This is a genomic window from Pseudomonas sp. S12(2018), assembly GCF_024355235.1.
In the GTDB taxonomy this organism is placed as follows: domain Bacteria; phylum Pseudomonadota; class Gammaproteobacteria; order Pseudomonadales; family Pseudomonadaceae; genus Aquipseudomonas; species Aquipseudomonas palmensis.
In genome coordinates, this window is record NZ_QLAD01000001.1 from 292,433 (window position 1) to 348,174 (window position 55,742).

A 55,742-nucleotide genomic window follows, 5' to 3' on the forward strand; every position below is an offset into this window, starting at 1 on the left:
GCTCCCACAGGATTACCACGGTCCTTGTGGGAGCGGGCTTGACCCGCGATTGCGACACCGTCGTTCTCAATGGTTGACGGTATACGCCAGCATCATCGACAACTGGCACATCGGCCGCCCGCTCTGGGCATGCCACTGGTTGAACGCCTGCTGCACGGTGGCCAGGTCGCGCTGGCTGGTCGGCTGCCGGTCGATCACATCCTGCGCCACCAGCGCCGCCACCACGTCATTGCTCGGCACGAAGGTGTCCTTGCCGACCATGCGCAGAAAACGCGGCGCCGACAGCCCGCCCATCTGGTTGCCCTGCTTGGCCAGGTACTTCCACAGGCCGACGATGTCGGTCACCGGCCAGTCGGCGATCAACGCACCGAAACTGCCCTTCTCCCTGGCCACGTCGAGCATGAACTGCGCATTGCGAGGCACGCTCTTGAGCTTGCCCAGGTGGCGGATGATGCGGGTGTCCTGCATCAGCCGCTCCAGGTGCTCGGCGCCCATCAGCACCACCTTCTCTGGGTCGAAGCCAAAGAACACCTGCTCGAACGCCGGCCACTTGGCGTCCACCAGGCTGTGCTTGAGCCCGGCGCGAAACACCCGCAGGGCCATGGTCGAGAGGTAGCGGTCGTCGCTGATCTGGCGCAGCTGCGCCGGGCTCAACGGCTCGGGCAGGTGCGCCTCGAGCGCCGCCGCCGAACCGAAGCGGTTCAGGCAGAATTCATGCAGCCACTGATAATCGCGCATGCCGGTCAGAGGTTCAGAACATCGACGAACCGTGGGGTGGCGGTCTCATCGATGCGCAGGTTGGTGAAGTCGAACAGGTTGCGGTCCGCCAGCTGCGACGGCACCACGTTCTGCAGGCCGCGGAAGATGCTCTCGGTGCGGCCCGGGGTCTTGCGCTCCCACTCCACCAGCATGTCCTTGACCACCTGGCGCTGCAGGTTTTCCTGCGAGCCGCACAGGTTGCACGGGATGATCGGGAATTGCTTCATGTCCGAGTAGGCCTGGATGTCCTTCTCGGCGCAGTAGGCCAGCGGACGGATCACCACGTTGCGACCGTCGTCGGCGCGCAGCTTGGGCGGCATGGCCTTGAGCGTGCCGTTGAAGAACATGTTGAGGAAGAAGGTCTCGACGATATCGTCGCGGTGATGCCCCAGGGCCATCTTGGTCGCACCGATCTCGTCGGCGAAGGTGTACAGCGTGCCGCGACGCAGGCGCGAGCACAGCGAGCAGGTGGTCTTGCCTTCCGGGATCAGTTCCTTGACCACCGAATAGGTGTCCTTCTCGACGATGTGGTACTCGATGCCCAGGGTCGCGAGGTAGGCCGGCAGGATGTGCTCGGGGAAGCCTGGCTGCTTCTGGTCCATGTTGACCGCGACGATGTCGAACTTGATCGGCGCCACTTTCTGCAGGTGCAGCAGAACATCGAGCATGGTGTAGCTGTCTTTGCCGCCCGACAGGCAGACCATGACCTTGTCGCCCTCTTCGATCATGTTGAAGTCGGCGACGGCTTCGCCGGCAAGGCGACGCAGGCGTTTTTGCAGTTTGTTCTGGTTGACCGAAAGGGTGCCCATGGCGATTGAATCCGCAAGGTGTGACAAAAGCGGCACATTTTACGCACAAACCTGACGCTCGCGTAGCCCATCCGATAAAGACTGCAAGGAAATGAAGCGCCGCGCTTACAGCGCAATTTGCTCTAAAAAAGCGGATTTGTGCAGCGAACCCCTTCCTATACTGCGTCATAAGGCCACAGCAAGCGTGACCTGATCCCGTCAGGCCCAGCCACTGGGCCGCGCAAGCGCTCCGCTGGGGGGCGATGGCAACAACGAGGGAGTGACTGGCATGATCCATCACGTTCTGGGGCTGTTCACCCATCCTGACCAGGAATGGAAAGAAATCCGTGGCGAAGACGAAACCATCAGCCACATGTACCTGACCCACACCTTGATACTGGCGGCGATACCCGCCGTTTCCGCGTTCATCGGCACCACCCAGGTGGGCTGGGTGATCGGCAACCGCGCACCGGTCATGCTCACCGTCGACAGTGCGATCTGGATGACCGTGATGTCCTACCTGGCCATGCTGGGCGGCGTCGCGGTGATGGGCGCCTTCATCCACTGGATGGCGCGCACCTACGACGCCACCCCGAGCATGGCCCAATGCATCGCGTTCGCCACCTACACCGCCACCCCGCTGTTCATCGGCGGCCTGGCGGCGCTGTACCCGCACCTGTGGCTGGGAATGATCGTCGGCACGGCAGCCATCTGCTACACGGTGTACCTGCTGTACGTGGGCCTGCCGACCTTCATGAACATCCCGTCCGACGAGGGCTTTCTGTTCTCGAGTTCGGTGCTGGCGGTGGGGCTGGTGGTGCTGGTTGCCATCATGGCCTTCACCGTGATCGTCTGGGGACTGGGCGTGGGGCCCGTCTATACCAGCTAGACAATACGCCAACCTAGGGGCTGTACCCATCAGGCCGCCGCAAGGCGGCTTGATGCTGTGCGGACCAGCGGTCTCGGCAGCGCCGCCCGGGTTGCGGCATAATTGCCGGCCAGGAGTGTCCAACCGATATGCCAGAGCTGCTCAATTCCCGCGTCGAAAGCTGTTACCAGCAAGCCGAAAGTTTTTTCAAGCGCCCCTTCCTGCGTCCCGAGGTGAGCTTCAAGCTGCGCGGGCAGAAGGCCGGTGTCGCGCACCTGCACGAAAACCTGCTGCGCTTCAACCTGCAGCTGTACCGCGAGAACAGTGAAGACTTCCTGCGCCAGACCGTGCCCCACGAAGTCGCGCACCTGGTGGCGCATCAACTGTTCGGCGACCGCATCCAGCCCCATGGCGAGGAGTGGCAGCTGATCATGCGCGGGGTGTACGAGCTGCCACCCAACCGCTGCCACAACTATGCAGTCAAGCGCCGCAGCGTGACCCGCTACATCTACAAGTGCCCATGTGCGGGCAGTGACTTTCCGTTCTCGGCGCAGCGCCACGGGCTGGTGCGCCAGGGGCGGCGGTATCTGTGCCGGCGGTGTCGGCAGACGCTGGTGTTCACCGGCGAGACGCGGGTGGAGTAGACGCTTCGCCGGCAAGCCAGCGCCCTGCAGGAGCCGGCCTTGCGGCGAAGACGCCTGCACAGGCACAAAAAAAAGCCCATCCGAAGATGGGCTTTTTGCGTTTGGCTAACCTCAGCCCTGGCGTACCGCACCTTCGGCGACACCCAGGTCGTCGGTAGGACGGGTGTCGACCAGAGGCGAACCACCCGAAGCCAGCTCGGCTTGCAGCTTGTCTTCGTCCAGTTCGTTGACCCACTTGGCCACCACCACGGTTGCCACCGCGTTGCCGATCAGGTTGGTCAGGGCGCGGGCTTCGGACATGAAGCGGTCGATACCCAGGATCAGCGCCAGGCCGGCAACCGGCAGGTGGCCGACCGCCGACAGGGTCGCGGCCAGCACGATGAAGCCGCTGCCGGTAACGCCTGCAGCACCCTTGGAGGCCACCAGCAGCACCAGCAGCAGGGTGATCTGGTGGGTGATGTCCATGGTGGTGTCGGTGGCCTGGGCGATGAACACCGCAGCCATGGTCAGGTAGATCGAGGTGCCGTCCAGGTTGAACGAGTAGCCGGTCGGGATCACCAGGCCAACCACCGATTTCTTCGCGCCCAGACGCTCCATCTTGGCCAGCATGCGTGGCAGGGCCGACTCGGACGACGAGGTGCCGAGCACGATCATCAGCTCTTCACGGATGTAGCGGATCAGCTTGAGTACGCTGAAGCCGTGGGCACGGGCGATACCGCCCAGAATCACCAGGATGAACAGCAGGCAGGTGATGTAGAAGCAGGCCATCAGGTAGCCCAGCTGCACCAGCGAACCCACGCCGTACTGGCCGATGGTGAAGGCCATGGCACCGAAGGCACCGATCGGGGCCAGCTTCATGATCATGTTGATGATGTTGAACATGACGTGGGCGAAGCGGTCGATCAGGTCCAGCAGCGGCTTGCCGTAGGCACCCAGGCGGTGCAGGGCGAAACCGAAGATCACCGAGAACATCAGCACCTGCAGGATGTCGCCGTTGGCGAAGGCACCGACCACGGTGTTGGGGATGATGTTGAGCAGGAAGCCGACGGTGGTCTGCTGTGCACCGGCGGCGGCATAGGCAGCCACGCTGCTGGCGTTGAGGGTGGTCACGTCGATGTGCATGCCGGCACCCGGCTTGACCACGTTGACCACGACCAGGCCGATGATCAGCGCGATGGTCGAGACGATTTCGAAGTAGAGCAGCGCGTAGCCGCCGGTCTTGCCGACCGATTTCATGCTTTGCATGCCGGCGATGCCGCTGACCACGGTGCAGAAGATGATGGGGGCGATGACCATCTTGATCAGTTTGACGAAACCGTCACCCAGCGGCTTGAGCGCCACACCGGTGTCGGGATAGAAGTGACCCAGCAAGATACCGATGGTGATGGCGATGATCACCTGGATATACAGCGATTTGTACAGCGGCTGACGCGTCGTCATGGCTATTTTCCTCAATGTGCCGGCCCATCCTTCCCAGGAGGCGATCGGCACCTAAAGCGCGAACCCTCCTGCATTGGAGGGATTTGTTGTGTCGAGCTGCGTGGCAATGCTCTGCGGAGTTAATAGCAAGGCTGATGCCAGGATGTGCCAAGGCGGTGCAAACACCCTGTTTCAGGGCATTTCGTGCACCGCAAGGCAGCAAGGCAGGACGCGCCAGTTGGCGGATTTCCGCCCGGCACTCAAAGAATAGACCCGATGATGGCGGTAATCCGCCCACTGGGCGGAATGTGGCAGGCGCTCAGTCGAGCGGAAAGCGGATACGGAAGGCTGCGCCGCCCAGGGGCGAATCGTCGAGAGTGAGGGTGGCGTCGTAGCTCTCGATGATGTCCTTGACCACCGCCAGGCCGATGCCCTGCCCCGGGTACTGGCGATCGAGGCGCTCGCCCCGCTGCAGGATACGTTCGCGCTGGTGCACCGGTACGCCGGGGCCGTCGTCCTCGACACACAGCTCCAGCGCCGTGTCGCTGACCCGCAGGCTGATGCGGATCTGCCCCAGGCACAGACGGTAGGCGTTTTCCAGCAGGTTGCCGAGCAGTTCGAGCAATGCGCCCTGCTCCATGGGTACCAGTGCCTGGTCGGGCACTGCGTAGGTGATGTGCACCTGCTTGTCGCGGTAGACCTTGGCCAGGGTGCTGCACAGGCTGTCGAGCAGCGGGTGCAAGGCCACCTGGTGGCGCACCAGGCCGCTCTTGCGCAGGCTGGCGCGCTGCAACTGGTAGTCGATCTGCTGGCTCATGCGCTCGATCTGGCTCTGCAGCCCCGCGCCTGCTCGCGCTCGCCTTCGCGCTGGGCCATGCTTTCGCTGACCCCTTGCAGCACCGCCAGCGGGGTCTTGAGGCTATGCGCCAGGTCATCCAGCGAGTCGCGGTAGCGCCCGCGCTGCTCGCGCTCGCTGCGCAGCAGGCGGTTGAGCGAGCCGGTCAGGCGCAACAGCTCGCGCGGGTGTTCGGCACTGAGGCCCTCGCGGGCGCCGGACTCCACGTCGTCCAGCTCCACGCTCATCCGCCGCAGCGAGCGCAGGCCCCAGGTCAGCCCGGCCCAGAGCAGCAGCATCAGGGCCAGCAGCGCCGCGCCAAAGCCCAGGTAGAGCTTCTCTTGCAGGCCGTTGAGGGTTTGCTGGTACTCGCGCACCGGTTGCAGGGCAACGATGCTGAAGGCCGCGCTCTTGCCGCCCAGCAGCTTGACCTCCACGTCATAGACGAAGAACTCCTCGCCGTGGTCCTGGCGGATGCGCGCGAACTCGTTGCCGCGCCCGTCGTAGCGGGGTGTGTAGTTGATGTTCTCGTCGTTGGTGGCACGCGAACGCCACACCAGGTTGCCCTGGCGGTCGTAGATGTAGCCGAGCAGGCGGCTGTCGGGCAGGTTGAATTTCTCGTCCGGCAGCAGATCGGGCATCTGCAGCTTGCCGCCGTCTATGCGCGCCGCCGAGATCAGCGTGGTCACGTCCGAGGCCAGGCGCTGCTCGATGGACTCCTGCAGGGCCAGGCTGAAGGCCTTCTGCAGGGCCGGCAACAGGGCCAGCATGAACAGCAGCGCCAGCACCGCTGCGGCCAGCATCAGGCGCAGGCGCAGCGAACGAATCACAGGCAGCGCTCGGTGAACAGGTAGCCCAGGCCACGTACCGTGTCGATGGGCTTGAAGCCGTTGTCGCCCTCGAGCTTGCGGCGCAGGCGGCCGATCAGCACTTCTATCACGTTGGGGTCACGCTCGCCGTCGTCGGGGTACAGCTGCTCCATCAGACGGTCCTTGGCCACCACCTGCTGGTGATGGCGCATCAGGTATTCGAGGATGCGGTATTCGTAGGCGGTCAATGCCAGGGGCTGGTCATCGAGCAGCGCCTGCTTGCGGTTGAGGTCCAGGCGCAGGGGGCCGGCGATGATGGTCGACTGGGTGAAGCCGCTGGAGCGGCGCAGCAGCGCATTCAGGCGCGCCTCCAGCTCTTCGAACTGGAACGGCTTGACCACGTAGTCGTCGGCACCGGCGGCCAGGCCTTCGACCTTGTCCTGCCAGTTGCCACGGGCGGTGAGAATCAGGATAGGAAATGTCTTGCCCTGGCTGCGCAGTTGGCGGATCAGGTCCAGCCCGCTCATGCCCGGCAGGCCCAGGTCGACGATGGCCAGGTCGTGATTGAACTGTTCGGCCTGGTACAGCGCCTCCTCGGCATTGGCCACCGCTTCGACCACATGCCCGCTTTCGCTCAGACGGCTGAACAGGTGATGCCGCAACAGGGCTTCATCCTCGACCACCAGCAGTTTCATACGCTCCTCCATAACCAGGCCCGGCCTGCTTGGCCGGGCATCTCGCTACATAACGGCAGAATAACAGCGAACCGGCCAGAGTGAAGGCCGGTTCGGGTATTGCGCGGGGGTTCAGAACAGGTAGTTGGCCGACAGGTAGGTTTGCGCGCTGCTTTTCAGGCGCAGGGCACCGAGCTTGTCGCCGTCGTGCTCGGACAGTTCGGTGGTGGCGTTGCTGCGCAGGTAGCGGTAGCCCAGTTCGACCGAAGCATTGCTGCTGACCTGTTGCAGTACGCCAGCCTGCAGGCCGTAGGCGTAGCCGGTGTCGGTGTCGCGGCTGTAGCCGGAGGATTCCTGGCTGAGCTTGGTCACGCCCAGGCTCGCACCGCCGAATGCCTTGGTGCTGCTACCCAGCGGATAGAACACGTCGTAGCTGCCCAGCAGGTTTTCCTGGCGCATTTTCAGGCCGCTGTGGTTGTTGGAGACGTTGTCATAGGTGAGGTAGTAGCGGCCCTGGTCGTTCTGCTGACCAATGCGCGCACCCCAGGTGCCGTCCTTGCTGATGATGCCGTCGGTGTTGAGGTGGTCGGTGTTGCTGCTGAGCAGGCCGGACTTCTTGATCTTGTCGCTGGTCTGGCCGTAGGTGAGGCCGGCGAAGGTGGTGTCGGCAGCCTGTACCAGGGAGCTGGCACCCAGCATGGTGATGGCGATCAGTACGGTATTGAGGCTTTTCATGAGTGTGTACTCCAGAGTGATGCGCGGTGTTTGTGTGGGAGCTAGAGTAAGCAGGGCGCCCTGAACCGCCGCTGAATGCTGGCTGAACCCCGGCTGAACGAGCGGGCATCAACGGAAAAAAGGAGACTGACCATGCGTTACCTGCTCGCACTTGCCCTGATCGGCGCCACTGGCCTGGCCCAGGCTGCGGTGCAAACCCGCCAGATCGACTACCAGGACGCCGACGGCAAGCGCCTGGTGGGCTACTACGCCTATGACGACGCCGTGAAGGGCGAACGTCCCGGGGTGGTGGTGGTGCACGAATGGTGGGGGCTGAACGACTATGCCAAGCGCCGCGCCCGCGACCTGGCCGGGCTGGGCTACAGCGCGCTGGCCATCGACATGTATGGCGACGGCAAGAACACCGAGCACCCGGCCGATGCGCAGGCGTTCATGGCGGCGGCCCTGAAAGACCCGAAGACGGCGGCAACACGCTTCGATGCCGGGGTCGAGTTGCTGAAGATCCAACCGCAGACCAACCCCGACAAGATCGCCGCCATCGGCTACTGCTTCGGCGGCAAGGTGGTGCTGGACGCTGCGCGGCGCAGTGAGCCGCTGGCGGGGGTGGCGAGCTTTCACGGAGCGCTGGTGACGGCCACGCCGGCAACCAGCGGCAGTGTGAAGGCGCCGTTGCTGGTGGAGCATGGCGCCAGCGACAGCATGGTAACCCCCGAGCAGGTGGCTGCGTTCAGGAAGGAGATGGAGGCAGCCGGCGCCGACCTGAAGTTCGTGAGCATCCCGGGGGCCAAGCATGGCTTTACCAACCCGGATGCCGACCGCCTGAGCCACGGCGAGCACGGCGGGCCGGATATCGGCTATGACAAGGCCGCCGATGAAAGCTCGTGGGCAGACCTGCAGGTGTTCTTGAAGAAGGTGTTTGACTGAAGCCCGCCTGGCGGCAACGCTGGCTCCTGCGGCAGGCCGCGTGAACCTGCAGGCGCCAGCGTTGGTGGCGAAGGCTCGTGGGCCACGGCACAATAGCGCCCATGAATCGACTCCCGCACTGCTGCGCCCCGCTCCAGCACCACTGGCCCCTGCCCCACCCGGTCCCCGGTGCGGTGCTGGTCAGCTGCGCCTTCGACCCGGCCAACCTCGCCGCCGATGACTTCCGGCGCGCCGCCATCGAACCCACCCCCAGCCTGCAACGCTCGGTGGCCAAGCGCCAGGCCGAGTACCTGGCCGGCCGCGTGTGCGCCCGCGCCGCCCTGCAGCGCCTGGACGGGCGCGACTACCTGCCCGCCACCGGCGACGACCGCGCCCCCCTATGGCCGGCCGGCATCAGCGGCTCGATCACCCACGGCAAGGGCTGGGCGGCCGCCGTGGTGGCCCGCAGCAGCGACTGCCAGGGCCTGGGCCTGGACCAGGAAAACCTGCTGCAGGCCGAACGCGCCGAACGCCTGATGGGCGAAATCCTCACTGCCGATGAGCTGCAGCGCATGGACCGCAGCCAGCTGAGCCTGACCACCACGCTGACCTTCTCCCTCAAGGAAAGCCTGTTCAAGGCGCTGTACCCCATCGTGCGCAAGCGCTTCTATTTCGAGCACGCCGAACTGCTGGAGTGGTCCGCCGATGGCCACGCCCGCCTGCGCCTGCTCACCGACCTGTCGCCGCTGTGGTGCCACGGCCGGGAAATCCAGGGGCAGTTCAGCCTGCAGGGCGATCAGTTGCTGAGCCTGGTCAGCGTGTGAGCCGCAGGCTTACAGCGGGCACTGCGCGCAGCGCCCTACCCACTCGACCTTGTAGCTCAGGCAACAGGTGCGCCTGACCCGCCGCCCGTCAGGGGTGTAGCGCACCGCGCCGTACAGCGGGTTGCCGGGCGTACCGAGCAACCGCTGGACCTCGGGCCGCTCACCTGCAATCTGCTCCAGGCAGTCACCGGCATTGCCCCACAACACCGCCGCCGGCACGCTGCCCAGCACGGCCAGTTGCTCGACGATGGCTGGCAGGTGCCGTTCCAGTACCGCCGCCACACCGCCCACCGCCGCGGACGTCGACAGGTCGGTTGGCAGGCCGCGCCCATCCAGCATCACCGCCAGCGCCTGAACCTGCAACGGGGCGCGCCCGACCAGGGCCGCACGCCACAGCACGGCGAAGTAGTACTTGGACCATTGCGACACCAGCACCGGCCGTTGCGCCGGCATCAGCTCGGGGCCGTACAGCCCCAGCAGCAGGGCATCGAAGGCGTCGGGGCGCAACAGCTCAGCGAGCCTCAAGGCCGTCCTCCTGCGCCTGCTCCGCGTCATGCGCGCGTGGCCAGCTCAGGCTGAAGCAGGCACCACCCAGGCGCTCGCTCTTGCCGATCAGGGCGCGCCCGGCATGCCAGTAGATGATCCGCCGCACGATCGACAAGCCCAGCCCGTGCCCGCCAGAGGCGCGGGTACGGCTGTCGTCCAGGCGGGTAAAGGGCGTGAAGATGCGCGACCAGGCGCTTTGCGGCACCCCCGGCCCATCGTCCTCGACGTCGATGCGACAGCGCTGGGCGCCCAGTTGATAGCTCAGGCTGACCTGCGACTCGGCGTGGCGCATCGCATTGCTCACCAGGTTCTGCAGGGCGCGGTGCAGGTAGCGCGGCTCGGCCTCGACCCACGCCCCCTGCTCGCCGCCCTGGCACGGCCCGCGCAGCACCCGCACCTCGCGGCGCAGCGGCGCCAGTTCGGCAATCACCTGGTCGAGCAAGGCATCCAGGTCGATACGCTGGAAGTTCAGGGCCGGCGCCCCTTGCTCAAGGCGTGCGTAGGTGAGCATCTCGTCGACCAGTCGGTCGAGGTCCTGAATGTCGTTGTCCATGCCCAGCAGGTATTTCTCGCGGGCGTGCTCGCTGCTGGCGTTCTCGACCATCTCCAGGCCAAAGCGCAGGCGCGCCACCGGGGTGCGCAGCTCATGGGACACCGCCCGCACCAGTTCGCGCTGCATGTTCAGCGATTGCTGCAGGTGCCCGGCCATATGGTTGAACGCCGCGGCCAGGCGCCCCACCGAGTCGGCGTCGTCCGCTGCCACGCGCACGTCCAGGCTACCCTGGGCAATCTGCGTGGCCGCCGCCTCCAGGCCCGACAGACGCCGCTCCAACTGGCGCACCAGCAGGTACACGATCAGGCCGATCAGGCACAGCCCCAGCGCCGCGATCACCAGCAGCATCTGCGGTGGATACGGGTTCATCTGATACAGCGGCCCGATCTCCAGCACCCAGGGCGTGGCCACCATGCCGGCGAACACGCGGATCGAGTTGCCGTCCTTGCCCAGCGCCATCACGGTGTCGCCTTCGTCGACGCGACGGCGCTGGTCGCCGTCCATGTCGGTCTGGTCGAGGCTGAGCAGGCGCAGGTCGAAGCCGAACCCCTTGCTCTGCTTGAGTTCGGCCAGGCGCTGCGGCTGCTCGCCCACCGGGTAGCGCACCAGTTCGTCGGCCAGCAGGTAGATGGTGGCGCGGGCCAGTTGCTCGCTGATCTGCTGCACCTCGCCGGTCAGCAACAGGTTCTGCCCGCGCACCTGGCGCAGCACCCGCGCCGCATGGGGGCCGGTGCGCTGCACCAGCACATGCCCGCGTTGCAGGCGGGTGCGCTGGCTGCCGTCGAGGGCGGCCTGATCGATCGAGGCGAGGGCCAGCGGAATGCCCAGCAGGCGCCCCCATATCGCCAGCGCCCGGGTACGCTCCACATCGCTCATGGGGGCCAGGTTGTCGGCCATCAGGGTAAAGGTGCCGTGGGCCAGGCGCTCGCGGTACTGCTCGGCACGCACCTCGTTGAGCAGGTGCAGGCTGAGCGCGCCCAGCAACGCCACCAGCACCAGGGCGGCCAGCATGCCGCCGTAGATGCGCAGGAATATCGAGTTCATTCAACCAGGCCCAGCGCCTGGGCAGCCTCGCCCACGAACAGGTAGCCTTTGCTGCGCACCGTCTTGATCATGCGCGGGTGGTCGGGGTCGTCGCCTATCTTGGGGCGGATGCGCGAGATGCGCACATCGATGGAGCGGTCCTGGCCGTCATAGCCCACCCCGCGCAGGGAGGTAAAGATCTCTTCGCGGGACAGGATGCGCCCCGCGTTGCTCACCAGCAGCCACAGCAGGTCGAACTCGGCAGCGGTCAGCTCGATGCCGTTGTCGCCAAGCCAGGCTTCGCGCAGGGTGTTGTCCACCCGCAGCGGGCCGAACTGCAGGCTCTGGCGCTCGCCCGTGGTGGCCGGCACCTCGGTGCGACGCAGCAAGGCGTTGATCCGCGCCAGCAACAGGCGCGGGCGCACCGGCTTGCACACGTAATCGTCGGCGCCCAGGTCCAGGCCCTGCACCTGGTCCAGGTCCTCGCTGCGCGCGGTGAGCATCAGGATGACCCCGTTGTACTGCGTGCGCACCTTGCGGCAGATGCTCAGGCCGTCCTCGCCGGGCAGCATCAGGTCGAGGATCACCAGGTCTGGCTGCTCGGCCACGATGCGCGCCGCCGCCTTCGCCCCATCGCCCTCCACCGCCACGTCGAAGCCATTGGCTTGCAGGTAGTCACGGGTCAGCTCGGCTAGACGCTCGTCATCCTCGACGATCAACACCTGACTGTTGGGCTGCTGCACGGATCACCTCGGCTGGGCTTTTTATTGTTGGAGTGAAGCCCTTCAATAAAGGGCAACATTGGCCCGCGATACTACCACTGCCGGGCGCCGGAAAAAGCCGCGCCAAAGTCGCTGGACAAGTGTGTTTTTTGTGATAGGGTTCGCGCCCTCAAAAATGCCCCTGCGACGCTTTGCCCGGGCAAAAAAAGAGTGACGAGCGGTGGAATGGCGGTGGGACGCGGCCTACAAGGCTTTGCCCATAATCACGCACAATCTACCCACACGTTATCCACAGGCCACTGCCTTGCAATACCCCCGATACCGCATTATCTTGTATCCCCAGCGCGACAAAACACTACATGTTGGGTTTTGAACAAAAATCCAAGCACAAGTGGAGCAGAGAACTCAAGCCTTCAGAGGCGCTTTTTTTGCTTGAACTTTGATTGAAATTCGCAGCCAAACCGCTCCTGCGGAAGGCGACCGGTGCAAGCCCGCGACGGGCCTTGTTTCGGGTACGGGTGTTGCAAGTGCATCCCCGTCAGCAACAGTTTTTGGGCCGTGGCCCAGAACCTTTGACTTCGGCCAGGGAGCGGCAAGCGATTGCCCCTTTTTTTCCTGATCTGTCCCGAAGTCGGTAGACCCTGCCCGGCCAGGCGCGCATGCGCCGGTGGGCAAGTTGGCGAGCTTTCGGACGGAACGGTAGGTGCCCAAAAGGCATCTGAACAAACATAGAGAACGTGGAGACACCCATGCAAACCGACACAACTCGCGAGAACCCGCAGGCGCTGGCGCCGCAGGCCGCTGATTCGAACCAGGATCTGGCTGCCACCGCCCCCGGCCAACTGCGCGTGATCAAGCGTAACGGCACTGTCGTCGCCTACACCGACGACAAGATCACCGTGGCCATCACCAAAGCGTTCCTCGCAGTTGAAGGCGGCACCGCTGCCGCCTCGTCGCGCATCCACGATACCGTCGCCCGCCTGACCGAGCAGGTCACCGCCACCTTCAAGCGTCGCATGCCTTCGGGCGGCACCATCCATATCGAAGAGATCCAGGACCAGGTCGAACTGGCCCTGATGCGCGCCGGCGAGCAGAAAGTCGCCCGTGACTACGTGATCTACCGTGACCAGCGTGCCAAGGAGCGTGCCACCCGCACTCCGGCCGACGCCTCGGTACAGCCGCACCCGAGCATCCGCATCAGCCTGGCCGACGGCAGCTTCGCGCCGCTGGACATGAACCGCCTGAACACCATCATCACCGAGGCCTGCGAAGGCCTGGCCGAAGTCGATGGCGAGCTGATCCAGCGCGAAACCCTGAAGAACCTGTACGACGGCGTGGCCATCAAGGACGTCAACACCGCCCTGGTGATGACCGCCCGTACCCTGGTAGAGCGCGAGCCGAACTACTCGTTCGTCACCGCCCGCCTGCTGATGGACACCCTGCGTGCCGAAGGCCTGAGCTTCCTCGAAGTGGCCGACAGCGCCACCCACCACGAAATGGCCGAGCTGTACGCCAAAGCGCTGCCTGCCTACGTGGCCAAGGGCGTGCAGTTCGAACTGCTCAACCCTGCCCTGGCCGACTTCGACCTGGAGCGTCTGGGCAAGGCGATCAACCACGAGCGCGACCAGCAGTTCACCTACCTGGGCCTGCAGACCCTCTACGACCGCTACTTCATCCACAAGGATGGCGTGCGCTTCGAGCTGCCACAGGTGTTCTTCATGCGCGTGGCCATGGGCCTGGCGCTGGAAGAGAAAGACAAGGAAGCCCGTGCGATCGAGTTCTACAACCTGTTGTCGTCGTTCGACTACATGGCCTCGACCCCGACCCTGTTCAACGCCGGCACCCTGCGTCCGCAGCTGTCGAGCTGCTACCTGACCACCGTGCCGGACGACCTGTCGGGCATCTACCACGCGATCCACGACAACGCCATGCTGTCGAAATTCGCCGGTGGCCTGGGCAACGACTGGACCCCTGTGCGTGCACTGGGCTCCTACATCAAGGGCACCAACGGCAAGTCCCAGGGCGTCGTGCCCTTCCTCAAGGTGGTCAACGACACCGCTGTTGCGGTCAACCAGGGCGGCAAGCGCAAGGGCGCGGTCTGTGCCTACCTGGAAACCTGGCACCTGGATATCGAAGAATTCATCGAGCTGCGCAAGAACACCGGTGATGACCGTCGTCGTACCCACGACATGAACACCGCCAACTGGATCCCCGACCTGTTCATGAAGCGTGTCTTCGATGACGGCAAGTGGACCCTGTTCTCGCCAAGCGAAGTACCAGACCTGCACGACCTGACCGGCAAGGCCTTCGAAGAGCGCTACGAGTACTACGAAGCCCTGACCGAGTACAACAAGATCAAGGTGTTCAAGACCGTCCAGGCCAAAGACCTGTGGCGCAAGATGCTGTCGATGCTGTTCGAGACCGGCCACCCGTGGCTGACCTTCAAGGACCCGTGCAACCTGCGTTCGCCGCAGCAGCACGTGGGCGTGGTCCACAGCTCGAACCTGTGCACCGAGATCACCCTGAACACCAACAAGGACGAGATCGCGGTCTGCAACCTGGGCTCGATCAACCTGCCGAACCACATCGTCGACGGCAAGCTGGACACCGCCAAGCTGCAACGCACCGTGAACACTGCCGTGCGCATGCTCGACAACGTGATCGACATCAACTACTACTCCGTGCCGCAGGCGCGCAACTCGAACCTCAAGCACCGCCCTGTGGGCCTGGGCATCATGGGCTTCCAGGACGCGCTGTACCTGCAGCACATCCCGTACGGTTCGGACGCTGCGGTCGAGTTCGCCGACAAGTCGATGGAAGCGGTCAGCTACTACGCGATCCAGGCCTCCTGCGACCTGGCCGATGAGCGTGGCGCCTACGAGACGTTCCAGGGCTCGCTGTGGTCCAAGGGCATCCTGCCGCTGGACTCGCAACAGATCCTGATCGAGCAACGTGGCCAGCAGTACATCGATGTCGACCTGAACGAGAGCCTGGACTGGGCACCGGTACGTGCCCGTGTGCAGAAAGGCATTCGCAACTCGAACATCATGGCCATCGCACCGACCGCGACCATCGCCAACATCACCGGCGTTTCGCAGTCGATCGAGCCGACCTACCAGAACCTGTACGTGAAATCGAACCTGTCGGGCGAGTTCACCGTGATCAACCCGTACCTGGTCCACGACCTGAAGGCCCGCGGCCTGTGGGACTCGGTCATGATCAACGACCTGAAGTACTACGATGGTTCGGTGCAGCAGATCGAGCGTATTCCGCAGGAGCTCAAGGACCTGTACGCCACCGCGTTCGAAGTCGAGACCAAATGGATCGTCGATGCAGCCAGCCGTCGCCAGAAGTGGATCGACCAGGCCCAGTCGCTGAACCTGTACATTGCCGGCGCCTCGGGCAAGAAGCTGGACGTGACCTACCGCATGGCCTGGTACCGTGGCCTGAAAACCACCTACTACCTCCGTGCCCTGGCCGCCACCAGCACCGAGAAGTCGACCATCAGCACCGGCAAGCTCAACGCCGTGTCCAGCGGTGGCGACAGCGCCCCGGTCCAGGCAGCAGCGCCAGCCGGCCCTGCCCCAGTGCCAAAAGCCTGCGCGATCGACGAGCCAGACTGCGAAGCCTGCCAGTAAGGCCTGAAGGCGCCGCTTGCAAGCGGCGCCTTGCGCCTACCCTGTAGGCGCTGGCCTTGCCAGCGAAGAGGTCGGCACAACCACCGGCCTCTATCGCCGAACACCCAGGTGCGGGTCACCCCGCCCTCCCCGAGGGGCTGCGCCCCCGGAAGCATTCCAAGATTTTGCGTGCACACCTTAACCGCGAGCAGCGCAACCCTAGATCCAACCGGCCATACTCTTTCATGGCCCTCAAGCAGGAGACCCATCATGCTGAGCTGGGACGAATTCGAAAACGAAGACGGCGAAGTCGCCGCCAAAGGTCAAACCGCCTCTCAGGTGGCTGAAGCGGGCATCGACAAGCTCGACAGCGCTGGCGGTGTGGCCGCGCAGGAAGCCCGTGCAGTGACCGCCGCCGACTCCGACGCGGTCAAGCGCGCCAAGGCGGCCCTGGACGATCTCGACATCGCCGAAGGCCTGGCCGAGCTGGAAGGCTCAGCTGCCCGTGTAGCGGTCGACGAGAAGCGCATGATCAACTGCCGCGCCGACCTCAACCAGCTGGTACCGTTCAAGTACGACTGGGCCTGGCAGAAGTACCTGGATGGCTGTGCCAACCACTGGATGCCGCAAGAGGTCAACATGACCGCGGACATCGCCCTGTGGAAGACCCCCGAAGGCCTGACCGACGACGAGCGTCGCATCGTCATGCGCAACCTGGGCTTCTTCTCCACCGCCGACTCGCTGGTTGCCAACAACCTGGCACTGGCCGTGTACCGCTTGATCACCAACCCCGAGTGCCGCCAGTACATCCTGCGCCAGGCGTTCGAAGAGGCGATCCACACCCACGCGTACCAGTACTGCATCGAATCGCTGGGCATGGATGAAGGCGAGATCTTCAACATGTACCACGAGATCCCTTCGGTCGCGAAAAAGGCCGCCTGGGGCCTGCGCTACACCCGTGCCATCTCGGACCCGGAGTTCGACACCGGCACCGTCGAGACCGACAAGGAGCTGCTGCGCAACCTGATCGCCTACTACTGCGTACTCGAAGGCATCTTCTTCTACTGCGGCTTCACCCAGATCCTGTCGATGGGTCGTCGCAACAAGATGACCGGCGTTGCCGAGCAGTTCCAGTACATCCTGCGTGACGAGTCGATGCACCTGAACTTCGGTATCGACGTGATCAACCAGATCAAGATCGAAAACCCGCACCTGTGGGATGCCGAGATGAAGGAAGAGGCCTCGCAGATGATCCTGCAGGGTACTCAGCTGGAAATCGAATACGCACGCGACACCATGCCACGCGGCGTGCTGGGCATGAACGCGGCGATGATGGAGGACTACCTCAAGTTCATCGCCAACCGTCGCCTGTCGCAGATCGGCCTGAAGGAAGAGTACCCAGGTACCACCAACCCGTTCCCATGGATGAGCGAAATCATGGACTTGAAGAAAGAGAAGAACTTCTTCGAGACGCGGGTTATCGAGTATCAGACTGGCGGCGCGTTGAGCTGGGATTGATTCCCGCGCGTGGATGCTGCAAAAAGAGGCTGCCGCAAGGCGGCCTTTTTTGTGCCTGGCTTTTTTCAGAGGTTTTCGCATGCTGTTGGTCGCTGCGCCTGCTAGCGTCTGTCAGCCAGGGTCACGCTGGAACCCGGTAGGAGCCAGCCTTGCTGGCGAAGAGGCCAGCAGACCTTGCGCACTACTACAGTTGATCCGGCAAAAACTGCGGCACCCTGGCCTTCAACAGTTCAACCAACTCCGGCGCCATGAACCCATAGTCGTCCGGGATGCCCAGGCAAACGATGCGCTTGTCGCCCAGCACCGAGCGGAATCGCGCCGACAGTTTCTTGCGGTGCGCCTGTTCCATCACGATCACCAGGTCTGCCCACGCCAGCAACTCGTTGCCCACCGGCACGTCCGCATCATTGCCCACACCGGCAGAGGCCGTCTCCACCCCCGGCCAGTCGGCAAACACCTGTTCAGCCGTGGGGCTGCGCAAGCGGTTCTGAGTACACACGAACAGTACATGCAGTGTCATTGATTACCTGGAATTACAACAAGATTAGGGTTGGCAGACAGCCCATCGCGGGGCAAGCCCGCTCCCACAGGAGGGCGCAAACACTTTGTGGGAGCGGGCTTGACCCGCGATGGCGTCGGCAAATCAGAGGGTCGCGCGATGGCTACCCGCGCTGCGAATCGAAAAACCGATACAACGCCCGCAAACCGATCACGACGGCCTCGACCGAAGCCGCATGCTCCTGCGGCTGCAACGCCTCGATTTTTTCGATGTTCTCGTCCAGTCCATGCAGCGCAATCGCCTCCAGGTGCCGCACCTGCACCGGCGGCAGCGCCGGCCAGCGCGCTACCTGCACACCCCGCAAATAGCCGAAGCACCACTCCTCGACCACCACCTGCGGATCAGGCTCGGACTCGTCTTCGAGAAACAACGGCTCGAAGGCATCACACGCCTCACTGAGCTCGCCCGCCACGTTGTTCATGTAGCGCATCAACAACGCCGAAAACGCCTCGGCCTCGGCCGGCTTCTTGAACCGCGGCGCTCTGCCGCCGGTCACTTCGGGCAGCCATTCGTTGGGCGTCAACAACACGGGCGAACTGGCCAGCGCTACCAGAAAGCCATCCAGCTCCGAGAGCGTGAGGATGGCTTCATCGTTACCGTACTTGAGCAGAAAACCATCAAGACGGGTCATTTCCTTATCGTTCAAAGGCTGTACAAAAGCTGTCATGGCATAGCCTCAAGGCGGGATCCTGCCGTAACACTACATCACCCCGCCCTTCAGCGCTTACCCGGCGCCCGTCAGCCACGCCACAAATGGCAGGATCATCAGCGTGCAGGCAGCCATCGACAGCACGTTGCCAATGTACCCATGCAGATGGCTGGGCAGGCGCTGGCTGATTGCGACCGCCAATGGCGGTGCCATCACCGCGCCCAGGCCGGCGCTGAGCACCACTACCTCCCACGTGCCACCCAATGTCAGCACCGCCGCCGGCACTACGGAAACGATCGGGATGTAGGTCGGGTACCACCCCCGCTGCATCCATTGCCTGCGCCACAACAGCACGCCGATCAGCGACGCCAGCGCCTGCCCGCCCACCATCTCCAGCACCAGCTGCGAGCCGTAGGCCGGCCCGGCCGGCGACAGCAGGTAGGCCGCCAGCACGCCGAGCAACAAGCCCAGGCTGGCCAGCTCATTGCCGAAGAACGGCGCCTCGCTGAAGTCGGCCAGCACCCGTCGCAGCGTCCAGCCAACGCCGTAGTGCGGTGTCGCTCTCTCGACGACCGGTGCCGGTGGCGGCGCATCGACAGGCGGCGTCGAGCGCACCAGGCCTGCAAACCGCCGGCACAGCATGAACGCCAGCACGCTCGCAACGGCCATGCCGCCAACATTGCCGATCACCACCGGCAAGCCGAATGGGTAGCACAGGTAATTGACCAGCAGCAGGCTTGCTGGCGTCACCAGCAGTGCCCCCAGCAACGCGCCATTGATCGCGACCTTCCAGCCGCCGCCGAACAGCAGCACCATCGCCGCCGGCAGCGAGACGAACGCGACGAAGGTGGGTTGCCAGGTGCTGGCGCTGAGCGTCCAGCCCCACAGCACATGGCTGAACACCAGCCCCAGCAGCGAACTGGTCACCAGCCAGGGCCACAACCCGGTGCCATAGCAGATCGCAAAGCCCTGCCATGCCCGGCCCGTGCGGTGCGCCCAATGGGCCAGCGCGGCGCCCAGCAGCAACCCGATCGCCGGCAGCTCATGCTTGTAGAACGCTACCTCGCTGATATCGCCGACGATCCAGCGCAACCGCGCCAGCGGCTCGTGCAGGTTGGCGACCATGTGCGCGTAGTCGGGCCATACCCCGACCCAGGATGCCGCACGCCCGCTGATGACCTCGATGAACACCCCGGTGCCCAGCGACACGCACACGCACATCAGCAGCAAAGGCAGAAAGCCTGCCTCCACCTTGTCGATTGACTTGTCCATGGCGACTCCTCAGCGCGGCAGCGCTGGATGCTGGTCATAACCCAGCATCGCGCCATAGCAATCGGTGCGACGGTCCCGTGGCAGGTCATTCAGGCTGTTCCAGACCGGCGCGCTGCGTGCAGTGCTGAGGTCGACATCGGCATACAGGATGCACTCGTCCTCGGCGCCCCCCACCTTACCCAACGGCCAGCCATTGGTGCCCGCGATCAGCGAACACCCCAGAAAACGCCCGCCACGCTCGCTGCCGATGCGGTTGGCGGCGGCAATGTAGACATTGTTGACGTGGGCCGCAGTGATGGTGAGGTACGAGGCCATGCACCTGCCGCTGGCATCGAACAGCGGGGGCGGTGTCCACACCCAGTTGTTCAGGCTGCAGATGATGTCTGCACCCTGCAACGCAAGCAGGCGTGGCACCTCGGGAAACCATACGTCCCAGCAGATCATCAGGCCGATCCGCCCGATCGGGGTTTCAAACACCGGAAAGCCCAGATCACCGGGGCTGAACCAGAGCTTTTCCTGGTTCCACAGGTGTGCCTTGCGGTAATGCCCCAGCAGGCCGTCGGGGCCGAACAGCACCGCGCTGTCATACAGCTTGAGGCCATCGCGCTCGGCAAATCCTGCCACCAGGTACACCTGATGCTCCCGGGCGAAGGCGCGCCAGGTCTTGATACTGGGACCTTCATCGAGGGTTTCGGCATGCGCATAGGCTTCTGCTCGGGTCTCGAAGGTGTAGCCGGTGTTGGCAAGCTCGGGCAGCACGATCAGGTTGGCACCGTCATGCACCGCCTCTTCGGCGAGCTGCAGACCTTTGCACAAGTTGTTGTCGCACTGGTCCAGCCCGACCTGAGGGTCGAACTGAATCACGGCAATACGCACGGGGCTGACCGGGACAGAGGGTGCAGGCATGGGAGTGTCCTTTTTGTTGTTCGAGTTGTCGTTTGGAGGCTTTCCAGTGGACAAAACAACCCTCAAGAGGGACAAGTCGGCCCCTTCCGACAATGCTGCAAGGCCGCTCTGCGCCTGTAGGAAAGGCCTACCAGGACGCCTGGGGCTGAATGCGATAGTGCGGATAGACCGCCATGCTGAAACCGCCGTTGAACAGTGCCCCGGTGTCGTTGCACAGGTTGATCACTGCATCGATCGCGGTACGCAGGCAGGGCTCGGTCCAGCCTGCATCCACCGAGGCATAGCGGTCGTTGTAGCGGCAGGCATAAACACCGTGGATAAAGCTGTCAGTAACCAGAACTTGCGTGATGGCCTGATTACGTTGCAAAAAATTTTCTGCAACGGCTTATACGCCTTGCAACGGGTTCCCCTGGCGCCGTCCTTTACGCGTCGATGAAGTCGCTGCCGGCTGCAGCGGTGCTACATAGTTGAACGCCCTCACTCCGGCAGTTCGAGCGCCACTCCACCTGCATGCTGCCTCACTATCCGATACGGCAGCACCGCCCAGCCCACCCCACGGCAATGGCGCTGCACGCTGTCGAACACCGGGTCGAACTGGATGCCTTCGGGGGTAAAGCGCCATGTGGGCATCTGCCACACCTGCGCCTGTGCATAATCGCAGCCGTCCTCGCCCACCTCGCCCAACATGTGCTGCGGATAAAGCTGCTTGAGCTGCGCCAGCAACCACGGCGCAAAGGTGCGCGAGCGGTAGTCCACATAGGCACCGAAACTCACGGTGGCGAACTGCTCGGGGTTGGGGCCAGGCTGGTACTCGTAGTGAAACGGCTTGCCCTCGCCCACCCACAGCACATCGTCCAGGGTCAGCTCCTTGCCCGACTCCACCGCCAGGTTGAGCGGCGCATCGGTGGGCAGCATCGGCGTGCCGTCGCAGCTGTAGTCCTGCACGATGCTGACACTGAGCAGCGCATTGCTCATGAACTGCGGCGTCACCGTCTGCCGGTAGTACCCGCCAGGGCGCCCCAGCAGCATGCACTGGTGGTAGGCCACCACATCACTGGACAGGCGCGCGCGCAGCAACTGGTTGAGGCGTGTGAGCTGCTGCGCAGGGTAACCGTCCTCGATCACGAACAGGCTTATCCCCGAGGACGGCTCGCTCAGCCAGCGCAGCGGGTAGCCTTGAAAGTGTTCAAGCTCGCCCGGCTTCAACGGCAGTTGCATCAGCCTCAGGTACTCATAGGGTGAGTCGGTGTACTGGCGGGCCAGGAACGGATCGGCACCCGACGGTACCTGCGGCAGTCGTGCCGGCAGCAGCGTGATCGGCAGGCGTTTGCCCTGGGGGCTTTGCCACTCACCTTGCAGGCCGCCCTGGGCAGCCGGCCACAGCGCGAGTGTTGGCAGCGAGTCGATGCCTGCCTCCGGGGCCGGCTCATGCCCCTCCACCAGTTGAATCCGCGTGCCCTGGATGCTGCCGGTGAGCTGCAGGTCGTGGTGATACTTCACGTAGAAGTAACGCCCGCTGACATCCTCGGGCACGGCGCGGTCGAGCTCCAGCACGATCGACTGGGTACCCAAGGTACCGGTGAACACGTCGCTGCCCAAGCCCGCCTGGGCGGGCATGGCTGCGGTCAAGGCCTGCGCGGCCAGCAGTGCGACGCAACATCCATGTTTCATGGGAAAAACGTCCGCTATTCAAGAGGGGTGAATTATGCCGACAAAGCCTGCGGCACAAGGCAACTAATTGAACGGCGGCGGATCTTTACTCAGAGCCCCCCACGGAAACCTCCCCCATGAACGAGCAGAAAAGCGGCAAGACCCCGGGCCTGTCAGCGGACGAAGAGCAGGAGGTCAGCCACAACCAGCCGCCACGTGCCGCTGTGCTCCACGAGATCATCCGCGCCCAGGGCGACAAGGAACTGCAGCGCACCATCGCGGCGCTGTGGTGGTCGGCACTGGCGGCCGGCTTGAGCATGGGCCTGTCGCTGATGGCGATGGGGCTGTTCTATTCCCGCCTGCCCGAGGGCGACAGCAGCCAGGTGATCGCCAGCCTGGGCTACTCGGCGGGCTTTCTGGCGGTGATTCTCGCGCGCCAGCAACTGTTTACCGAAAATACCCTGACCGCCGTGCTGCCGGTGATGACCAAACCCACGTTCAACAATGTGGGGCGCCTGTTGCGCCTGTGGGGCGTGGTGCTGTTCGGCAACCTGGTGGGCACCGTGCTGGTGTCATACGTGATGCTGCACCTGCCGATCTTCGACACCAAGACCGATCTCGCCTTTCTTGAAGTGGGGCGCAAGGTCATGGAAAACGAGGTGGGCCAGATGTTTGCCAAGGGCATCATCTCGGGCTGGATGATCGCGACCATGGTGTGGATGATCCCGTCGATGGAGAACGCCAAGATCTGGATCATCCTGCTGATCACCTATCTCATGGCGCTGGGTGACTTCACCCATATCGTGGTTGGCTCGGTCGAGGTGTCGTACCTGGTGTGGGCCGGGGAAGTGAGCTGGCAGCAGTTCTGGCTGCACTTTGCCGCGCCGACCCTGGCGGGCAACATCGTGGGCGGCAGCTTCATCTTCGCGCTGATCAGCCATGCGCAGATTCGCAGCGACGCCGGCCTGCCCGATGAAACCCTGAGCAAGGGCCGCGAGCGCCCCTTGCCCGGCCGGCGCGACCCTAGCGACGCACCTTAACGCTGCCCGGAGGCCAACACGCCCGCCTGGGCCTGCTGTTGCTCCAGTGGAAGCCACCACGCGGTACCCCGCTGCGGTTGCACTAGGCTGACCCGCTCCCCCATCTGCGGGGTGCTCAGCGGTACCCGTGCGTTGGCCGCCAGGGCCATGATGCGGTCGAAGGGTTCATGCCAGGCGTGGGTGGACAGGTCGAAGGTGCCGTTGTGGATCGGCAGCAACCAGCGCCCGCGCAGGTCCAGGTGCGCCTGCAGGCTCTGCTCGGGCTGCATGTGCACATTGGGCCAGTTGACGTTGTAGGCGCCGGTTTCCATCAGGGTCACGTCGAATGGCCCATAGCGTTCGCCGATCTGCCTGAAGCCCTCGAAATAGCCGGTATCGCCGCTGAAGAACAGGCGCAGGTCCTCATCGAGCACCACCCATGACGCCCACAGGGTGCGGTTGCTGTCGAACAGCCCGCGCCCGGAGAAGTGCTGCGCCGGGGTGGCGACGAACTGGATGCCCGCAACCTCCGTGGCCTGCCACCAGTCGAGCTGGCGCACCTTGGCCGCAGGCACGCCCCAACCGACCAGGGTGTCGCCCACCCCAAGCGGGGCAAGGAACACCTCGGTGCGCTCGGCCAGGGCCAGCACCGCCCGTTCATCCAGATGGTCGTAATGGTCGTGGGACAGTATCACCGCCGTGATCGGCGGCAGTTGCTCCAGCGCCAGCGGCGGCTGGTGAAAGCGCTGCGGGCCGGCCCACTGCACCGGCGAGGCGCGCTCGGCGAACACCGGGTCGGTGATGAAGAAACGATCGCGCAGCTTGAGCAGCACCGTGGAATGGCCCAGGCGCCACAGGCTGCGGTCCGGCGCGGCCAGCACCTGGGCCTGGCTCAGGGGGTGCACCGGTATCGGCAGGGTTGGCCGGGTGTCGGCCGGCTTGCTCAGAAACAGGAACTTGAAACCGATGCGCAGTTTTTTCAGCACCCCGTCGCGGGGCAACTGGGCCTGGTTGCGGTACCGCCCGTCCTGCTGCAGCGACGGCTGCGCGGGGGTTTCGGTGGCTTGTGCTGCAAGGGAAGCCATGAATGCAAATACTCCGACTAACCGTTTCAGGTGCATGCCCATTGCCCGTACCAACTGTGAAATGGCCTGCAAGGCCATTCTTGAACAGCCCGGCTTTGTTCAACAATATTCACGCAAATTATGCGATGAACGGCGTCAGGCAGATCGGCAAATCATGACTCAAATCAGCAACGGCAAGGGACTATCATTTGTCAGAAGAATTTACCTGCCGCGTATCATCGGCTCGGGTATCGGCCTGTTCAGCGTGCTCTCCGGCGTGCTGCCCCTGCAGCTGCCGTACTGGGTCGTAGCGCTGCTGGTGTTCAACGGGCTGGGCTGGCCGCACCTGGCCTACCAGCTCGGCCTGCGCTCGCAAGCCCCCTATCGCGCCGAACAGCGCAACCTGATGGTCGACTCGCTGATGGGCGGCTTCTGGGCCGGCACCGTGCAGTTCAACCCGCTGATCAGCGTCACCATCCTGGCCATGATGGGCATGAACAACGTCGCCGCCGGTGGTCAGCGCCTGTTTGTGCAAGGGCTGCTGGCCATGGGGCTGGGCATGGTGGCGGCGGTGGCGCTGTTCGGGCCGAGCCTGCAACTGGACGTCAGCACCGTGCAGGTGTACGCCTGCCTGCCGATGCTGACCCTCTATCCGCTGGCGCTGGGCTGGGTGTGCTACCGCCTGGCGATCAAGCTGGCCGAGCACAAGCGCAGCCTCAGTGCGCTGAGCCGCACCGACAGCCTCACCGGCCTGTTCAACCACGGCTCATGGAAAGACCTGCTGCAACTGCGCTTTCAGCTGTGCCAGCAGGCCCCGGCCCAGGCCGTGATCGCGATCATCGACATCGACCACTTCAAGACCATCAACGATGTGTATGGCCATGTGGTGGGTGACTGCGTGCTGCGCCAGCTGAGCGTCGAGCTCAAGCGCAACCTGCGCGAGGACGACGTGCCGGGGCGCTACGGCGGGGATGAATTCGGCGTGATCCTGCCCGGGTGCAGCCTGGAGCATGCCAGCCAGGTCATGGAGCGCCTGCGCCAGCGGGTCAACGAGTACCGCAACGAGCAGCTCCCGCAATTGCGCATCAGCCTGAGCATCGGCCTGGCCAGCTTCCAGCCAGGCTTCGCAGACTCCATGGTGTGGCTGAACGAGGCGGACAAGGCGCTGTATGCGGCCAAGCAGAGTGGCCGCAACAAGGTCAATGTGGCCCGCGGCGAGGTGGTGCCGCTGCGCCTGGCCTACCCGGACTGAAATGCAGGCACCACGTTCCGGCGCCTTCGCCGGCATGGCCGGCTCCTGCAGCTAGGGCTTGCGGCCCTGTGTCACGCCCGCAAGCGGCGCTGGGCCGCGATCTCCGGCAGGTCGTTGCGACGCAGGTACACCCGCAACGGCTCGGTGATGTTCAACCGCTCGTCGACATTCTGCGCCAGCAGCACCTCGATCAGTTCGCGGCGCAAGGTCATCACCTCGCCGCCGCTCGCCTGCCACACGAATTCATGGCTGGGGATGATGCTGTCGTCGGCCACGTCCATGCCGAACGAGTCTTCGCTGAAGCGCACGATATGCCGGCCCAGCTTGTGGTTGAAGCCTACGAAGCCCTTGAGCTGGTCGGCCGCGGCGCAGATATCCTGGGAAGTGATGTGCATGTCAAACCTCACTGAAGCATCGTCGAAGATGCGGGGTGAATGGAATTGGCACGCGGGGCGGGTCGTCTGCGGCCCTCTCTGACGGAGAAGCTCGACAGGCAGAGGTTACTAAAAACCCGCCTGCGCCTGACACCCTTTTTTTCGCTAAACTGCCAGACATCCTCACCTTGCCGCCAGCCACGTGGACGTTCCATGAGTACTGCCATCACCGCCGACCTTGCCACGATTGCGCGGATCAACGCCGTGCCGGCCATCCTCCAGGTGATCTGCGAAACCACCGGCATGCGCTTTGCGGCCGTGGCCCGTGTCACCGAGAACAACTGGACCGCCTGCGCCGTGCTCGACAACCTGGGCTTTGGCCTGGGAGTGGGCGGCGAGCTGGACGTGGCCACCACGCTATGCCACGAGATTCGCGGCAGCCACCAGACCATCGTGATCGACAAGGCCAGCGAGGACGCCCGCTACTGCCACCACCCCACCCCGCGCCTGTACCGCTTCGAAAGCTATATCTCGGTGCCGGTGTTTCGTACCAACGGCAGCTTTTTCGGCACCATCTGCGCGCTCGATCCGGCCCCGGCCGCCCTCACCGGCAGCGCCATCCAGCCGATGATGGAGTCCTTCGCGCGGCTGTTGACGATCCAGATCGAGAGCGAGGAAGCCGCCCAGCAGACCGAGGCGGCGCTGAAGAAGGAGCTGGCCATCGCCGAGCTGCGCGAACAGTTCATCGCGGTGCTCGGCCACGACCTGCGCAACCCGCTGTTCGCCATCACCGCCGGCGCCGAGCTGCTGGTCAAGCGCCTGGGCGATGCACGCTCGCGAACCATCGCCGAGCACATCCTCGCCTCCGGACGCCGTGCCACCGAACTGGTGCGCGATGTGCTGGACTTCGCCCGCGGGCGCCTGGGCAACGGCATCATGGTGAACATCCAGCCCTGCCCCGACCTGGACACTGCCTTGCGTCAGGTGGCCTCCGAGCTGCAACGGGTCTACCCGCAGCGGGTGATACGCCTGCATATCGATGACCTCAGCGGCATGTGCTGCGACCGCGAGCGGATCACCCAGCTGCTCTCCAACCTGCTGGCCAACGCCCTGAACCATGGCGACGCCAACAGCCCGGTAGATGTATCGGCGCGTATCGAGCAGCAGGTGTTCACCCTGGGCGTGCACAACCAGGGCGCGCCGATTGCCCCGGCGGTGATGGCGCAACTGTTCCAGCCGTTTTCGCGCCCGCTCGACGGCACCCCGCAAAGCGGCCTGGGGCTGGGCCTGTACATCGCCAACCAGATTGCCCTGGCCCATGGCGGGCGCATGGAAGTGGTGTCCAGCCGCGAGGCCGGCACGCTGTTCAGCCTGCGCCTGCCACTGGATCGAGTTGCCCCGCCAGAACCTGCTCCAGCCACCCCATGAACGCCGCCACCCGCAATGGCAGGTGTACCTGCCGAGCGAACAGCAATGACACCGGCATCGGCTCGGGCACCTGCTGGTCCAGCACGCTGACCAGTTGCCCGCTCTCCAGGTACTCGCGCACACCGGCAAAGGGCGCCTGGATGATGCCCAACCCGGCCAGGCAGGCGCTTTCGTAGGCATCGGTATTGTTCACCGTGACTGCACCGCCCATGGGCTGATAACGCGTCGTGGCGCCCTGTCGGTACTCGAACCCCGGGCAGCGCCCCCCCAGGTTCTGCACGTAATGGATCAACTGGTGGTCGCGCAGGGCCTCCAGCCGTGTCGGCACCCCCATGCGCTGCAGGTAGGCAGGGCTGGCGCAGTTGACCATGCGCAGGCTGCCCAGGGGCCGGGCGACCAGCGCAAGGTCACTGAGCGCACCAATGCGCAGCACGCAGTCGAAGCCCTCGCGCACCAGGTCGACCTGGCGATCGGTGCAACTGATCTCCAGCGCCAGCCCCGGGTGCTGCTGCATGAACGCCGGCAAGGCCGGCAGAATGATGCGCCGTGCCATCAGCGTCGGCAGGTCGATGCGCAGGCGACCGTGCAACTGGGCCGGGTCTGGCCGAAACAGCCCTTCGAGCTCGTCCATTCGCGACAGCAGGTCTTTGCTACGCTCGTACAGTTGCAGGCCATCCTGGGTGGCCTGTACACGCCGCGTGGTGCGGTTGAGCAGGCGCGTGCCCAGGTGCCTCTCAAGCAGGCGCACCTGTTCCGAGACGGTAGAACGCGGCAGCCCCAGGCTCTCACCGGCCAGGGTGAAGCTCGACAGTTCGGCAACCCGCACAAAGGTGCGCAACAGCTCCAGCGTGTTCATCCAGCCCCCTCCATTGTTCGACCCTGCCGAACAGTATTTCCGAATCCAGCGGATTTATCAGTACCGGAGCGACCAATAGACTGTGCTCGACTTCAGCCACCCCGAGGAACCGACCATGACCCGCAAGATCGCACTGATTACCGGCGCCAGCCGTGGCCTGGGCAGGAACACCGCGTTGCACCTGGCAGCCCAGGGCATCGACATCATCGGCACCTACCACAGCAAGGCCGACGAGGCCCACGCGCTGGTGGCCGAGCTTGAGCAAAAAGGCGTGCGCGCCACCATGTTGCAACTGGACGTGAGCAACAGCGCCAGCTTCGAGGCGTTCGCCGCCACCCTCGATGACACCTTGCAGCGTACCTTCGGCCGTCGGCAGTTCGACTTTCTGGTGAACAACGCCGGCATCGGCATCAACGCAAGCTTCAGCGAAACCACCGAAGCGCAGTTCGATACCCTGCTCAACATCCAGCTCAAGGGCCCGTTCTTTCTCACCCAGCGGCTGCTGCCGCTGCTTGCCGACCAGGGCCGCATCGTCAACATCTCCACCGGGCTGACCCGCTTCGCCCTGCCCGGCTTTGCCGCCTACGCGGCGATGAAGGGGGCAATGGAGGTGCTGACCCGCTACCAGGCCAAGGAGCTCGGTGCGCGTGGCATTCGCGTGAACATCCTGGCCCCCGGTGCCATCGAGACCGACTTTGGTGGCGGTGTGGTGCGCGACAATGACCAGGTGAACGGCTTTATCGCCAGCAACACCGCCCTGGGCCGCGTGGGCCTGCCGGATGATATCGGCGCGGCGGTGGCTGTGCTGCTCGGCGACGGTGGCAGCTGGATCAACGGCCAGCGGGTGGAGGTGTCGGGCGGGATGTTCCTGTGAAACCTCAGAGGTGCCTGTACAGCTCGGTGAGGCGGTCCAGCGCGGCCTGCACGAAGTCCTCGGGCAGGTCCTGGATCAATCGCGACGGGGCCTCGAACAGGTCCTCGCCGTGCGCTGCCTCAAGCGCCTCGAGCACCTCCATGCGCGCGTCACGACGCTCGGGATAGTGCGGGCCGAACAGCGCCAGGGCATCACCGAACGCCTTGGCAGTGACCGGCATGTGCAGGGCATGCAGGCCGCGCAAGGCGATCAGGGCCTGGTCGCCGGCACTGTTCCAGAAATACTGGTCCAGCCGCCCGTTCATGGTTTCGGCCTCCAGCCACCACAGCGCGATGGCTTCCTGCTCCTGCGCCAGCAAGGTGTCGAAACCGTGACCCCAGCGTGCTTCGAGTTGCGCCCAGGTGGGGCTGTTGGTGATGCTCATGTACGTTCCCTCGCCCACGTGCCGAATCGATGGGCGCGATTATAGGCGCCGCCTCAGTCCTCGCGCACCTGCACGCTGGCGGTCATGCCTGCACTGAGGTTGACCCCCGCCGGCACCTCGTCGAGCCGGATGCGCACCGGAATGCGCTGGGCCAGGCGCACCCAGTTGAAGGTCGGCTCCACTTCGGCCAGCAACTGGCTGTCGGGGGTGGCGTTGCGATCGGTGATGCCGCGGCTGATGCTCTGCACATGGCCCTGCATCGGCTCGCCGGCGCTCATCAGCCACACCTTGACCGGCGCACCGACCTTGATGCGCGGCAGCTTGGTTTCTTCGAAATAGGCCTGCACATAGAAAGTCGAGTCGTCCACCAGCGCCATCACCGGCTGCCCGGCATTCACATAATTGCCCTCGGCCAGGCGCAGGTTGGTGATGTGCCCGTCCCGCGGTGCCTTGACCTGGCTGCGCGCCAGGTTGAGCGCGGCCACCTTGACCTCGGCCAGGGCCTGGCGCAGCTCGCCACGGGCCACGGCGGCGTTGATCTGGGCATTTTCGCGCAGCTCGGCGCTGATCGCCTGCGGGCCCAGTGCAGCGCGGCGCGAGGCCTCGTGTTCGCGCAGGCGCAGTTGCTGCTGGCGGGTCTCGGCCACGGCATTGGCTTTTTCCAGCGCAGCCTCGAAGCGGTCCTTGTCGATGGACATCAGCAAATCCCCCGCCTTGACCTCCTGGTTGTCGTGCACCTTGAGCTCGCGCACCCAGCCCGACACATCCGGGGCGACGATCACCACGTCGGCGCGGATCTTCGCGTCGCGGGTCCAGGGGGTGAGCATGTAGTAGCGCCACAGTTCGAGGCCGGCGAACACCGCCACCACCACCAGGCACAGGGTTACGGCAACACGCACATAGGTACGCATGGTCAAACTCCTTACAGGGGCCCCAGTACGCGGGTGACCAGGACCAGAATACAAACGAACAGTGCAGTGTCGAACAGGGCTTCATGCCACACCCAGCGCCCCAGCGGGGTCAGACGCAGCAGCAGCCGCACCGCGAAGGTCAGCAGCAGCGCCAGCACCGCATAGATCAGAAACGGGCTGAGCAGTACCCCGCCCATTGCCCACTCACGCAACCCCATGGAGTTCCTCCTGTCGCCGGCACCATTTGGCCCAGCTGTGTCGAAGTTGCAGTACCGCGCCCACGGCAAGACGCAGCGGGTCGCTGTCGGGGCGTTGCTGCAACGCCGCGATGAAGGCTTCGCTGGCAGCATCCAGGCGCTGCCCGCGCCCGGCACCCGGGCCCTGTGCCAGCACGTTTTCCAGCTGCTGGAAATACGCGCGCTGCGCCGCGTCCGGTGGCACCTGGGCCACCGCCAGGCACATGCGCAGGTGCAGCAGTTCGTCGCCGATGTCCAGCCCGTGCAGGCCATCGTCCCAGTGGCCGCGCTCCTGCTCGGGCAGCGCGGTGTAATGGCGCGCCAGCTGCAGCAGGCGGTCGGCCATGCGCCCGCCAAACCAGGTTTCGGCGCCGCGCAGGTCGCGCCGGGTCAGGCGTACCAGGTCGTTCTGGGTGGCGGCGCGCAGGCGCCGGCCGTGCCATGCGGGGTTGCGCAACACCAGCAGCTTGAACGCCAGCACCGCTGCGCCCACCCCCAGCAGCATGGCCTGGGCACTGTTGAGAAAGTTGGCCACATCGAACGTCATGGTATTGAGCGGTGCCACCAGCACGATGAAGTGCAGGCAGTACGAAGTGGCTGTGGCGCCGATTTTCGGGTTGGCCATGCCCAGCGCGCCCAGGAACAGCGGCACCCCCATGCCCATGCACAGCAAGGCAAAACCGCTCCACTGCGGCAGCAGGATCTGCCCGACGAAGAACGCCACGGGCACCGCCAGCAGGATGCCGCGCAAAAAACTCATGCCGATCTGCGCGCCGTTCTCGCGACTGGCGAACAGGCTGCACACCACGCAGGTGAGCACCAGGCCGCCGGGCGCCGCCGACCAGGCGGTGGCCAGCCAGAAGCTGGCCATGGCCAGGAACGCCAGCGCACTGCGCGAGCCGAACAGCAGTGCCAGCGGCACGTCGCGATGCACCGCCAGGCTGTCGGGCAGGTCGGCTGGTGCCTTGCCCTCCTCCACCGCGCGCAGGGCCAGGGTCGCCGCCATGGCGTTGTCCAGCAGCAGGGTCAGACGCGCCAGGCAGTAATGCTGCGCGGGGCTGTTGTGCTCGTCATGGGCGGCATCCCAAACGCGCTGGCGCAGCACCAGCAGTGCGGCCTGATCGGGCTCGGCCAGGGCGGCCTGCACCTCGCTCAGCCACGGGGCCATGTGCTGCGCCTGTTCGTCGTCGAGCTGGCGCCACTGACGGCGTACAGAACGGGCGATGCGCAACAGGATCAGCAGCTTCTGGCTGAGCCCGCGAATAGCCCGGGCACGCTGGCGACCCAGGCTGCCTTCGAACCAGGCGTGTTCGCGCTGGGCATCCACCGCGACGATGCGCCCCAGAATCTCCAGAAGGCCCTTGCGCCCCTGCTCCTCGCCGGTCAGGGTCGCACTGGCCGCCTGCAGGCCGCTTTGCCAGGCCTGGCGAGCCTGCCCGCTGAGCTGCTGCTCGACCCGCATCGGCCAGAGCAAGGCGCTGACCAAGGTGGCGCAGATGATGCCCAGGCTGATCTCGGTGCAGCGTGCCACCGCCTGGTCGAACACCAGCAGCGGGTGATTGATGGCCGGCAAGGCGATGATCGCCACGGTGTAGCCGGCCAGCACGAAGGAATACGCCCAGGCGCTGCGCAGCAGGGTCGAGCAGGCCGTGCACAGCGCCAGCCACAGGGCCAGCGCCAGCAGAAACAGCCACGGCGTCTGGGCGAACAGGCCCATGAACACCACTGACATGATCGTCCCGACCAGCGTGCCGAACAGCCGTGCCAGGCCCTTCTGCAGCACCATGCCCGACAGCGGCTGGGCCACGATGAAAGCCGTCATCAACGCCCAGGCCGGTTGTTCCAGCCCCCAGCGCAACGCCAGCCACAGCGCCAACCCGCCGCCAAGCAGGGTTTTCACGGCAAATTGCACAGCGAGTCGGTTGGGCGCCAGCAGGGCCTGCAGAGTGATGGGCACGGATCGAACCTTGGGAAGCGATGAAGTAAAGATAGACACAGATACGCGGGAAAGGTCAGATGCGAATTATTAGCTAGCTAACTACTTATAGTCCAGAATTTTTCTGCCTTCCCGCGCCGGCAAGGCCGGTGCCTACAGGGCCCATCCCGGCAGGCCCCGGTACTGCCACCCCAAATTCCAGGCAAAAAAAATGGGCAACCGAAGTTGCCCTAAATGCCTTGCGTGCTCGTGTATCGGAAAGGATCAGCCCTGCTTGCGCTTGTTCGAGTCCTTCCAGATGAAAATACCCAGGCCTGCGAAAAACAGCAGCATCAGGCCGACTGTCACAACGCCAGCGATAACCACATTATCGAAGAACATATCGGCCTCCATTCGCCTGCACCTGTCTGATGGGGTAACAGTAGCGAATGGGGCGGGAGAGGAAATTGACCGAGGTCAATGGCGCCCATCAACGGACGCGCGAGGCGGGTGCAGGGTTGACCTGCATCAAGAATCAGCGCTTCTTCGGCTTGCCCTTGGGCTTTTTCTTGCCCTTGCCCAGGGGCATTGCCTGCTCGAACGCCTGACGCACTTCGTTCAGGCGCTTTTCCTTGAGGTCGTGCACGCGACGGGCGCGCTCGGCGCCGAAATCGATCAGGTTGTCGTCTTGGCTCATGTTCAGGCTCGTGGAACGGACTGCGGAAGTCGCCATGATGAGGGCTCGCGCCCGCACTGAACAGCCCCGCTCAGACTTCGATGTCCACCAGCAGGCCCTGGCGCGGCTGTTCGCCCATCAACGGCGCCACCGGCACGGTGTTGTCGGCGTTGACCTCGTCGCCCGGCAGGGCCTGGTACAGCTCTTCGTCCGGGGCCTTGCGGCGTTTACCCTGGCGGCGGCGCTGCTCGTCACGCAGCAGTACCCCCGACTCCTGCGGGTCGCGCTTCTTGAAATCGATATTGCTGTCGGTGGCGCTGGGCTGGGCCGGCACCACGGGGGCGATGGTCGGCGGCTGCTTGACCGGGTCGTGTTGCGTGGTGACCGGGGCGGCACTGAGGGGAATGATGGGCGGCAGCATGGTTGTTGTTCTCCTGTCGCCAATGTGTCGGCTGCCAAACGGCAGCCTTGAGCGCCGATGGCAAAAGTGTGGCACCCGTCACAGCCAGGGGTGTGCCTGAGTATAGTACGCTGCGCTTCCCGTTTTTCGCCCTATAAGGCAGGAGCCTACGATGCGCATCCCCTATCGCCTCCTGGCGAGTATCGGCCTGGCCACGGCCGGCCTTGCGGCCATGGCCGACCCGGCTCCGGCGCTGTTCGGTGGCTGGCGCAACCTCGCCACGGCGGCCGATGCCGGGTATGTCGAGGAGAACATGGCATTCGCCATGCTGCCGGCAGTGGTTGCCCGCGGCACGCGCATGGCCGTGCTGGACGAGCAGCGCAAGCAGACCGTGTGTTGCCTGGAGGTGGTCAGCGTGCCGCTTGAAGACCGCCTGCTGCGCCACCGTTTCGACCTGCCGGGCGTATGGGTGAGCGACCTGCGCAATGACTGGAACATCGACCACCGGCCCTACCTGCCCGAGGTGTTCGCCCTGCAACGACGCGACGCCCTGGTCGACTATCACTTCGATGAAAATGGCTACGGCCACCTGGGGGGCCTGCTCGTCCCGGCCGATGCGCGAATCACACCCCAGGGCACGCTGCACACCGGTGGCCAGACGTTCACCGTCGACATCGATACCCAGCCGATGGCCAACGACAACGGCTCGATGAGCCGCTACACCCTGACCGACACACGCAACCCGCAGCACCGCTATACGGTGGAAGTCCCCGTCGCCACCTACTGACGTGCCCTACTGATCGGGGTCGTCATCGTCCGGTTCGGGCGCCGCTTCGCTCCACGGGCGCTTGAGCACGCTGTTCCAGACCTTCTCCAGGTGTTCGCGCAGCACCGGCGGTGCGTCCTTGAGGGTGGGGCCGTCTTCGCGTTCACCGCCAAAGGCATCCTCGCCTTCCGGGGCGATCAGCGACTGGCCGTTGATCACGTAGCTGGCGGCCCCTTCGCGCAGTTCCACATGCAGGTCCTGCGGGTCGACACCGCCACCGCAAAAGGAATGGCTGGCAACGGTCAGTTCGGCCACACCATCGTTGTTCAGGTCGCTGGCGCCGCTGACGTCGGTATAGAAGCCCACGTCCAGGTCCAGCCCCGGGCAGGTGGTTTCATTCTCGATGGTCCAGCGCGCCTTGTAGGTTTGGGCGTCGTGGCTGCGGCCATACAGGGTGGCGGTGAGCACCACCCGGTCGACCTCCTGCTGGGTTTCCTCGTCGCTGACCTGGTCGTCCAGACGGCTGAGCACCAGCACCGCCTCGCCGTCGCGGTCGCGAAAGTGCACGTTCTGCACCGGCACCTGTACGCCCAGCGCCGCCAGCGCCGGGGGCTCCAGTGGTGGCAGCAGTTCGAAACCCTGCTGGTCGCAGGCGCCGAGCGAGGCCAGGCTGGCCAGTACGATGCAGTGGCGTAACGGGAGGGACAGCAGAGGGTGTCGGAGCATGGGTCGAGGCCTGTGGTGGCAAAGACGGCTTTCGTCGATGAAATCGCCAGACGCTTTGGTCTGTGCAGCCCTATCCGTTAAGATAGTCGCCTTTTGAATGGCGGGAGTCAGGCAGTATGGCGCAGCAGTATCAACCGGGGCAACGCTGGATCAGCGACAGCGAAGCCGAGCTGGGTCTAGGGACCGTTCTGGCACAGGACGGCCGCTTGTTGACCGTGCTCTACCCGGCCACTGGCGACACCCGCCAGTACTCCCTGCGCAATGCGCCCCTGACCCGCGTGCGTTTCTCGCCGGGCGACCAGATCACCCACTTCGAAGGCTGGAAGCTGACCGTGCGCGAAGTCGAGGTCATCGACGGCCTGATGGTCTACCACGGCCTCGATGCCCAGAACCAGGCCTGCACCCTGCCTGAAACCCAGCTGTCGAACTTCATCCAGTTCCGCCTGGCCAGCGACCGCCTGTTCGCCGGGCAGATCGACCCGCTGGCGTGGTTCTCGCTGCGCTACAACACCCTGGAACACACCAGCCGCCAGTTGCAGTCGTCGCTGTGGGGCCTGGGCGGCACCCGTGCCCAGCCGATCGCCCACCAGTTGCACATTGCCCGCGAAGTGGCCGACCGTATCGCCCCGCGCGTACTGCTGGCCGACGAAGTGGGCCTGGGCAAGACCATCGAAGCCGGCCTGGTGATCCATCGCCAGCTGCTCACGGGTCGCGCCAGCCGCGTGCTGATCCTGGTGCCGGAGAACCTGCAGCACCAGTGGCTGGTGGAAATGCGCCGCCGTTTCAACCTGCAGGTGGCACTGTTCGACGCCGAGCGCTTCATCGAAAGCGATGCCAGCAACCCGTTCGAGGATGCGCAACTGGCGCTGGTGGCGCTGGAGTGGCTGACCGAGGATGAAAAGGCCCAGGACGCGCTGTTCGCCGCCGGCTGGGACCTGCTGGTGGTCGACGAGGCGCACCACCTGGTGTGGCACGAAGACCAGGTCAGCCCGGAGTACGCGCTGGTCGAGCAACTGGCCGAGGTCATCCCCGGCGTACTGCTGCTGACCGCCACCCCCGAGCAACTGGGCCAGGACAGCCACTTCGCACGCCTGCGCCTGCTCGACCCCAACCGTTTCCATGACCTGGCCGCATTCCGCGCCGAGAGCGACAACTATCGCCCGGTGGCCGAGGCGGTGCAGGAGCTGCTCGATGAAGGCCGCCTGTCGCCCAAGGCCCACGCCACCATCCAGGGCTTCCTGGGTGCCGAAGGCGAGGCGCTGCTGGCCGCAGTCAACGATGGCGACACCCAGGCCAGCGCACGCCTGATCCGCGAGTTGCTGGACCGCCACGGCACCGGCCGCGTGCTGTTTCGCAACACCCGCGCTGCGGTGCAGGGCTTCCCGCAGCGCCAACTGCACGCCTACCCGCTGCCGTGCCCCGACGAGTACATGGAACTGCCGGTGGGCGAGCATGCCGACCTGTACCCGGAAGTCAGCTTCCAGGCCCAGGGCGACAGCGACGAAGAGAGCCGCTGGTGGCGCTTCGACCCACGGGTCGAATGGCTGATCGACACCCTCAAGATGCTCAAGCGGGTCAAGGTGCTGGTGATCTGCGCCCACGCCGAAACCGCGATGGACCTGGAAGACGCCCTGCGCGTGCGCTCGGGCATTCCGGCCACGGTGTTCCATGAGGGCATGAGCATCCTGGAGCGCGACCGCGCCGCCGCCTACTTTGCCGACGAAGAGTTCGGCGCGCAGGTGCTGATCTGCTCGGAAATCGGCAGCGAAGGCCGCAACTTCCAGTTCGCCCACCACCTGGTGCTGTTCGACCTGCCGGCCCACCCCGACCTGCTGGAACAGCGCATCGGCCGCCTGGACCGTATCGGCCAGAAGCACACCATCGAACTGCATGTGCCGCACCTGCAGAACAGCCCGCAGGAGCGCCTGTTCCAGTGGTATCACCAGGCACTCAATGCCTTCCTCAATACCTGCCCTACCGGCAACGCCCTGCAGCACCAGTTCGGCCCGCGCCTGCTGCCGCTGCTGGAAAGCGGCGACGACGGCGAATGGGAAGCGCTGGTCAACGAAGCCTGCGCCGAGCGCCAGCGCCTGGAGTCGGAGCTGCACAGCGGCCGCGACCGCCTGCTGGAGCTCAACTCCGGTGGTGCCGGCGAAGGCCAGGCGCTGGTGGAGGCGATCCTCGAGCAGGACGACCAGTTCGCCCTCCCGATCTACATGGAGACCCTGTTCGACGCCTTCGGTATCGACAGCGAGGACCACTCGGAAAACGCCCTGATCCTCAAGCCGAGCGAGAAGATGCTCGACGCCAGCTTCCCGCTGGGCGACGACGAAGGCGTGACCATCACCTACGACCGCAACCAGGCGCTGTCGCGCGAGGACATGCAGTTCATCACCTGGGAACACCCCATGGTGCAGGGCGGCATGGACCTGGTGCTCAGCGGCTCGATGGGCAATACCGCGGTGGCGCTGATCAAGAACAAGGCGCTCAAGCCGGGCACCGTGCTGCTCGAACTGCTGTACGTCAGCGAAGTGGTCGCCCCGCGCGCCCTGCAACTGGGCCGCTACCTGCCGCCGGCAGCGCTGCGCTGCCTGCTCGACACCAACGGCAACGACCTGGCGGCGCGGGTGTCGTTCGAGACCCTCAACGACCAGCTCGAAAGCGTGCCCAAGGCCAGCGCCAACAAGTTCATCCAGGCCCAGCGCGATGTCCTGACCCCGCGCATCAATGCCGGCGAGGCCAAGATCATGCCGCGCCACGCCGAGCGTGTGGCCGAGGCGCAGCGCCGCCTGGCAGCCGAAACCGATGAAGAACTGGCGCGCCTGACCGCGTTGCAGGCGGTCAACCCGACCGTGCGCGACACCGAAATCCAGGCCTTGCGTGCGCAACGCGAGCAGGGCCTGGCGATGCTGGAGAAGGCCGCACTGCGCCTTGAGGCAATTCGGGTACTGGTCGCCGGCTGACCCACTGGCCGGCTCCTGCATGATCGATGCAGGAGCCGGCTTGCCGGCGAAGGGCGCGACTCGGTTTTAGAACCAAACGCTATCGCCCCAATCTCCAATCCATACAAGTCAATCTGCCATTAATCCCGATGGGTTAATGCTCTCTTCCTATACTCAGCCAAAACCGTCTCCACTCCGCTGGAGGCCGCGTGCACACCGGACCAAGAGGCATGCTATGGAGTGGCAGGGGCTGCATGTACTCGCCGAACTTCCCGCAACCGGACAATTGCTCCTCGATTGCCGGCACAACCCCTACCTGGTGGCACTTGCCTACCTGGTCGCCTGCGCGGGCAGTTTCGCCACCTTCGACATCATCGAACGCGTGGGCAATGCCGAGCACAGCGCCGCCCAACGTCAATGGCGCCTGCTCGGCACCTTCTGCCTGGCCTGCAGCGTGTGGGGCATGCACTTCATCGGCATGCTCGCCTTCCAGGCCCCCCTCGAGGTGCACTACGACCTGGCCCTGACGGCCGTATCGCTGCTGCTGATGCTGCTCGCCGCCTGGAGTGCGATGAACCTGCTCGGCACACCCCAGCCGCGCCTGCACCAGCATGTGCTGGCGGCCATCGCCATCGGCCTGGGCATCGGCGCCATGCATTACACCGGCATGGCAGCCATGCGCTCCAACGCCTCGCAGTTCTACCGCGCCGACCTGCTGGCAAGTTCGGTGGTGGTCGCCTTCGGCGTCAGCCTGCTGGCGTTGCTGCTGACCCGCTACCGCCCGGCCCACAGCAACTGGCCCAGGTACGTCGCCAGCCTGGTGATGGCCACCGGCATCATCGCCACCCATTTCACCGGCATGTGGGCCCTGACCCTGGTACTGCCCGTGGACGCGCCGCTGCAGTTGCCGATCACCGACAACAGCCTGCACCTGAGCCTGGCCATCGCCTTCGTCGCCCTGCTGATCAGCGCCAGTTGCATCAGCGCCGCCCTGTCGGACAAGAAGCTGCAGAGCAAGGAGCACGACCTGCGCCGGGTCAACATGCTGCTCAGCCAGCTGGACCAGGCACGGGTCTCGCTGCAACAGGCGGCGCACTACGATGCACTGACCAACCTGGTCAACCGTCGCGGTTTCAACCAGCTGTTCGCCGAGCGCCTGGCCGAACAGGCGGCCAGCGGCGGGATGCTGGCGGTGATGTTCCTGGACATCGACCACTTCAAGCGCATCAACGACAGCCTGGGCCATGACGCGGGGGATCAGCTGCTGCAGGTGATCGCCGCGCAGATCAAGAGCGCCACCCGCAGCCACGACGTGGTGGCCCGCTTCGGCGGCGACGAGTTCTGCATTCTGATCGGCCTGCACAACCGCGACGAGGCCCGCCACCTGGCGCAGCGCATCATGCACAAGGTCAAGGAACCGATCGACCTGAGCGGCCGGCGCATGGTGATGACCACCAGCATCGGCATCAGCGTGTTCCCCGACGATGGCGAAAGCTGCGACGAACTGCTCAAGCACGCGGACCTGGCGCTGTATCAGTCCAAGGGATGCGGGCGCAACAACCTGAACTTCTTCAGCAGCAACCTGAAAACCCGCGCCACCCTGGAGCTGCAACTGGAGGAGGAGCTGCGCGTGGCCCTGCTCGAAGAACGCGGGCTGCGCATCCACTACCAGCCGATCTTCGACCTGGCCAGCGGCCAGGTGGCCAAGCTCGAAGCGCTGATCCGCTGGCAGCACCCGCAGCACGGCCTGCTCAGCCCCGACCGCTTCATCGGCATTGCCGAAGCCAACGGCCTGATCGGCGAGCTCGACCTGTGGGTGTTGCGCCGCGCCTGCCAGGACCTGGCGCAGCTGAGCCGCCATGGCTTCGACCAACTCAAGGTCACCGTCAACTGCTCGGCGCTGACCCTGGGCCGCGAAGAACTCGTCAGCGAAGTGGAAGATGCGCTGTTCAGCGCGGGGCTGCCGGCCTGGCGCCTGGAAATGGAGGTGACCGAAAACGCGCTGATGGGCAACATCCACAACACCATCGCCCTGCTCAAGCGTATCCGGGCCAAGGGCGTTTCACTCTCGATCGACGACTTCGGCACCGGCTACTCTTCGCTGGCCTATCTCAAGCGCCTGCCGCTGGACACGCTGAAGATCGACCGCTCGTTCATCCAGGACATCCCCCACTCCGAGCAGGACATGGACATCGTGCAGGCCATCATCATCATGGCCCACACCCTGCACCTGAAGGTGGTGACCGAGGGAGTGGAAACCGTCGAGCAGTACCAGTTCCTGCGCCAGCAGGGCTGCGACTTTCTGCAGGGCTACCTGTTCAGCCGCCCGGTACCGATGGGCGAGCTGCACGCGGTGCTCGGCAGCCTCAACCAGTGCAGCGACCTGCCTATGGCTTGCGGCGAAACAGCTCGACCAGGGTTGCGGGATCCTTTTCCAGGTAACCCTGGCTGCCGTGCAAGCGCATCAGTTGCGCCGCCAGGCCGCTGATCGGGGTGGCCGAGCCCTGCTCGCGGGAAAACTTGACCGCCGTATCCAGGTCCTTGAGCAAGGTGCGCACGTGCCACTTCACCGGCTCGTAACGCTGCTCGGCCATTTGCGGGGCCAGGATCTGCAGCGGCCTGGAATCGGCGAAACCGCCCGCCAGGGCTTCGGCGATCAGGCTGGCATCCACCCCTGACTGTTCGGCCAGGGCCACCACCTCGGCAATCACCAGTGCGTTGCAGGCCACGATCATCTGGTTGCAGGCCTTGGTCACCTGCCCTGCCCCCACCGCACCCATGTGCGTGACCCGCTGCCCCAGCACCTGGAGCACCGGGCGCACCCGCTCAAGATCGGCCGCCTCGCCGCCGACCATGATCGCCAGGCTGCCGGCCTCGGCGCCCGGGGTGCCGCCCGACACCGGTGCATCCAGCCAGTGCATGCCGCAGGCCTGCCTCAGCTGTGCGGCCATTTGCCGCGTGGCGCCGGGCTCCAGGCTGGAAAAATCCACCAGCAGCTGCCCGGCCGCGCCGCCTGCGGCGATACCGTCGTCACCGAACACCACCTCGTGCACCACCTGGGTGTCGGCCAGGCACAGCATCACCACGTCCGCCGCCGCGCAGAGCTCTGCCGGGCTGTTCGCCTGGCTCGCCCCGGCGGCCACCAGTGGCGCGCACTTGTCCGATGAACGGTTCCACACGGTCAACGGAAAACCGGCCGCCAGCAGCCGCCGACACATGGGCAATCCCATCAGACCGATACCGGCGAACCCCAGCGAAGGTAGTGCAATGCTCATGACAGCTCCTGGCAAATTAAAGAAGTTGGCGATGCGGACGATTCAGTTCTCAGACGTGACAGGAAAACCCTTAGAGGGTTATAGGGCAGGACCCTATCGCTCACGCCAAAGGCGCACTGATACAGTCGCGAAACTTATCCCGTGATGGCTCGATGATATCGACTTTTACCAGCCGTCCACCCAGGCAAATGGCGCAAAATGACCTCAAAGAATACTTCTGCCACCGCGGTTTCCGAGCTGATGTCATCCTCCACCGCGCTCACCGCCCCGGCGCCTCGAGAATACTACAGCCCGCGCGCGGCTACGCCGCAGCAGTACCTGTATTACACCGAGACCGATATCCAGCGCATCCTGGACAACCTCGACGGCCTGCGCGACCTGGTGTTCCCGCCCAGTGTGCATGTCGAAGATGACACCCAGTTGCGCCTGGACCAGCAGTTCCCTTCGGTGTGCCTGATCGGCCTGGGTCGTTGCGGTTCGAACATTGCCCTGGATGTGGCGGAGCTGGTGTACAACGCCCGCACCTTCTACCTCAACGAATTCAACAACGAAGACCGCCACGCCGGCGAGCAGCCCTACAGCCCGGGCCGCTGGATCCGCAACAACCTGCGCCTGGTGCAGAACAAGGGCGCCAAGCCGGTGTTCCTGGTGGAACCGCTGGTGATGCTGGGCGACCTGGACAAGGACATCGCCGGGCGCATCCGTTTTTCGCGCAAGGGCGAGAAGAGCGGCTTTCTGCGCGACTACAGCAAGATGAAGATCATGGACCTGTCCGAGGTGCATGCGGGCGGCGCCGGCAACGCGCCGATCCTGGGCCAGTACCTGGCCAAGATCATCCTCAACAAGGAAACCCAGCGCTTCTCCAGTGCCGACTGGAAGCTGATCCACTCGTACCTGATCGACTCGTGCGGCATCAAGGCCAACCAGTCGCGCCTGTACTTCTACATCTTCAGCGCCGGTGGCGGTACCGGCTCGGGCATGGCTTCGGAGTTCGGCCTGGCCCAGCAGTTCTCGTACATGAACAAGACGTTCGACACCAAGCCGGCCGACGAGAACGACACCAAGAGCGGGCACTCCTTCGTCTTCGAGCCGATCTTCACCAGCGGCATCTGCGTGCTGCCGAACATCTCCGACCACCGCAGCGAGATGTCCGAGGCACTGCACATCAACGCCGGCCGCCTGCTGTGCAAGTACCTGTCGGAGGAATGGGACTTCTCGTACAACTTCGACAACGAGGACAGCAGCGAAGCCAGCGTGATGGGGCGTATCCGTCCGTGGAACGCGATGATGCTGATCTCCAACGACATCATGCGCTATGCCGAGGAGAACGATGACGGCAACATCCAGGACATTGACGTCAATGCCATGGAGAAGCACGCCAACCAGTACATCTCGCAGCAGATCTTCAACATCCTCACCGCCCAGGCGGTGACCACCGACTACGACCAGAACTACTTCCGGCGCGCCGGCATCGACATCGGCGAGACCATCCGCCTGGATGCCAACGACCTGTTCATGAGCCTGGCCGGCCCGGTGGCCATCGCCTACGCCGAATCGGTAGTGCCCGAGCAGCCGACGCCAGGCAACGACAAGTTCAAGGTGTTCGAGAAAGAGAAGCCGCAGCTCAACATCGACGACCTGTTCTTCCGCTCCATCGACCTGCCGCACTTCAACAAGGTGACCCAGGCGATCGAGGGCATCAGCCTGCTGCCGATCGAGTCCAAGCGCTATCGCGCGGCCCTGGAGCAGTACAAGACCTCCGGCTACGACGCCGCGGCGCTGCATGACCTGCACTTCTTCAAGAACTGCTCGTCGGTGGTGTCGATCGTGTCCCTGCCCAAGGACTACAAGCTCTCGTACATGGACCTGAACCGGCTCAAGACTCACCTCAACAGCCTGTTCCCCAACACCACGCTCAAGCGCTACGCGCTGGTGATCGGCGCCTCGGCCAACCTGTCGCTGACCACCCTGATCGCCAAGAGCCCGTGCCTGTCGGACGACTTCCTGACCCTGATCGTGGCGTTCATCAAGCGCTGTTTCGCGCGCACCCCGTACCGTTTCGACGACACGCTGGACAACGCCATCCTCGACTTCATCACCCGTGAGGAATTCGACGAGGACCGTATCGACGACCTGCTCAACGAGTTCGAGAACCCGGCCAAGATCCTCGATACCAACTGGTACGCGATCAAGCCGATGTACGAGAAGAAGTACCGCGAGCTGATCAACGACAAGAGCAAGTTCGTGTCGATCAACGATATCCGCCTGTCACGCGAGTGCGTGAAGAAGGCGGTGAAGTACCTGCGCGAGATCTACCGTCACCGCATCGGCAAGACGCGGGTGATTTCGCTCAACAGCCATACGGGCAAGACAGACTACGAGTAATCTGCGCGGCGGCTTTGCGGCCATCGCGGGTCAAGCCCGCTCCCACAAGGTCTCCACCAACCTGTGGGAGCGGGCGTGACCCGCGATGAGGCAAGAACTGTTACCGCGTTTTTTGAACCCCTGCCCCACTGTTACCAACAACCACCCCGCCTGAACGCCCTCGCGCACCAAAATCTTCCGGCTGTTCGTTTTTGCGCACCAGATCAGGGCGCGGGCTTTTTCTGAATCACGATAAACGGCGAAACCACCACTGCCCAGATCGGCGCAATCGTGTGCGAAAGGTCTAGCGCCTGCTCGGCAGTCACCGGCACGACCGTGCCATCATTTCGCCATTTTTCCACGGTTTCACTGCGGTTTTCGGCCATTGCCGACGCCACCTCGATCAGGTCCAGCGACGGGTCGACCCAAATCAGGTCACCCTTGGCCCAAAAACGCTCCAGCGCTTTCCACTCGATGATTGCAGTCTCGCCGAGCAATTTGGCATAGAGGGTGCTTGGTTGATCTGTCATGGGTTCCTACCAGAAATAATTCGACCACTGAAAGGTCGCTATTTTTGCAGAAAAACCCAGTTTCAAATAAGTAATTGATCGACAAGGCCATGAAGATCACGCCCCGCCGCAGCATGCTGGCAAATTGGCGGCGCCTTTATGTAACTTTCTGTCGATTAGGCGACACCCCCGGATTTTGCCTCGAAAAGCCCGCTTTTCAATCGATCAAGCGGCGCTCTACACTGTACCGGTACAGTTGCCAGGGCATTTTGCGGGGGAACACGGGAAAGGCGGGACGGCGTGGCCGTCACGGTATCCCGGTCCGTAGCCCTGGGCACCAGGACTATAAAAATTACAACAGAATGAGTGGAGCACTATGAGTAAGCAGATTTCCAAGCTGTTCGCCGCAATGGTTCTGGCCGGGGTTGCCAGCCATGCAGTTGCCGCCGATACCATCAAGATCGGCATCGCCGGCCCGAAGACCGGTCCGGTTACTCAATACGGTGACATGCAGTTCATCGGTGCAAAACAGGCCATCAAGGACATCAACGCCAAGGGCGGCGTTGACGGCAAGATGCTCGAAGCCAAGGAATACGACGACGCCTGCGACCCTAAACAGGCCGTGGCAGTCGCCAACAAAGTGGTCAACGATGGCGTCAAGTTCGTGGTCGGCCACCTGTGCTCCAGCTCCACTCAACCAGCGTCCGACATCTATGAAGATGAAGGCGTGATCATGATCACCCCGGCTGCCACCAGCCCGGAAATCACCTCCCGCGGCTACAAGCTGATCTTCCGTACCATCGGCCTGGACAGCGCCCAGGGCCCGGCCGCCGGCAACTACATCGCCGACCACGTCAAGCCCAAGGTGGTTGCGGTACTGCACGACAAGCAGCAGTACGGTGAAGGCATCGCCACCGCGGTCAAGCAGACCCTGGAAGGCAAAGGCACCAAGGTTGCCGTGTTCGAAGGCCTGAACGCCGGCGACAAGGACTTCTCCTCGATCATCCAGAAGCTCAAGCAAGCCAACGTCGACTTCGTGTACTACGGCGGCTACCACCCAGAGCTGGGCCTGATCCTGCGCCAGGCTCAGGAAAAAGGCCTGAAGGCCAAGTTCATGGGCCCAGAGGGCGTGGGCAACGACTCGATCTCGCAGATCGCCCAGGGCGCTTCCGAAGGCCTGCTGGTAACCCTGCCCAAGTCGTTCGACGCCGACCCTGCGAACAAGGCCATCGTCGACGCCATCAAGGCTGACGGCAAGGACCCGAGCGGTCCGTTCGTGTTCCCGGCCTACTCGGCGGTGGAACTGATCGCCGAAGGCATCAAGGCGGCCAAGAGCGAAGACACCGACAAGGTCGCACAGGCCCTGCACACCGGCACTTTCAAGACCCCTACCGGCGACTTGTCCTATGACAAGAACGGCGACCTGAAGGACTTCAAGTTCGTCGTCTACGAATGGCATTTCGGCAAACCTAAAACCGAAGTTTCCCCTCAGTAATCCCGTCACTCCATGACTACAAGCCCACTGTGCGAGCAGTGGGCTTTGTTTTACGAGGTTCATGGGCCTGATTCCCGCGATCCGGGAGCAGGTTCACCTGAAAATCTTAAAACCGTCACCAGCGGTTCGCTGGCAGTACCCGTGCGAAGTGGCCTCAGACCACAAGCCGGGACGGGCGCAAGCCCACCAGTGAAATGCGTATCGGGTTTTTAGGAGCGCTGTAATGCCTGAGATCTATCACTTCTTCCAACAGCTGGTTAATGGCCTGACCATTGGCAGCACCTATGCCTTGATAGCCATTGGCTACACAATGGTTTACGGCATCATTGGAATGATCAACTTCGCCCACGGCGAGGTGTACATGATCGGTTCCTACGTGGCCTTCATCGCCCTTGCCGGGCTGGCCATGATGGGCATCGACTCACTGCCGATACTGATGACCGCCGCGTTCATCGCGACCATCGTGGTCACCAGCGCCTATGGCTACAGCATCGAACGGGTCGCCTACCGCCCCTTGCGCAACAGCAACCGGCTGATCCCGCTGATCTCTGCCATCGGCATGTCGATTTTCCTGCAGAACACTGTCTTGCTTGCCCAGGATTCCAAGGACAAGTCGATCCCCAACCTGATTCCGGGGAGCATCTCCTTCGGGCCGGGCGGCGCCGAGGAAGTCCTGATTTCCTACATGCAGATCCTGGTCTTCGTCGTCACCCTGGTGGCCATGACCGGGCTGACCCTGTTCATCTCGCGTTCACGCCTGGGCCGCGCCTGTCGCGCCTGTGCCGAAGACATCAAGATGGCCAACCTGCTGGGTATCAACACCAACAACATCATCGCCCTGACCTTCGTGATCGGTGCGGCCCTGGCGGCCGTGGCAGCGGTACTGCTGAGCATGCAGTACGGCGTGATCAACCCCAACGCCGGCTTCCTGGTGGGCCTGAAGGCCTTTACCGCGGCGGTGCTGGGCGGCATCGGCAGCATTCCGGGCGCCATGCTCGGCGGGCTGGTGCTGGGCGTGGCCGAGGCCTTTGGCGCCGATATCTTCGGTGACCAGTACAAGGACGTGGTGGCATTCGGTCTTCTGGTTCTGGTGTTGTTGTTCCGTCCGACCGGCATCCTGGGCCGTCCGGAGGTCGAGAAAGTATGAGCAGAAATCTCAAATCGGCGTTTTTCAGCGCCTTGCTGGTCTGGGCCGTGGCATTCCCGGTACTGGGCCTGAAACTCAGCATCGTCGGTATCAGCCTGCAGGTGCATGGCCAGGGGCCCCTGGCCCTGAGCGTGATTGTGGTGTGCTCGGTGCTGATGTTCCTGCGCGTGCTGTTCGACAAGCAATGGAGCGCAATGATGCGGTCCGCCCCCCGGGGTGCACTGATATCGCCCAAGGTCAGCAACTTCCTGACCCTGCCGCGTACCCAGCGCTACATCATCCTGGGCCTGATCGCGGTTGCCCTGGTGTGGCCGTTCTTCGGTTCGCGCGGTGCGGTCGACATCGCCACGCTCATCCTGATCTACGTGATGCTGGGCCTTGGCCTGAACATCGTGGTCGGCCTGGCGGGCCTGCTCGACCTGGGCTACGTGGGCTTCTACGCCGTGGGCGCCTACAGCTATGCGCTGCTGTCGCACTACTTCGGCCTGAGCTTCTGGGTGTGCCTGCCGATCGCGGGGATGATGGCGGCCACGTTCGGCTTCCTGCTGGGTTTCCCGGTGCTGCGCCTGCGCGGTGACTACCTGGCCATCGTGACCCTGGGTTTCGGCGAGATCATCCGGCTGTTCCTGCGTAACCTGACCGACCTCACCGGCGGCCCGAACGGCATCAGCAACATTCCCAAGCCGTCGTTCTTCGGCCTGAGCTTCGAGCGCAGGGCGGCTGAAGGCATGCAAACTTTCCACGAGTTCTTCGGGGTGGAATACAACTCGATCAACAAGGTGATCTTCCTGTACCTGGTGGCATTGCTGCTGGCCCTGCTGGCGCTGTTCGTGATCAACCGCCTGCTGCGCATGCCGATCGGGCGCGCCTGGGAAGCGCTGCGCGAAGACGAGATCGCCTGCCGTGCGCTGGGCCTGAACCCGACCATCATCAAGCTCTCGGCCTTCACCCTCGGTGCCTGCTTCGCCGGTTTTGCCGGCAGCTTCTTCGCCGCGCGCCAGGGCCTGGTGACGCCGGAGTCGTTCACCTTCATCGAGTCGGCGATCATCCTCGCCATTGTCGTGCTCGGCGGCATGGGCTCTCAGCTGGGCGTGATCCTCGCGGCCATCGTGATGATCCTGCTGCCCGAACTGATGCGCGACTTCAGTGAATACCGGATGCTGATGTTCGGTGCCCTGATGGTATTGATGATGATCTGGCGTCCGCAGGGCCTGCTGCCTATGCAACGTCCACACATGGAGCTGCGTCGATGAGCCGCGAAATTCTGCAAGTGAGCGGCCTGAGCATGCGCTTCGGCGGCCTGTTGGCGGTCAACGGCGTGGCCCTGTCCGTCAAGGAAAAACAAGTGGTGGCACTGATCGGCCCCAACGGCGCCGGCAAGACCACCGTGTTCAACTGCCTGACCGGCTTCTACAAGCCCAGTGGCGGCAGCATCCTGCTCGACGGCCAGCCCATCCAGGGCCTGGCCGGCCACGAGATCGCCCGCAAGGGCGTGGTGCGTACCTTCCAGAACGTGCGCCTGTTCAAGGAAATGACCGCACTGGAAAACCTGCTGATCGCCCAGCACCGTCACCTGAACACCAACTTCTTCGCCGGCCTGTTCAAGACCCCGGGCTTTCGTCGCAGCGAGCACGAGGCGATGGAGTACGCGCAGTACTGGCTGGAAAAGGTCGACTTGGTCGAGTTCGCCAACCGTAACGCCGGCACCCTGGCCTATGGTCAGCAACGCCGGCTGGAAATCGCCCGCTGCATGATGACCCGCCCGCGGATCCTCATGCTCGACGAGCCGGCGGCAGGCCTGAACCCGAAAGAGACCGAAGACCTCAAGGCGCTGATCGGCACCTTGCGTGAGGAACACGGGGTGACCGTGCTGCTGATCGAGCACGACATGAAGCTGGTCATGAGCATTTCCGACCATATCGTGGTGATCAACCAGGGCACGCCGCTGGCCGATGGCACCCCGCAACAGATCCGGGACAACCCTGAAGTGATCAAAGCCTACCTGGGGGAAGCGTAAATGCTGCAGTTCGAAAACGTTTCCACCTTCTACGGCAAGATCCAGGCGCTGCACAGCGTCAACGTGGAGATTCGCCAGGGCGAGATCGTCACCCTGATCGGCGCCAACGGCGCGGGCAAGTCGACCCTGCTGATGACCCTGTGCGGGTCGCCCCAGGCCCACAGCGGCAGCATCCGCTACATGGGCGAGGAGCTGGTGGGGCACAGTTCGGCGCAGATCATGCGCAAGAGCATTGCCGTGGTGCCCGAGGGTCGGCGCGTGTTCGCACGCCTGACCGTGGAGGAGAACCTGGCCATGGGCGGGTTCTTCACCGACAAGGGCGACTACCAAGAGCAGATGGACAAGGTGCTGCACCTGTTCCCGCGGCTCAAGGAGCGCTTCAGCCAGCGTGGCGGCACCATGTCCGGGGGCGAGCAGCAGATGCTCGCCATCGGCCGTGCGCTGATGAGCAAGCCCAAGCTGTTGCTGCTCGACGAACCGTCACTGGGGCTGGCGCCGATCATCATCCAGCAGATCTTCGACATCATCGAACAGCTGCGCAAGGATGGTGTAACGGTGTTCCTGGTGGAGCAGAACGCCAACCAGGCCCTGAAGATCGCCGACCGTGCCTATGTGCTGGAGAACGGCCGGGTGGTGATGCAGGGCACCGGTGAAGCGCTGCTGACCGACCCGAAAGTACGCGACGCGTACCTGGGGGGCTGAACCAGACGGCCCCTTCGCCGGCAACGCCGGCTCCTACAGTGCAGAAGCCGGCGTTGTCGGTGAAGGGGCCGGTACCGGCAACGCACCCAGCGCCTGGCTGCCACGCTTGAACCAGCGCACCAGGTAATCGGCCACCACCTGCACGCGTTTGGGCATCCCGCCCTGATACGGGTGCACCAGGAACAACGGCGTACTGCGTGTCTGGTAATCGCGCAGCAACCAGCACAAGCGTCCGTCCGCCAGCTCGGCATGCAACATGTAGGACGGCAGCCGCGCCACCCCCGCCCCCACCAGCACCGCCTTCTTCAACAGGCTGTAGTGATTGCTGGCAAAATTCCCCGCCACCTGCACCCGCAGCAATTCATGCTGCTGGTGGTACAGCCATTCCTCGCGTCCGCTGTAATGACTGTTGAGCAGGCAGCGATGCTCGGCCAGCGCCTGCGGCGTGGTCGGCGTGCCGTGGCGCTCCAGGTATGCCGGGCTGGCGCAGGTCAGCTCCTGCATGGCCAGCAGCGGCCGCGCCACCAGGCGCTCGTCATTGCCCGGGATCTGTCGGATGGCCAGGTCGAAGCCGTCGCGCAGCAGGTCGCGGTAGGCATTGTCCAGTTCCAGTTCGATCTGCAACTGCGGGTACTGGTTGCCCAGCTCCAGCAGCAGGCCTTCGAAGAAGGTTTCACCCAGCGACACCGGCACCGTCACCCGCACCGGGCCCGACAGGTCATCCTTGAGCCGCGACAGCGCCTGGCGCGCCTGGGTCACCTGGCGCACCAGCGCCTGGGCCTGGGGCAGCAGCGCTGCGCCCGCGGCAGTCAGGCTCAGGCGCCGCGTGGTGCGGTGCAGCAGCTTGACCGAATGGCTGCTCTCCAGCTGGCTGATGCGCTTGGACAACTGCCCCTTGCTCCAGCCCAGCTGCTCCGCGGCCAGGGTAAAACTGCCCGCATCCATCAACACCGCAAAGGCCGCCAGATCGTCCAGCTCGCTCATGGATTGTTTCCGCATGAAAACCAAAGGTTGCCTATTAGCAGGCTTATTCACGCAAAAATCCACCCTAGACTGAAACCTCACCCCACACGCGAGGAACAGCCCCATGAAAATCATTCTGATCGGCGCCGGCGGTACCATCGGTTCGGCCGTGGCCCGTGAACTGGAACAGCGCCACGAGGTGATCCGGGTCGGTCGCAACAGCGGCGACCTGCAGGCCGATATCAGCGACAGTGCCTCGATTCGCCGCCTGTTCGAGCAGACCGGGCGCTTCGATGCCCTGGTGTGCGCCGCCGGCAACGTGGTGTTCGCGCCCCTGGACGAACTGGACGAACAGGGGTTTGCCCTGGGCCTGAACGACAAGCTGATGGGCCAGGTCAACCTGCTGCTGATCGGTCGCGAGTTCATCAATGACGGCGGCTCGTTCACCTTCACCACCGGCGTCACCAGCCACGACCCGATCCGTACTGGCACCTCGGCCAGCCTGGTCAACGGTGCCATCGACGCCTTCGTGCGCGCCGCCGCCATCGAGCTGCCACGCGGGCTGCGGGTCAACGCCATCAGTCCGACCGTGCTGCTCGAGGCCATGCCCGACTATGCCCCCTACTTTCGCGGCTTCAAGCCGGTACCGGCGGCCGACGTGGCGCTGGCCTACGCCAAGAGCGTGGAGGGGCTGCAGACTGGGCAGACCTATCACGTGGGCTAGGGCCTTGTGATTGCGCCCCAGGCTGCGTAACGTGACGGCACTTTTCTGGACCCGATGCTGGAGCCCCCCGATGCGTGCCGCCCCTTCGCTGCTGTTAGCCGCCCTGCTGCCCCTGTTCGCCGGTTGCCAGATGCTGGCAGACAAACCCGAGACGGTGTCCACCGTCGGCATGACTCGCCTGCAGGGCGAGCTGTCCGCCGCTGGCGGCCAGTTGCTGTTCAAGCCGTGCGAGGAGAGCCGCCGCTTCGTGGTCCGCGACACCGGCAACACCGGCCTGCTGCAGGAAGCTTCGGCACTGGCGGCAACCCCCGGCACCCTGTTCGCCGACGTGCGCGGCAAGCTGGCCGGCAGCCAGCAGGCCGGCAACGATGGCCAGCTCGACGTGCAACAGCTGTACCGCGTCGAGCACTCCTCCAGCGCCTGCAGCGACCCGAACTTCAAGCGCCTGATCCTGCGCGCCAGCGGCCATGAGCCAGACTGGAACATCAAGGCCAGCGGCCAGGGCATGGTGCTCGACCGCCCAGGCCAGCCCTCGTTGGCGGTGCCGTACCTGGAAGAACAGATGCCCGACGGGCGCCTGTCACTGAGCACCGAAGCCAATGGCCAGCGCATCGACCTGTGGGTCGCCCCGCAGCGCTGCGTGGACATCGCCACCGGCGCGGTCAGCCACCTGAGCGCCGAACTGCGCATCGATGGCCAGACCCTGCGTGGCTGCGGCTACTACGGCGGCTCGCGCAACGACTGACCGGCCGCACGCGTTTAAGCTGCCTTAAGCGCCTGCGAACAGCTTATACTTGGCGGTTTGTGCAAAGCCGCCGGCCCTTGATGGCCGGGATACTGGACCCTGTCATGCTACGAATCACTGAACTGAAGTTGCCGCTGGATCACCCGGACGAAGCCCTGCGCGAAGCCATCGTGCAGCGCCTGGGGATCAGCGACGACCAGCTGCTGGACTTCACGCTGTTCAAGCGCAGCTACGATGCGCGCAAGAAGAACACCGAACTGCTGTTCATCTACACCATCGACCTGACAGCCAGCAACGAAGCTGAGCTGCTGCAGAAGTTCGCCGACGATCACAACATCACCCCGGCCCCGGACGTCAGCTACAAGCCGGTCGGCCAGGCACCGGCCGAGCTTGCCGAACGCCCGATCGTGGTCGGCTTCGGCCCGTGCGGGATCTTCGCCGGCCTGCTGCTGGCACAGATGGGCTTCAAGCCGATCATCCTCGAACGCGGCAAGGAGGTGCGCCAACGCACCAAGGACACCTGGGGCCTGTGGCGCAAGAGCGTACTCAACCCCGAGTCCAACGTGCAGTTTGGCGAAGGCGGTGCCGGCACCTTCTCCGACGGCAAGCTGTACAGCCAGATCAAGGACCCGAAGCATCACGGCCGCAAGGTGCTGCACGAGTTCGTCAAGGCCGGTGCGCCGGACGAGATCCTGTACGTCAACAAACCGCACATCGGTACCTTCCGCCTGACCGGCATGGTCGAGAACATGCGCCAGCAGATCGAAGCCATGGGCGGCGAGGTGCGTTTCGAGCAGAAGGTCACCGACCTGATCAGCGAGGGCGAGCAACTGACCGGCGTGGTACTCGAAAGTGGCGAACAGCTGCATTCGCGCCACGTGATCCTGGCCCTGGGGCACAGCGCCCGCGACACTTTCCGCATGCTGCATGCGCGGGGCGTGTTCATGGAAGCCAAGCCGTTCTCCATCGGCTTTCGCATCGAGCACCCGCAGACCCTGATCGACAAGGCCCGCCTGGGCAAGTATGCCGGCCACCCGAAACTCGGCGCGGCCGACTACAAGCTGGTGTACCACGCCAAGAACGGACGTTCGGTATACAGCTTCTGCATGTGCCCGGGCGGCACGGTGGTAGCTGCCACCAGCGAACCGGGCCGCGTGGTGACCAACGGCATGAGCCAGTACTCGCGCAACGAGCGCAATGCCAACTCTGGCATCGTGGTCGGCATCACCCCCGAGCAGGACTACCCGGGCGGCCCGCTGGCCGGCATCGAACTGCAGGAACGTCTGGAGAGCCTGGCCTATGAGCTGGGTGGCAGCAACTACCAGGCACCGGCGCAACTGGTGGGCGACTTTGTCGCCGGCAAGCCATCCACCGCCCTGGGCAGCGTGGAACCCTCGTACAAGCCGGGCGTGAGCCTGGGCGACCTGGCGCTGAGCCTGCCGGCCTTCGCCATCGAGGCGATCCGTGAGGCACTGCCGGCGTTCGACCGGCAGATCAAGGGTTACAACCTGCCCGATGCGGTGTTGACCGGCATCGAGACGCGTACCTCCTCGCCGCTGCGCATCACCCGCGATGCCAGCTTGCAGAGCCTGAACCTGAAGGGGCTGTTCCCCGCCGGTGAGGGGGCTGGGTATGCAGGCGGGATTCTGTCGGCGGGCGTGGACGGAATTCGTGTGGCCGAGGCAGTGGCGCGCAGCATGCTGGGGCTGGACCTGGAAGCGTGAGGTAGGGCTTGCGGGCCGTTTCGCCGGCAAGATCGGCCCCTGCAGGGGTTGGCCTTGCCGGCGGAAAAGCCGCAATAGCATATAACAAAAAAGAATATAGTTTTTGTTCTAAAGCATATCCCCACAGGGTAGGGTGTTCCTCTTCGAATTTCAGGATGGAGGAGCACCCTTGCCTCTACGCAGCACATTCACGCGTTTCTTCCAGCTCGAATCAGCCAGCGGCCTGCTGCTGATTGCCGCGGCTGTCCTTGCGCTGATCATCAACAACTCCCCCCTCTCCTACCTCTACAACGGCCTGCTCGACGTGCCCGTGGTGGCCCAGGTGGGCGCGCTGCAAATCGCCAAGCCCCTGCTGCTGTGGATCAACGACGGCCTGATGGCACTGTTCTTTCTGCTCATCGGCCTGGAGGTCAAGCGCGAGATCATCGACGGCCACCTGTCCAGGCCCTCGCAGATCGTGCTGCCCGGCGCAGCCGCCATCGGCGGCATGGTAGTGCCGGCACTGATCTACTACTTCCTCAACAAGGACAACCCCGCCGCCGTGGCCGGCTGGGCGATCCCCACCGCCACCGATATCGCCTTCGCCCTCGGCGTGCTGGCCCTGCTCGGCAAGCGTGTACCGGTGTCGCTCAAGCTTTTCCTGATGACCCTGGCGATCATCGACGACCTGGGCGCGATCATCGTCATCGCCCTGTTCTACTCCGGCGCCCTGTCCAGCCTGTCGCTGATGCTGGCCGCCGCCTGCCTGGTAGCGCTGGTGGCGATGAACCGGATGGGGGTGGTCAAGCTGGGGCCGTACATGGTGATCGGGTTGATCCTGTGGGTGTGCGTACTCAAGAGCGGCGTGCATGCCACGCTGGCCGGTGTCACCCTGGCGCTGACCATCCCGCTGCGCACTCGCAACGCCGAGCCGTCGCCCCTGCTGGCGCTGGAGCACGCCCTTCACCCCTGGGTGGCGTTCGGTATCCTGCCTCTGTTCGCCTTCGCCAATGCCGGCGTGTCGCTGGCCGGCGTCACCGCCGAGAGCTTTACCCACCATGTGCCGATGGGCATCGCGGTCGGCCTGCTGCTGGGCAAGACCGTCGGGGTGTTCGGCCTGACGTGGCTGGCGATCAAGCTGGGCCTGGCCGCCCTGCCCAGTGGCGCCAACTGGGGCCAGGTGCTGGGGGTGGCGATCCTGTGCGGCATCGGCTTCACCATGAGCCTGTTCGTCGGCTCGCTGGCCTTCGTGCCGGGCAGCAGCGAGTACGCCGGCATGGACCGCATGGGCATTCTCACCGGTTCCATCCTGGCAGCGGTGATCGGCTACGCGGTAACCGCCATGGCCAGCCGCAAGGCCGTCGGCAGTTGATGCCGAACCGGCAATGAAAAACCCCGACCGGCGGTGCCGAGTCGGGGTTTTGTTTGCACGCCCGCATAGCCAGAGGGCTGCAGGACAAGGTTCAGTGAGAAACCCGGCTGGTGCCATCCACGGTCATGATGCGAACGCGCTCGCCCACCCGGAAGATTTCGTTCTGCTGAACCTGCTGGACATAGGCGCGCATGCTGCCATCGTCTTCACGCACGGTGATTTCCACACCCTGGGTGCGGGTCAGGCCTTCCTCGGCTGCAGAACCTGCCAGGCCGCCGGCTACCGCACCGATGACTGCCGCGACGATACTGCCACGACCGCCGCCTACCGCGCTGCCGGCCACGCCACCCACGATGGCACCGGCGCCGCCGCCGATCGGGGTCTTGGTGCCTTCGATCTTGACCGGACGCAGCGATTCGATGGTACCCATGCGCACTTGCTGCACGCGACGGGCTTCATCGCGGGAATAGGAATCGCCGGTCAGGTTGGAGGTACAGCCGCCAAGCAGCAGCGACATCGTGGTGAACGACGCCACCAACAAAACTGATTTACGCATAGGATCATCTCCAGAAGACAGGTAGTCATTAGAC

52 protein-coding genes and 1 pseudogene are annotated in these 55,742 nt (G+C 64.3%); 23 read left to right on the forward strand and 30 right to left on the reverse strand.

The features are described from left to right. Positions 1 to 66: 66 nt before the first annotated feature. Complete coding sequence (locus DN388_RS01445; RefSeq protein ID WP_054914703.1) at positions 67 to 738, reverse strand: DNA-3-methyladenine glycosylase I; 672 nt, start codon at positions 736 to 738, stop codon at positions 67 to 69. 5 nt (positions 739 to 743) lie between these two features. After that, positions 744 to 1,568: a tRNA 2-thiocytidine(32) synthetase TtcA gene (gene ttcA / locus DN388_RS01450; protein WP_054914704.1), complete on the reverse strand. Its 825-nt coding sequence runs from the start codon at positions 1,566 to 1,568 to the stop codon at positions 744 to 746. 268 nt (positions 1,569 to 1,836) lie between these two features. Between ttcA and DN388_RS01455 the strand changes: the two genes are divergently transcribed. Together DN388_RS01455 and DN388_RS01460 are read left to right on the forward strand one after the other, a co-directional pair. Beyond that, on the forward strand, positions 1,837 to 2,436 hold the full coding sequence (locus tag DN388_RS01455; protein WP_043862571.1) for a Yip1 family protein: 600 nt from the start codon (positions 1,837 to 1,839) through the stop codon (positions 2,434 to 2,436). A gap of 128 nt (positions 2,437 to 2,564) precedes the next feature. Further along, positions 2,565 to 3,059 (forward strand): SprT family zinc-dependent metalloprotease, encoded by a 495-nt coding sequence (locus tag DN388_RS01460; RefSeq protein ID WP_043862572.1) that lies wholly within the window; start codon positions 2,565 to 2,567, stop codon positions 3,057 to 3,059. A 111-nt stretch (positions 3,060 to 3,170) separates the two neighbouring features. Here the strand turns inward: DN388_RS01460 and DN388_RS01465 are convergent, their stop codons facing one another. From DN388_RS01465 to DN388_RS01480, 4 genes and pseudogenes are all read right to left on the reverse strand, one after another. Beyond that, positions 3,171 to 4,499, reverse strand: coding sequence for a dicarboxylate/amino acid:cation symporter (locus DN388_RS01465; RefSeq protein WP_054914705.1), 1,329 nt, complete (start codon positions 4,497 to 4,499; stop codon positions 3,171 to 3,173). 298 nt (positions 4,500 to 4,797) lie between these two features. Next, positions 4,798 to 6,143: pseudogene (locus DN388_RS01470) on the reverse strand (ATP-binding protein). Beyond that, positions 6,140 to 6,817: a response regulator gene (locus tag DN388_RS01475; RefSeq protein ID WP_043862575.1), complete on the reverse strand. Its 678-nt coding sequence runs from the start codon at positions 6,815 to 6,817 to the stop codon at positions 6,140 to 6,142. Before DN388_RS01475 ends, DN388_RS01470 begins: the two are co-directional and overlap by 4 nt. Before the next feature lie 111 nt (positions 6,818 to 6,928). After that, positions 6,929 to 7,531 carry a membrane protein gene (locus tag DN388_RS01480; protein ID WP_043862576.1) on the reverse strand — a complete coding sequence of 201 codons (603 nt, stop codon included), beginning with the start codon at positions 7,529 to 7,531 and terminating at the stop codon, positions 6,929 to 6,931. Positions 7,532 to 7,663: 132 nt separating this feature from the next. Here DN388_RS01480 and DN388_RS01485 point away from each other — a divergent pair, with 132 nt between their 5' ends. Both DN388_RS01485 and DN388_RS01490 read left to right on the forward strand, forming a co-directional pair. Continuing rightward, positions 7,664 to 8,455, forward strand: a complete 792-nt coding sequence (locus tag DN388_RS01485) for a dienelactone hydrolase family protein (RefSeq protein WP_058540996.1) — start codon at positions 7,664 to 7,666, stop codon at positions 8,453 to 8,455. A gap of 101 nt (positions 8,456 to 8,556) precedes the next feature. Further along, on the forward strand, positions 8,557 to 9,258 hold the full coding sequence (locus DN388_RS01490; RefSeq protein ID WP_236176571.1) for a 4'-phosphopantetheinyl transferase: 702 nt from the start codon (positions 8,557 to 8,559) through the stop codon (positions 9,256 to 9,258). A 9-nt stretch (positions 9,259 to 9,267) separates the two neighbouring features. Here DN388_RS01490 and DN388_RS01495 read toward each other — a convergent pair whose 3' ends face one another. Genes DN388_RS01495 through DN388_RS01505 form a run of 3 tightly spaced genes read right to left on the reverse strand, consistent with a single transcriptional unit; the run spans position 9,268 to position 12,123 of the window. Further along, positions 9,268 to 9,783, reverse strand: a complete 516-nt coding sequence (locus DN388_RS01495) for a (2Fe-2S)-binding protein (RefSeq protein ID WP_054914709.1) — start codon at positions 9,781 to 9,783, stop codon at positions 9,268 to 9,270. After that, on the reverse strand, positions 9,770 to 11,401 hold the full coding sequence (locus tag DN388_RS01500) for an ATP-binding protein (RefSeq protein ID WP_054914710.1): 1,632 nt from the start codon (positions 11,399 to 11,401) through the stop codon (positions 9,770 to 9,772). Before DN388_RS01500 ends, DN388_RS01495 begins: the two co-directional genes overlap by 14 nt. After that, the gene (locus DN388_RS01505; RefSeq protein WP_054914711.1) at positions 11,398 to 12,123 is read right to left on the reverse strand and encodes a response regulator transcription factor; all 726 of its coding nucleotides are present in this window, start codon (positions 12,121 to 12,123) and stop codon (positions 11,398 to 11,400) included. The genes DN388_RS01500 and DN388_RS01505 overlap by 4 nt, the downstream gene beginning before the upstream one ends. Before the next feature lie 728 nt (positions 12,124 to 12,851). Here DN388_RS01505 and DN388_RS01510 point away from each other — a divergent pair. After that, a complete protein-coding gene (locus DN388_RS01510) occupies positions 12,852 to 15,740 on the forward strand; it encodes a ribonucleoside-diphosphate reductase subunit alpha (protein WP_043862582.1) in 2,889 nt (962 codons plus the stop codon). Between the two features lie 249 nt (positions 15,741 to 15,989). Further along, entirely contained in the window at positions 15,990 to 17,237 is a 1,248-nt protein-coding gene (locus tag DN388_RS01515; RefSeq protein WP_043862583.1) for a ribonucleotide-diphosphate reductase subunit beta, read from the forward strand. A 184-nt stretch (positions 17,238 to 17,421) separates the two neighbouring features. Here the strand turns inward: DN388_RS01515 and DN388_RS01520 are convergent, their stop codons facing one another. The 6 genes from DN388_RS01520 to DN388_RS01545 form a co-directional block, all read right to left on the reverse strand. Further along, on the reverse strand, positions 17,422 to 17,751 hold the full coding sequence (locus DN388_RS01520) for a low molecular weight protein tyrosine phosphatase family protein (protein ID WP_229590066.1): 330 nt from the start codon (positions 17,749 to 17,751) through the stop codon (positions 17,422 to 17,424). A gap of 148 nt (positions 17,752 to 17,899) precedes the next feature. Next, complete coding sequence (locus DN388_RS01525; RefSeq protein ID WP_078479805.1) at positions 17,900 to 18,463, reverse strand: UPF0149 family protein; 564 nt, start codon at positions 18,461 to 18,463, stop codon at positions 17,900 to 17,902. A 57-nt stretch (positions 18,464 to 18,520) separates the two neighbouring features. Then, positions 18,521 to 19,666: a hypothetical protein gene (locus DN388_RS01530; RefSeq protein ID WP_254996796.1), complete on the reverse strand. Its 1,146-nt coding sequence runs from the start codon at positions 19,664 to 19,666 to the stop codon at positions 18,521 to 18,523. 60 nt (positions 19,667 to 19,726) lie between these two features. Then, positions 19,727 to 20,623 carry a nitrilase family protein gene (locus DN388_RS01535; protein WP_054914714.1) on the reverse strand — a complete coding sequence of 299 codons (897 nt, stop codon included), beginning with the start codon at positions 20,621 to 20,623 and terminating at the stop codon, positions 19,727 to 19,729. 127 nt (positions 20,624 to 20,750) lie between these two features. Further along, positions 20,751 to 20,990, reverse strand: coding sequence for a hypothetical protein (locus tag DN388_RS01540; RefSeq protein WP_229589997.1), 240 nt, complete (start codon positions 20,988 to 20,990; stop codon positions 20,751 to 20,753). A gap of 110 nt (positions 20,991 to 21,100) precedes the next feature. After that, entirely contained in the window at positions 21,101 to 22,294 is a 1,194-nt protein-coding gene (locus tag DN388_RS01545) for a hypothetical protein (RefSeq protein WP_254996530.1), read from the reverse strand. Positions 22,295 to 22,410: 116 nt separating this feature from the next. Here DN388_RS01545 and DN388_RS01550 point away from each other — a divergent pair, with 116 nt between their 5' ends. Further along, the gene (locus DN388_RS01550) at positions 22,411 to 23,313 is read left to right on the forward strand and encodes a formate/nitrite transporter family protein (RefSeq protein ID WP_043862589.1); all 903 of its coding nucleotides are present in this window, start codon (positions 22,411 to 22,413) and stop codon (positions 23,311 to 23,313) included. Here the strand turns inward: DN388_RS01550 and DN388_RS01555 are convergent. Beyond that, positions 23,310 to 24,377: an MBL fold metallo-hydrolase gene (locus tag DN388_RS01555; protein WP_254996533.1), complete on the reverse strand. Its 1,068-nt coding sequence runs from the start codon at positions 24,375 to 24,377 to the stop codon at positions 23,310 to 23,312. The two genes, DN388_RS01550 and DN388_RS01555, sit on opposite strands and share 4 nt — an antisense overlap. 154 nt (positions 24,378 to 24,531) lie before the next feature. Between DN388_RS01555 and DN388_RS01560 the strand changes: the two genes are divergently transcribed. Then, on the forward strand, positions 24,532 to 25,608 hold the full coding sequence (locus DN388_RS01560) for a diguanylate cyclase (RefSeq protein ID WP_043862591.1): 1,077 nt from the start codon (positions 24,532 to 24,534) through the stop codon (positions 25,606 to 25,608). Positions 25,609 to 25,679: 71 nt separating this feature from the next. On the opposite strand, the gene DN388_RS01565 is transcribed toward DN388_RS01560, so the two are convergent. Then, complete coding sequence (locus tag DN388_RS01565) at positions 25,680 to 26,003, reverse strand: DUF2025 family protein (RefSeq protein WP_043862592.1); 324 nt, start codon at positions 26,001 to 26,003, stop codon at positions 25,680 to 25,682. A 192-nt stretch (positions 26,004 to 26,195) separates the two neighbouring features. On the opposite strand from DN388_RS01565, the gene DN388_RS01570 reads away from it, so the two are divergent. Further along, positions 26,196 to 27,410 (forward strand): ATP-binding protein, encoded by a 1,215-nt coding sequence (locus tag DN388_RS01570; protein WP_043862593.1) that lies wholly within the window; start codon positions 26,196 to 26,198, stop codon positions 27,408 to 27,410. Here the strand turns inward: DN388_RS01570 and DN388_RS01575 are convergent. After that, the gene (locus tag DN388_RS01575) at positions 27,349 to 28,266 is read right to left on the reverse strand and encodes a LysR family transcriptional regulator (RefSeq protein WP_054914718.1); all 918 of its coding nucleotides are present in this window, start codon (positions 28,264 to 28,266) and stop codon (positions 27,349 to 27,351) included. The two genes, DN388_RS01570 and DN388_RS01575, sit on opposite strands and share 62 nt — an antisense overlap. A 115-nt stretch (positions 28,267 to 28,381) precedes the next feature. Here DN388_RS01575 and DN388_RS01580 point away from each other — a divergent pair, with 115 nt between their 5' ends. Further along, positions 28,382 to 29,140 carry an SDR family NAD(P)-dependent oxidoreductase gene (locus DN388_RS01580; RefSeq protein ID WP_078480543.1) on the forward strand — a complete coding sequence of 253 codons (759 nt, stop codon included), beginning with the start codon at positions 28,382 to 28,384 and terminating at the stop codon, positions 29,138 to 29,140. A 4-nt stretch (positions 29,141 to 29,144) separates the two neighbouring features. Here DN388_RS01580 and DN388_RS01585 read toward each other — a convergent pair whose 3' ends face one another. The 7 genes from DN388_RS01585 to DN388_RS01615 all read right to left on the reverse strand — a co-directional run bounded on the left by DN388_RS01585 (position 29,145) and on the right by DN388_RS01615 (position 33,723). Then, positions 29,145 to 29,564, reverse strand: coding sequence for a DUF4375 domain-containing protein (locus DN388_RS01585; protein ID WP_058540986.1), 420 nt, complete (start codon positions 29,562 to 29,564; stop codon positions 29,145 to 29,147). Between the two features lie 53 nt (positions 29,565 to 29,617). Beyond that, the gene (locus DN388_RS01590; protein ID WP_043862597.1) at positions 29,618 to 30,475 is read right to left on the reverse strand and encodes an HlyD family secretion protein; all 858 of its coding nucleotides are present in this window, start codon (positions 30,473 to 30,475) and stop codon (positions 29,618 to 29,620) included. Positions 30,476 to 30,486: 11 nt separating this feature from the next. Next, positions 30,487 to 30,693, reverse strand: a complete 207-nt coding sequence (locus tag DN388_RS01595) for a DUF1656 domain-containing protein (protein WP_254996540.1) — start codon at positions 30,691 to 30,693, stop codon at positions 30,487 to 30,489. Then, positions 30,680 to 32,668, reverse strand: coding sequence for an FUSC family protein (locus DN388_RS01600; RefSeq protein WP_043862599.1), 1,989 nt, complete (start codon positions 32,666 to 32,668; stop codon positions 30,680 to 30,682). The genes DN388_RS01595 and DN388_RS01600 overlap by 14 nt, the downstream gene beginning before the upstream one ends. A 243-nt stretch (positions 32,669 to 32,911) precedes the next feature. Further along, positions 32,912 to 33,028 carry a cytochrome c oxidase subunit CcoM gene (ccoM, locus tag DN388_RS01605; protein WP_043862641.1) on the reverse strand — a complete coding sequence of 39 codons (117 nt, stop codon included), beginning with the start codon at positions 33,026 to 33,028 and terminating at the stop codon, positions 32,912 to 32,914. Between the two features lie 133 nt (positions 33,029 to 33,161). Beyond that, positions 33,162 to 33,323, reverse strand: coding sequence for a hypothetical protein (locus DN388_RS01610; protein WP_088513942.1), 162 nt, complete (start codon positions 33,321 to 33,323; stop codon positions 33,162 to 33,164). A 70-nt stretch (positions 33,324 to 33,393) separates the two neighbouring features. Then, entirely contained in the window at positions 33,394 to 33,723 is a 330-nt protein-coding gene (locus DN388_RS01615) for a hypothetical protein (RefSeq protein WP_043862600.1), read from the reverse strand. Between the two features lie 151 nt (positions 33,724 to 33,874). Between DN388_RS01615 and DN388_RS01620 the strand changes: the two genes are divergently transcribed. Further along, positions 33,875 to 34,489: a hypothetical protein gene (locus DN388_RS01620; RefSeq protein WP_254996544.1), complete on the forward strand. Its 615-nt coding sequence runs from the start codon at positions 33,875 to 33,877 to the stop codon at positions 34,487 to 34,489. 6 nt (positions 34,490 to 34,495) lie between these two features. On the opposite strand, the gene DN388_RS01625 is transcribed toward DN388_RS01620, so the two are convergent. After that, a complete protein-coding gene (locus DN388_RS01625) occupies positions 34,496 to 35,194 on the reverse strand; it encodes a M949_RS01915 family surface polysaccharide biosynthesis protein (RefSeq protein WP_058540983.1) in 699 nt (232 codons plus the stop codon). A 116-nt stretch (positions 35,195 to 35,310) separates the two neighbouring features. Between DN388_RS01625 and rapA the strand changes: the two genes are divergently transcribed. Together rapA and DN388_RS01635 are read left to right on the forward strand one after the other, a co-directional pair. Then, positions 35,311 to 38,157 (forward strand): RNA polymerase-associated protein RapA, encoded by a 2,847-nt coding sequence (gene rapA / locus DN388_RS01630; RefSeq protein ID WP_054914722.1) that lies wholly within the window; start codon positions 35,311 to 35,313, stop codon positions 38,155 to 38,157. Positions 38,158 to 38,371: 214 nt separating this feature from the next. Then, complete coding sequence (locus DN388_RS01635) at positions 38,372 to 40,624, forward strand: bifunctional diguanylate cyclase/phosphodiesterase (protein ID WP_254996548.1); 2,253 nt, start codon at positions 38,372 to 38,374, stop codon at positions 40,622 to 40,624. Here DN388_RS01635 and DN388_RS01640 read toward each other — a convergent pair. Then, on the reverse strand, positions 40,524 to 41,411 hold the full coding sequence (locus DN388_RS01640; RefSeq protein ID WP_043862605.1) for an NAD(P)-dependent oxidoreductase: 888 nt from the start codon (positions 41,409 to 41,411) through the stop codon (positions 40,524 to 40,526). The genes DN388_RS01635 and DN388_RS01640 overlap by 101 nt on opposite strands. Before the next feature lie 198 nt (positions 41,412 to 41,609). Between DN388_RS01640 and DN388_RS01645 the strand changes: the two genes are divergently transcribed. Continuing rightward, positions 41,610 to 43,796 (forward strand): hypothetical protein, encoded by a 2,187-nt coding sequence (locus DN388_RS01645; protein WP_054914724.1) that lies wholly within the window; start codon positions 41,610 to 41,612, stop codon positions 43,794 to 43,796. 203 nt (positions 43,797 to 43,999) lie between these two features. On the opposite strand, the gene DN388_RS01650 is transcribed toward DN388_RS01645, so the two are convergent. Beyond that, positions 44,000 to 44,305: a DUF2288 domain-containing protein gene (locus tag DN388_RS01650; RefSeq protein WP_104572038.1), complete on the reverse strand. Its 306-nt coding sequence runs from the start codon at positions 44,303 to 44,305 to the stop codon at positions 44,000 to 44,002. Positions 44,306 to 44,660: 355 nt separating this feature from the next. On the opposite strand from DN388_RS01650, the gene DN388_RS01655 reads away from it, so the two are divergent. The 5 genes from DN388_RS01655 (at position 44,661) to DN388_RS01675 (ending at position 49,645) form a co-directional block, all read left to right on the forward strand. Continuing rightward, positions 44,661 to 45,779, forward strand: a complete 1,119-nt coding sequence (locus DN388_RS01655) for a branched-chain amino acid ABC transporter substrate-binding protein (protein WP_043862608.1) — start codon at positions 44,661 to 44,663, stop codon at positions 45,777 to 45,779. A 223-nt stretch (positions 45,780 to 46,002) separates the two neighbouring features. Further along, entirely contained in the window at positions 46,003 to 46,926 is a 924-nt protein-coding gene (gene livH / locus DN388_RS01660) for a high-affinity branched-chain amino acid ABC transporter permease LivH (RefSeq protein ID WP_043862609.1), read from the forward strand. After that, a complete protein-coding gene (locus DN388_RS01665; RefSeq protein WP_043862610.1) occupies positions 46,923 to 48,179 on the forward strand; it encodes a high-affinity branched-chain amino acid ABC transporter permease LivM in 1,257 nt (418 codons plus the stop codon). Before livH ends, DN388_RS01665 begins: the two co-directional genes overlap by 4 nt. Continuing rightward, a complete protein-coding gene (livG, locus tag DN388_RS01670) occupies positions 48,176 to 48,943 on the forward strand; it encodes a high-affinity branched-chain amino acid ABC transporter ATP-binding protein LivG (RefSeq protein ID WP_054914726.1) in 768 nt (255 codons plus the stop codon). Before DN388_RS01665 ends, livG begins: the two co-directional genes overlap by 4 nt. Next, positions 48,944 to 49,645 carry an ABC transporter ATP-binding protein gene (locus tag DN388_RS01675; RefSeq protein WP_254996549.1) on the forward strand — a complete coding sequence of 234 codons (702 nt, stop codon included), beginning with the start codon at positions 48,944 to 48,946 and terminating at the stop codon, positions 49,643 to 49,645. A 33-nt stretch (positions 49,646 to 49,678) separates the two neighbouring features. Here the strand turns inward: DN388_RS01675 and DN388_RS01680 are convergent, their stop codons facing one another. Next, positions 49,679 to 50,629 carry a LysR family transcriptional regulator gene (locus tag DN388_RS01680; protein ID WP_254996550.1) on the reverse strand — a complete coding sequence of 317 codons (951 nt, stop codon included), beginning with the start codon at positions 50,627 to 50,629 and terminating at the stop codon, positions 49,679 to 49,681. A gap of 103 nt (positions 50,630 to 50,732) precedes the next feature. Between DN388_RS01680 and DN388_RS01685 the strand changes: the two genes are divergently transcribed. From DN388_RS01685 to nhaA, 4 genes are all read left to right on the forward strand, one after another. Continuing rightward, positions 50,733 to 51,332, forward strand: a complete 600-nt coding sequence (locus DN388_RS01685; RefSeq protein WP_043862614.1) for a short chain dehydrogenase — start codon at positions 50,733 to 50,735, stop codon at positions 51,330 to 51,332. A gap of 70 nt (positions 51,333 to 51,402) precedes the next feature. Beyond that, positions 51,403 to 52,077: a COG3650 family protein gene (locus DN388_RS01690; RefSeq protein WP_043862615.1), complete on the forward strand. Its 675-nt coding sequence runs from the start codon at positions 51,403 to 51,405 to the stop codon at positions 52,075 to 52,077. A 104-nt stretch (positions 52,078 to 52,181) separates the two neighbouring features. Further along, positions 52,182 to 53,801 carry an NAD(P)/FAD-dependent oxidoreductase gene (locus tag DN388_RS01695; protein WP_043862616.1) on the forward strand — a complete coding sequence of 540 codons (1,620 nt, stop codon included), beginning with the start codon at positions 52,182 to 52,184 and terminating at the stop codon, positions 53,799 to 53,801. A 169-nt stretch (positions 53,802 to 53,970) separates the two neighbouring features. Continuing rightward, positions 53,971 to 55,152 carry a Na+/H+ antiporter NhaA gene (gene nhaA, locus DN388_RS01700; RefSeq protein WP_254996551.1) on the forward strand — a complete coding sequence of 394 codons (1,182 nt, stop codon included), beginning with the start codon at positions 53,971 to 53,973 and terminating at the stop codon, positions 55,150 to 55,152. Between the two features lie 91 nt (positions 55,153 to 55,243). On the opposite strand, the gene DN388_RS01705 is transcribed toward nhaA, so the two are convergent. After that, positions 55,244 to 55,708, reverse strand: a complete 465-nt coding sequence (locus tag DN388_RS01705; protein ID WP_043862618.1) for a glycine zipper 2TM domain-containing protein — start codon at positions 55,706 to 55,708, stop codon at positions 55,244 to 55,246. Positions 55,709 to 55,742: the final 34 nt, after the last annotated feature.

What these genes read in the sequence shown, in the direction of transcription:
- DN388_RS01585 (WP_058540986.1), bottom strand. Translation starts at nt 29,564, where the DNA reads ATGAGCATCACCAACAGCCCCACCTGGGCGCAACTCGAAGCACGCTGG.
- DN388_RS01535 (WP_054914714.1), bottom strand. Translation starts at nt 20,623, where the DNA reads ATGCCTGCACCCTCTGTCCCGGTCAGCCCCGTGCGTATTGCCGTGATT.
- DN388_RS01490 (WP_236176571.1), top strand. Translation starts at nt 8,557, where the DNA reads ATGAATCGACTCCCGCACTGCTGCGCCCCGCTCCAGCACCACTGGCCC.
- DN388_RS01680 (WP_254996550.1), bottom strand. Translation starts at nt 50,629, where the DNA reads ATGAGCGAGCTGGACGATCTGGCGGCCTTTGCGGTGTTGATGGATGCG.
- DN388_RS01590 (WP_043862597.1), bottom strand. Translation starts at nt 30,475, where the DNA reads ATGCGTACCTATGTGCGTGTTGCCGTAACCCTGTGCCTGGTGGTGGTG.
- DN388_RS01695 (WP_043862616.1), top strand. Translation starts at nt 52,182, where the DNA reads ATGCTACGAATCACTGAACTGAAGTTGCCGCTGGATCACCCGGACGAA.
- DN388_RS01480 (WP_043862576.1), bottom strand. Translation starts at nt 7,531, where the DNA reads ATGAAAAGCCTCAATACCGTACTGATCGCCATCACCATGCTGGGTGCC.
- DN388_RS01610 (WP_088513942.1), bottom strand. Translation starts at nt 33,323, where the DNA reads ATGAGCCAAGACGACAACCTGATCGATTTCGGCGCCGAGCGCGCCCGT.
- DN388_RS01565 (WP_043862592.1), bottom strand. Translation starts at nt 26,003, where the DNA reads ATGCACATCACTTCCCAGGATATCTGCGCCGCGGCCGACCAGCTCAAG.
- DN388_RS01685 (WP_043862614.1), top strand. Translation starts at nt 50,733, where the DNA reads ATGAAAATCATTCTGATCGGCGCCGGCGGTACCATCGGTTCGGCCGTG.
- ttcA (WP_054914704.1), bottom strand. Translation starts at nt 1,568, where the DNA reads ATGGGCACCCTTTCGGTCAACCAGAACAAACTGCAAAAACGCCTGCGT.
- DN388_RS01655 (WP_043862608.1), top strand. Translation starts at nt 44,661, where the DNA reads ATGAGTAAGCAGATTTCCAAGCTGTTCGCCGCAATGGTTCTGGCCGGG.
- DN388_RS01650 (WP_104572038.1), bottom strand. Translation starts at nt 44,305, where the DNA reads ATGACAGATCAACCAAGCACCCTCTATGCCAAATTGCTCGGCGAGACT.
- DN388_RS01500 (WP_054914710.1), bottom strand. Translation starts at nt 11,401, where the DNA reads ATGAACTCGATATTCCTGCGCATCTACGGCGGCATGCTGGCCGCCCTG.
- DN388_RS01525 (WP_078479805.1), bottom strand. Translation starts at nt 18,463, where the DNA reads ATGACAGCTTTTGTACAGCCTTTGAACGATAAGGAAATGACCCGTCTT.
- DN388_RS01475 (WP_043862575.1), bottom strand. Translation starts at nt 6,817, where the DNA reads ATGAAACTGCTGGTGGTCGAGGATGAAGCCCTGTTGCGGCATCACCTG.
- DN388_RS01635 (WP_254996548.1), top strand. Translation starts at nt 38,372, where the DNA reads ATGGAGTGGCAGGGGCTGCATGTACTCGCCGAACTTCCCGCAACCGGA.
- DN388_RS01675 (WP_254996549.1), top strand. Translation starts at nt 48,944, where the DNA reads ATGCTGCAGTTCGAAAACGTTTCCACCTTCTACGGCAAGATCCAGGCG.
- DN388_RS01530 (WP_254996796.1), bottom strand. Translation starts at nt 19,666, where the DNA reads ATGTGCGTGTGCGTGTCGCTGGGCACCGGGGTGTTCATCGAGGTCATC.
- DN388_RS01460 (WP_043862572.1), top strand. Translation starts at nt 2,565, where the DNA reads ATGCCAGAGCTGCTCAATTCCCGCGTCGAAAGCTGTTACCAGCAAGCC.
- DN388_RS01455 (WP_043862571.1), top strand. Translation starts at nt 1,837, where the DNA reads ATGATCCATCACGTTCTGGGGCTGTTCACCCATCCTGACCAGGAATGG.
- DN388_RS01575 (WP_054914718.1), bottom strand. Translation starts at nt 28,266, where the DNA reads ATGAACACGCTGGAGCTGTTGCGCACCTTTGTGCGGGTTGCCGAACTG.
- DN388_RS01465 (WP_054914705.1), bottom strand. Translation starts at nt 4,499, where the DNA reads ATGACGACGCGTCAGCCGCTGTACAAATCGCTGTATATCCAGGTGATC.
- DN388_RS01515 (WP_043862583.1), top strand. Translation starts at nt 15,990, where the DNA reads ATGCTGAGCTGGGACGAATTCGAAAACGAAGACGGCGAAGTCGCCGCC.
- livG (WP_054914726.1), top strand. Translation starts at nt 48,176, where the DNA reads ATGAGCCGCGAAATTCTGCAAGTGAGCGGCCTGAGCATGCGCTTCGGC.
- DN388_RS01580 (WP_078480543.1), top strand. Translation starts at nt 28,382, where the DNA reads ATGACCCGCAAGATCGCACTGATTACCGGCGCCAGCCGTGGCCTGGGC.
- DN388_RS01560 (WP_043862591.1), top strand. Translation starts at nt 24,532, where the DNA reads ATGACTCAAATCAGCAACGGCAAGGGACTATCATTTGTCAGAAGAATT.
- DN388_RS01550 (WP_043862589.1), top strand. Translation starts at nt 22,411, where the DNA reads ATGAACGAGCAGAAAAGCGGCAAGACCCCGGGCCTGTCAGCGGACGAA.
- DN388_RS01625 (WP_058540983.1), bottom strand. Translation starts at nt 35,194, where the DNA reads ATGCTCCGACACCCTCTGCTGTCCCTCCCGTTACGCCACTGCATCGTA.
- DN388_RS01510 (WP_043862582.1), top strand. Translation starts at nt 12,852, where the DNA reads ATGCAAACCGACACAACTCGCGAGAACCCGCAGGCGCTGGCGCCGCAG.
- DN388_RS01665 (WP_043862610.1), top strand. Translation starts at nt 46,923, where the DNA reads ATGAGCAGAAATCTCAAATCGGCGTTTTTCAGCGCCTTGCTGGTCTGG.
- DN388_RS01690 (WP_043862615.1), top strand. Translation starts at nt 51,403, where the DNA reads ATGCGTGCCGCCCCTTCGCTGCTGTTAGCCGCCCTGCTGCCCCTGTTC.
- DN388_RS01445 (WP_054914703.1), bottom strand. Translation starts at nt 738, where the DNA reads ATGCGCGATTATCAGTGGCTGCATGAATTCTGCCTGAACCGCTTCGGT.
- DN388_RS01570 (WP_043862593.1), top strand. Translation starts at nt 26,196, where the DNA reads ATGAGTACTGCCATCACCGCCGACCTTGCCACGATTGCGCGGATCAAC.
- DN388_RS01485 (WP_058540996.1), top strand. Translation starts at nt 7,664, where the DNA reads ATGCGTTACCTGCTCGCACTTGCCCTGATCGGCGCCACTGGCCTGGCC.
- DN388_RS01705 (WP_043862618.1), bottom strand. Translation starts at nt 55,708, where the DNA reads ATGCGTAAATCAGTTTTGTTGGTGGCGTCGTTCACCACGATGTCGCTG.
- DN388_RS01555 (WP_254996533.1), bottom strand. Translation starts at nt 24,377, where the DNA reads ATGGCTTCCCTTGCAGCACAAGCCACCGAAACCCCCGCGCAGCCGTCG.
- livH (WP_043862609.1), top strand. Translation starts at nt 46,003, where the DNA reads ATGCCTGAGATCTATCACTTCTTCCAACAGCTGGTTAATGGCCTGACC.
- DN388_RS01595 (WP_254996540.1), bottom strand. Translation starts at nt 30,693, where the DNA reads ATGGGGTTGCGTGAGTGGGCAATGGGCGGGGTACTGCTCAGCCCGTTT.
- DN388_RS01640 (WP_043862605.1), bottom strand. Translation starts at nt 41,411, where the DNA reads ATGAGCATTGCACTACCTTCGCTGGGGTTCGCCGGTATCGGTCTGATG.
- rapA (WP_054914722.1), top strand. Translation starts at nt 35,311, where the DNA reads ATGGCGCAGCAGTATCAACCGGGGCAACGCTGGATCAGCGACAGCGAA.
- DN388_RS01645 (WP_054914724.1), top strand. Translation starts at nt 41,610, where the DNA reads ATGACCTCAAAGAATACTTCTGCCACCGCGGTTTCCGAGCTGATGTCA.
- DN388_RS01620 (WP_254996544.1), top strand. Translation starts at nt 33,875, where the DNA reads ATGCGCATCCCCTATCGCCTCCTGGCGAGTATCGGCCTGGCCACGGCC.
- DN388_RS01545 (WP_254996530.1), bottom strand. Translation starts at nt 22,294, where the DNA reads ATGAAACATGGATGTTGCGTCGCACTGCTGGCCGCGCAGGCCTTGACC.
- DN388_RS01615 (WP_043862600.1), bottom strand. Translation starts at nt 33,723, where the DNA reads ATGCTGCCGCCCATCATTCCCCTCAGTGCCGCCCCGGTCACCACGCAA.
- ccoM (WP_043862641.1), bottom strand. Translation starts at nt 33,028, where the DNA reads ATGTTCTTCGATAATGTGGTTATCGCTGGCGTTGTGACAGTCGGCCTG.